The 55,725-nt window shown below is 71.7% G+C and carries 52 protein-coding genes, 1 pseudogene and 2 riboswitches (1 of these 55 only partly in view); of the genes and pseudogenes, 14 read left to right on the forward strand and 39 right to left on the reverse strand.

Annotated features, from left to right (window positions below):
- From Adu01nite_RS14870 to Adu01nite_RS14885, 4 genes are all read right to left on the reverse strand, one after another.
- A partial coding sequence (locus Adu01nite_RS14870) for a hypothetical protein (RefSeq protein ID WP_203727428.1) occupies positions 1-239 on the reverse strand: 239 nt, incomplete at its 3' end.
- A 445-nt stretch (positions 240-684) separates the two neighbouring features.
- On the reverse strand, positions 685-1,731 hold the full coding sequence (pstS, locus tag Adu01nite_RS14875; RefSeq protein ID WP_203727429.1) for a phosphate ABC transporter substrate-binding protein PstS: 1,047 nt from the start codon (positions 1,729-1,731) through the stop codon (positions 685-687).
- A gap of 402 nt (positions 1,732-2,133) precedes the next feature.
- On the reverse strand, positions 2,134-3,444 hold the full coding sequence (locus tag Adu01nite_RS14880) for a GlnX family signal transduction membrane protein (protein WP_239132413.1): 1,311 nt from the start codon (positions 3,442-3,444) through the stop codon (positions 2,134-2,136).
- A 74-nt stretch (positions 3,445-3,518) separates the two neighbouring features.
- Positions 3,519-3,851, reverse strand: a complete 333-nt coding sequence (locus Adu01nite_RS14885) for a hypothetical protein (RefSeq protein WP_203727430.1) — start codon at positions 3,849-3,851, stop codon at positions 3,519-3,521.
- Positions 3,852-4,083: 232 nt separating this feature from the next.
- Here Adu01nite_RS14885 and Adu01nite_RS14890 point away from each other — a divergent pair, with 232 nt between their 5' ends.
- Positions 4,084-4,284 (forward strand): hypothetical protein, encoded by a 201-nt coding sequence (locus Adu01nite_RS14890; RefSeq protein WP_203727431.1) that lies wholly within the window; start codon positions 4,084-4,086, stop codon positions 4,282-4,284.
- Here the strand turns inward: Adu01nite_RS14890 and Adu01nite_RS14895 are convergent.
- Positions 4,281-4,796 (reverse strand): GNAT family N-acetyltransferase, encoded by a 516-nt coding sequence (locus Adu01nite_RS14895; RefSeq protein ID WP_239132414.1) that lies wholly within the window; start codon positions 4,794-4,796, stop codon positions 4,281-4,283. The genes Adu01nite_RS14890 and Adu01nite_RS14895 overlap by 4 nt on opposite strands.
- A gap of 385 nt (positions 4,797-5,181) precedes the next feature.
- Between Adu01nite_RS14895 and Adu01nite_RS14900 the strand changes: the two genes are divergently transcribed.
- Complete coding sequence (locus Adu01nite_RS14900; protein WP_203727433.1) at positions 5,182-8,739, forward strand: TIR domain-containing protein; 3,558 nt, start codon at positions 5,182-5,184, stop codon at positions 8,737-8,739.
- On the opposite strand, the gene Adu01nite_RS14905 is transcribed toward Adu01nite_RS14900, so the two are convergent.
- From Adu01nite_RS14905 to Adu01nite_RS14925, 5 genes are all read right to left on the reverse strand, one after another.
- Positions 8,736-9,833, reverse strand: coding sequence for an NAD(P)/FAD-dependent oxidoreductase (locus Adu01nite_RS14905; RefSeq protein ID WP_203727434.1), 1,098 nt, complete (start codon positions 9,831-9,833; stop codon positions 8,736-8,738). The two genes, Adu01nite_RS14900 and Adu01nite_RS14905, sit on opposite strands and share 4 nt — an antisense overlap.
- Before the next feature lie 65 nt (positions 9,834-9,898).
- Positions 9,899-10,351, reverse strand: a complete 453-nt coding sequence (locus Adu01nite_RS14910) for a MarR family winged helix-turn-helix transcriptional regulator (RefSeq protein WP_239132415.1) — start codon at positions 10,349-10,351, stop codon at positions 9,899-9,901.
- 179 nt (positions 10,352-10,530) lie between these two features.
- Positions 10,531-10,887 (reverse strand): hypothetical protein, encoded by a 357-nt coding sequence (locus Adu01nite_RS14915; RefSeq protein WP_203727435.1) that lies wholly within the window; start codon positions 10,885-10,887, stop codon positions 10,531-10,533.
- Positions 10,884-12,797: a primary-amine oxidase gene (locus Adu01nite_RS14920; protein ID WP_203727436.1), complete on the reverse strand. Its 1,914-nt coding sequence runs from the start codon at positions 12,795-12,797 to the stop codon at positions 10,884-10,886. Before Adu01nite_RS14920 ends, Adu01nite_RS14915 begins: the two co-directional genes overlap by 4 nt.
- A complete protein-coding gene (locus Adu01nite_RS14925; RefSeq protein ID WP_203727437.1) occupies positions 12,794-14,278 on the reverse strand; it encodes an APC family permease in 1,485 nt (494 codons plus the stop codon). The genes Adu01nite_RS14920 and Adu01nite_RS14925 overlap by 4 nt, the downstream gene beginning before the upstream one ends.
- Before the next feature lie 130 nt (positions 14,279-14,408).
- Here Adu01nite_RS14925 and Adu01nite_RS14930 point away from each other — a divergent pair, with 130 nt between their 5' ends.
- Positions 14,409-15,005, forward strand: coding sequence for a TetR/AcrR family transcriptional regulator (locus Adu01nite_RS14930; RefSeq protein ID WP_203727438.1), 597 nt, complete (start codon positions 14,409-14,411; stop codon positions 15,003-15,005).
- Here Adu01nite_RS14930 and Adu01nite_RS14935 read toward each other — a convergent pair.
- Positions 14,923-16,116 carry an epoxide hydrolase family protein gene (locus Adu01nite_RS14935; RefSeq protein ID WP_203727439.1) on the reverse strand — a complete coding sequence of 398 codons (1,194 nt, stop codon included), beginning with the start codon at positions 16,114-16,116 and terminating at the stop codon, positions 14,923-14,925. The genes Adu01nite_RS14930 and Adu01nite_RS14935 overlap by 83 nt on opposite strands.
- 91 nt (positions 16,117-16,207) lie before the next feature.
- Here Adu01nite_RS14935 and Adu01nite_RS14940 point away from each other — a divergent pair, with 91 nt between their 5' ends.
- Complete coding sequence (locus Adu01nite_RS14940) at positions 16,208-16,837, forward strand: TetR/AcrR family transcriptional regulator (RefSeq protein WP_203727440.1); 630 nt, start codon at positions 16,208-16,210, stop codon at positions 16,835-16,837.
- Here the strand turns inward: Adu01nite_RS14940 and Adu01nite_RS14945 are convergent.
- The 3 genes from Adu01nite_RS14945 to Adu01nite_RS14955 form a co-directional block, all read right to left on the reverse strand.
- Positions 16,810-17,229: a VOC family protein gene (locus Adu01nite_RS14945; protein WP_203727441.1), complete on the reverse strand. Its 420-nt coding sequence runs from the start codon at positions 17,227-17,229 to the stop codon at positions 16,810-16,812. The genes Adu01nite_RS14940 and Adu01nite_RS14945 overlap by 28 nt on opposite strands.
- Positions 17,230-17,233: 4 nt before the next feature.
- Positions 17,234-22,372 (reverse strand): diguanylate cyclase, encoded by a 5,139-nt coding sequence (locus tag Adu01nite_RS14950; protein WP_239132416.1) that lies wholly within the window; start codon positions 22,370-22,372, stop codon positions 17,234-17,236.
- A gap of 78 nt (positions 22,373-22,450) precedes the next feature.
- A complete protein-coding gene (locus Adu01nite_RS14955; RefSeq protein ID WP_203727443.1) occupies positions 22,451-23,791 on the reverse strand; it encodes an L-serine ammonia-lyase in 1,341 nt (446 codons plus the stop codon).
- A gap of 128 nt (positions 23,792-23,919) precedes the next feature.
- Positions 23,920-24,015, reverse strand: a riboswitch (glycine riboswitch).
- Between the two features lie 180 nt (positions 24,016-24,195).
- Here Adu01nite_RS14955 and Adu01nite_RS14960 point away from each other — a divergent pair.
- Both Adu01nite_RS14960 and Adu01nite_RS14965 read left to right on the forward strand, forming a co-directional pair.
- Complete coding sequence (locus tag Adu01nite_RS14960) at positions 24,196-25,170, forward strand: glutamate-cysteine ligase family protein (RefSeq protein WP_239132417.1); 975 nt, start codon at positions 24,196-24,198, stop codon at positions 25,168-25,170.
- A 10-nt stretch (positions 25,171-25,180) separates the two neighbouring features.
- The gene (locus Adu01nite_RS14965; protein WP_203727445.1) at positions 25,181-25,555 is read left to right on the forward strand and encodes a nuclear transport factor 2 family protein; all 375 of its coding nucleotides are present in this window, start codon (positions 25,181-25,183) and stop codon (positions 25,553-25,555) included.
- Here the strand turns inward: Adu01nite_RS14965 and Adu01nite_RS14970 are convergent.
- The 10 genes from Adu01nite_RS14970 to Adu01nite_RS15015 form a co-directional block, all read right to left on the reverse strand.
- On the reverse strand, positions 25,516-25,791 hold the full coding sequence (locus tag Adu01nite_RS14970) for an STAS domain-containing protein (RefSeq protein WP_203727446.1): 276 nt from the start codon (positions 25,789-25,791) through the stop codon (positions 25,516-25,518). The two genes, Adu01nite_RS14965 and Adu01nite_RS14970, sit on opposite strands and share 40 nt — an antisense overlap.
- Before the next feature lie 158 nt (positions 25,792-25,949).
- Positions 25,950-27,719, reverse strand: coding sequence for a SpoIIE family protein phosphatase (locus Adu01nite_RS14975; protein ID WP_239132418.1), 1,770 nt, complete (start codon positions 27,717-27,719; stop codon positions 25,950-25,952).
- Between the two features lie 126 nt (positions 27,720-27,845).
- On the reverse strand, positions 27,846-29,042 hold the full coding sequence (locus Adu01nite_RS14980; protein ID WP_203727447.1) for an aminotransferase class V-fold PLP-dependent enzyme: 1,197 nt from the start codon (positions 29,040-29,042) through the stop codon (positions 27,846-27,848).
- Positions 29,043-29,079: 37 nt separating this feature from the next.
- Positions 29,080-29,194, reverse strand: a riboswitch (SAM riboswitch).
- Between the two features lie 103 nt (positions 29,195-29,297).
- Positions 29,298-29,735 (reverse strand): CBS domain-containing protein, encoded by a 438-nt coding sequence (locus Adu01nite_RS14985; RefSeq protein ID WP_203727448.1) that lies wholly within the window; start codon positions 29,733-29,735, stop codon positions 29,298-29,300.
- Between the two features lie 135 nt (positions 29,736-29,870).
- Positions 29,871-31,232 carry a polysaccharide deacetylase family protein gene (locus Adu01nite_RS14990; RefSeq protein ID WP_203727449.1) on the reverse strand — a complete coding sequence of 454 codons (1,362 nt, stop codon included), beginning with the start codon at positions 31,230-31,232 and terminating at the stop codon, positions 29,871-29,873.
- Complete coding sequence (locus Adu01nite_RS14995; protein ID WP_203727450.1) at positions 31,232-32,383, reverse strand: carboxylate--amine ligase; 1,152 nt, start codon at positions 32,381-32,383, stop codon at positions 31,232-31,234. The genes Adu01nite_RS14990 and Adu01nite_RS14995 overlap by 1 nt, the downstream gene beginning before the upstream one ends.
- Positions 32,383-33,543: an NAD(P)-binding domain-containing protein gene (locus Adu01nite_RS15000; RefSeq protein ID WP_239132433.1), complete on the reverse strand. Its 1,161-nt coding sequence runs from the start codon at positions 33,541-33,543 to the stop codon at positions 32,383-32,385. Before Adu01nite_RS15000 ends, Adu01nite_RS14995 begins: the two co-directional genes overlap by 1 nt.
- A 102-nt stretch (positions 33,544-33,645) precedes the next feature.
- Positions 33,646-34,614, reverse strand: a complete 969-nt coding sequence (locus Adu01nite_RS15005; RefSeq protein WP_239132420.1) for a PucR family transcriptional regulator — start codon at positions 34,612-34,614, stop codon at positions 33,646-33,648.
- 9 nt (positions 34,615-34,623) lie between these two features.
- A complete protein-coding gene (locus Adu01nite_RS15010) occupies positions 34,624-35,580 on the reverse strand; it encodes an alpha/beta hydrolase (RefSeq protein WP_239132421.1) in 957 nt (318 codons plus the stop codon).
- Positions 35,581-35,667: 87 nt separating this feature from the next.
- Positions 35,668-36,264 carry a TetR/AcrR family transcriptional regulator gene (locus Adu01nite_RS15015; protein ID WP_239132422.1) on the reverse strand — a complete coding sequence of 199 codons (597 nt, stop codon included), beginning with the start codon at positions 36,262-36,264 and terminating at the stop codon, positions 35,668-35,670.
- A 116-nt stretch (positions 36,265-36,380) separates the two neighbouring features.
- On the opposite strand from Adu01nite_RS15015, the gene Adu01nite_RS15020 reads away from it, so the two are divergent.
- A complete protein-coding gene (locus Adu01nite_RS15020) occupies positions 36,381-38,537 on the forward strand; it encodes a glycoside hydrolase family 3 C-terminal domain-containing protein (RefSeq protein ID WP_203727452.1) in 2,157 nt (718 codons plus the stop codon).
- A 180-nt stretch (positions 38,538-38,717) separates the two neighbouring features.
- A complete protein-coding gene (locus Adu01nite_RS15025; protein ID WP_203727453.1) occupies positions 38,718-39,401 on the forward strand; it encodes a ComEA family DNA-binding protein in 684 nt (227 codons plus the stop codon).
- Between the two features lie 9 nt (positions 39,402-39,410).
- On the opposite strand, the gene Adu01nite_RS15030 is transcribed toward Adu01nite_RS15025, so the two are convergent.
- Both Adu01nite_RS15030 and Adu01nite_RS15035 read right to left on the reverse strand, forming a co-directional pair.
- Positions 39,411-39,920, reverse strand: a complete 510-nt coding sequence (locus Adu01nite_RS15030; protein ID WP_203727454.1) for a hypothetical protein — start codon at positions 39,918-39,920, stop codon at positions 39,411-39,413.
- Positions 39,921-39,975: 55 nt separating this feature from the next.
- Positions 39,976-40,974: a phosphotransferase gene (locus Adu01nite_RS15035; protein ID WP_203727455.1), complete on the reverse strand. Its 999-nt coding sequence runs from the start codon at positions 40,972-40,974 to the stop codon at positions 39,976-39,978.
- 126 nt (positions 40,975-41,100) lie between these two features.
- Here Adu01nite_RS15035 and Adu01nite_RS15040 point away from each other — a divergent pair, with 126 nt between their 5' ends.
- On the forward strand, positions 41,101-41,913 hold the full coding sequence (locus Adu01nite_RS15040; RefSeq protein WP_203727456.1) for a hypothetical protein: 813 nt from the start codon (positions 41,101-41,103) through the stop codon (positions 41,911-41,913).
- Here the strand turns inward: Adu01nite_RS15040 and Adu01nite_RS15045 are convergent.
- Genes Adu01nite_RS15045 through Adu01nite_RS15065 form a run of 5 tightly spaced genes read right to left on the reverse strand, consistent with a single transcriptional unit; the run spans position 41,905 to position 46,704 of the window.
- Positions 41,905-42,108, reverse strand: coding sequence for a DUF8691 family protein (locus tag Adu01nite_RS15045; RefSeq protein ID WP_203727457.1), 204 nt, complete (start codon positions 42,106-42,108; stop codon positions 41,905-41,907). The two genes, Adu01nite_RS15040 and Adu01nite_RS15045, sit on opposite strands and share 9 nt — an antisense overlap.
- Complete coding sequence (locus Adu01nite_RS15050; RefSeq protein ID WP_203727458.1) at positions 42,105-42,710, reverse strand: DUF2306 domain-containing protein; 606 nt, start codon at positions 42,708-42,710, stop codon at positions 42,105-42,107. Before Adu01nite_RS15050 ends, Adu01nite_RS15045 begins: the two co-directional genes overlap by 4 nt.
- Positions 42,707-43,381: a hypothetical protein gene (locus Adu01nite_RS15055; protein ID WP_203727459.1), complete on the reverse strand. Its 675-nt coding sequence runs from the start codon at positions 43,379-43,381 to the stop codon at positions 42,707-42,709. The genes Adu01nite_RS15050 and Adu01nite_RS15055 overlap by 4 nt, the downstream gene beginning before the upstream one ends.
- Positions 43,382-43,435: 54 nt before the next feature.
- The gene (locus Adu01nite_RS15060) at positions 43,436-45,847 is read right to left on the reverse strand and encodes a winged helix-turn-helix domain-containing protein (RefSeq protein WP_203727460.1); all 2,412 of its coding nucleotides are present in this window, start codon (positions 45,845-45,847) and stop codon (positions 43,436-43,438) included.
- The gene (locus tag Adu01nite_RS15065; RefSeq protein ID WP_203727461.1) at positions 45,847-46,704 is read right to left on the reverse strand and encodes a helix-turn-helix transcriptional regulator; all 858 of its coding nucleotides are present in this window, start codon (positions 46,702-46,704) and stop codon (positions 45,847-45,849) included. The genes Adu01nite_RS15060 and Adu01nite_RS15065 overlap by 1 nt, the downstream gene beginning before the upstream one ends.
- A 118-nt stretch (positions 46,705-46,822) precedes the next feature.
- Here Adu01nite_RS15065 and Adu01nite_RS15070 point away from each other — a divergent pair, with 118 nt between their 5' ends.
- Positions 46,823-47,692 carry an oxidoreductase gene (locus Adu01nite_RS15070; RefSeq protein WP_203727462.1) on the forward strand — a complete coding sequence of 290 codons (870 nt, stop codon included), beginning with the start codon at positions 46,823-46,825 and terminating at the stop codon, positions 47,690-47,692.
- 37 nt (positions 47,693-47,729) lie between these two features.
- On the opposite strand, the gene Adu01nite_RS15075 is transcribed toward Adu01nite_RS15070, so the two are convergent.
- The gene (locus Adu01nite_RS15075; RefSeq protein ID WP_203727463.1) at positions 47,730-48,401 is read right to left on the reverse strand and encodes a hypothetical protein; all 672 of its coding nucleotides are present in this window, start codon (positions 48,399-48,401) and stop codon (positions 47,730-47,732) included.
- Positions 48,402-48,506: 105 nt separating this feature from the next.
- On the opposite strand from Adu01nite_RS15075, the gene Adu01nite_RS15080 reads away from it, so the two are divergent.
- Positions 48,507-49,043, forward strand: a complete 537-nt coding sequence (locus Adu01nite_RS15080) for a GNAT family N-acetyltransferase (protein WP_203727523.1) — start codon at positions 48,507-48,509, stop codon at positions 49,041-49,043.
- On the opposite strand, the gene Adu01nite_RS15085 is transcribed toward Adu01nite_RS15080, so the two are convergent.
- Entirely contained in the window at positions 49,007-49,582 is a 576-nt protein-coding gene (locus Adu01nite_RS15085) for a dienelactone hydrolase family protein (RefSeq protein WP_203727464.1), read from the reverse strand. The genes Adu01nite_RS15080 and Adu01nite_RS15085 overlap by 37 nt on opposite strands.
- A gap of 46 nt (positions 49,583-49,628) precedes the next feature.
- Here Adu01nite_RS15085 and Adu01nite_RS15090 point away from each other — a divergent pair, with 46 nt between their 5' ends.
- A complete protein-coding gene (locus Adu01nite_RS15090; protein ID WP_203727465.1) occupies positions 49,629-50,540 on the forward strand; it encodes an AEC family transporter in 912 nt (303 codons plus the stop codon).
- A gap of 96 nt (positions 50,541-50,636) precedes the next feature.
- Positions 50,637-51,854 carry a L,D-transpeptidase gene (locus tag Adu01nite_RS15095; protein ID WP_203727466.1) on the forward strand — a complete coding sequence of 406 codons (1,218 nt, stop codon included), beginning with the start codon at positions 50,637-50,639 and terminating at the stop codon, positions 51,852-51,854.
- A gap of 1 nt (position 51,855) precedes the next feature.
- Here Adu01nite_RS15095 and lexA read toward each other — a convergent pair whose 3' ends face one another.
- The 3 genes and pseudogenes from lexA to Adu01nite_RS48475 form a co-directional block, all read right to left on the reverse strand.
- Positions 51,856-52,521, reverse strand: a complete 666-nt coding sequence (gene lexA / locus Adu01nite_RS15100; RefSeq protein ID WP_379134903.1) for a transcriptional repressor LexA — start codon at positions 52,519-52,521, stop codon at positions 51,856-51,858.
- 84 nt (positions 52,522-52,605) lie between these two features.
- Positions 52,606-53,235, reverse strand: a complete 630-nt coding sequence (locus Adu01nite_RS15105; RefSeq protein ID WP_275414655.1) for an MmyB family transcriptional regulator — start codon at positions 53,233-53,235, stop codon at positions 52,606-52,608.
- Positions 53,215-53,340, reverse strand: a pseudogene (locus Adu01nite_RS48475) (helix-turn-helix domain-containing protein); the annotation flags it as partial. The pseudogene Adu01nite_RS48475 and the gene Adu01nite_RS15105, both read right to left, overlap by 21 nt.
- A 17-nt stretch (positions 53,341-53,357) precedes the next feature.
- On the opposite strand from Adu01nite_RS48475, the gene Adu01nite_RS15110 reads away from it, so the two are divergent.
- Positions 53,358-53,675, forward strand: a complete 318-nt coding sequence (locus Adu01nite_RS15110; protein WP_203727469.1) for a hypothetical protein — start codon at positions 53,358-53,360, stop codon at positions 53,673-53,675.
- Here the strand turns inward: Adu01nite_RS15110 and Adu01nite_RS15115 are convergent.
- From Adu01nite_RS15115 to Adu01nite_RS47785, 3 genes are all read right to left on the reverse strand, one after another.
- The gene (locus tag Adu01nite_RS15115; RefSeq protein WP_203727470.1) at positions 53,635-54,621 is read right to left on the reverse strand and encodes an NAD(P)H-dependent flavin oxidoreductase; all 987 of its coding nucleotides are present in this window, start codon (positions 54,619-54,621) and stop codon (positions 53,635-53,637) included. The genes Adu01nite_RS15110 and Adu01nite_RS15115 overlap by 41 nt on opposite strands.
- 35 nt (positions 54,622-54,656) lie before the next feature.
- Positions 54,657-54,788, reverse strand: coding sequence for a hypothetical protein (locus Adu01nite_RS48480; protein WP_275414653.1), 132 nt, complete (start codon positions 54,786-54,788; stop codon positions 54,657-54,659).
- 315 nt (positions 54,789-55,103) lie between these two features.
- A protein-coding gene (locus Adu01nite_RS47785; RefSeq protein WP_239132423.1) for a hypothetical protein crosses the window boundary here: on the reverse strand, positions 55,104-55,725 show its 3' portion. 149 nt of this gene lie beyond the right edge of the window; the window shows 622 of its 771 coding nt (coding positions 150-771); its start codon lies beyond the right edge, outside the window — the gene reads right to left on this strand; it ends in the stop codon at positions 55,104-55,106.

The raw sequence follows: 55,725 nt of genomic DNA on the forward strand, positions 1-55,725 counted from the left end.
ACGCCACCGCGCCACCGCGCCACCGGATCGCCGGATCGCCGGATCGCCGGATCGCCACGCCACCGGGTCGCCGCGCCACCGCGCCACCGGATCGCCGGATCGCCGGGTCGCCGCGCCACCGGGTCGCCGCGCCACCGGGTCGCCGCGCCACCGGGTCGCCGCGCCACCGGGTCGCCGGGTCGCCGGGTCGCCGGGTCGCCGGGTCGCCGGGTCGCCGGGAGGCTTTCGGAAAGCCGCATTCGCTATGAGTCCGCGGGATGGTCGTGGTCGTGGCCATATGTCGGGCCGGCCGGCCCGATTCCCTTGAAAGCGGTGTCTGTGCAGCGCGGGTCAGGACTTCGATTTCCTTGATATCGGGGCCTCGGGCATGCGACCAGACCCCAATTTCCTGGATCTCGGCCTCTCGCTGCGAGGGCGAGGCCCCAACTTTCGCGAAGTCGGTGGCCCTGGCCTTGGCCCCCAGGCCCTGGCCCCGCCACGACGACCCGCCAACCACCGCCACGACCGACCCGCCAACCACCCGCCAACCGTGAGGCGCCGGCCGGCCTCGCCGATCTTGCATTCGGGCAGGGCGGTTCAGGTCGCGGTGGCATCGGTCGGCTCTCAGCGCAGCGGTGTGGAGCGCACGGGCCGAGCTGAGGTGGGGTCCACTTTCGGGGTCGGTGGTGATCTCGGAAGGGTGAATCAGAGGGTTTCGACGGCCGCGGCTACCTGGTCGCGGAGCTTGTCGGGCAGCGGTGCGTAGCCGAGTCTTGTTGCCGCCTGCTGGCCGGCGGTGCTCGACGCGTACGTCAAGAAGCTCTTCACCAGGTCTGGGGTTCCGGTTTTGCAGACCACCTCGTAGGTCACCAGGACGAGCGGGTAGGCGCCGGCCGAGGTGGTGGCGTAGTCGATGGCCAGCTTCAGGTCGCCGCCGGTGCCGGTGATCTTCGCGTCGGCGACCATGCTGCCCGCGGCCTCGTCGCTGAGCGGGACCAACGTGCCGGCCGCGTTGCCGACGCTCGCGATCGGCAGGTTGTGGAAGCGTGCGTAACTCGCCTCGACGTAGCCGATCGCCCCGTCCGAGCGCTCGATCGTGGACACCACGCGGTTACTGCCCTTCTGGGCGCTGCCGCCGGGCGCTTTCCACGCGCTGCCGGAGCCGTGCGGCCAGTCGGCTGCCGCCCGCGCCGCCAGAAATTTCGTGAAGTTGTCGGTGGTGCCGGAGTTGTCGGACCGGTGCACGGTGCGGATCGGGGTCGCCGGCAGCACCGCACCCGGGTTGTCGCGGATGATCTCCGGGTCGTTCCAGGCGGTGATCCGGCCGTTGAAGATGCGGGCGATCGTGTCCGGGGCCAGCCGCAGGTCGCCGACCCCGGCCACGTTGTAGGCCAGCGCGATCGGCCCGACCACCATCGGCAGGTGGATCGCCGGGCCGCTGCCGCAGCGGGCGTTCGCCTTGGGCTGGTTCTCGGCCGACAGCGCCGAGTCGGTCCCGGCGAAGTCACCGGTCCCCGCGATGAAGGCGTCGAGCCCGGCCCCGGACCCGACGCTCGCGTATTCGACCGTCGCGTCCGCGCAGCTCACCTGGTAGTTCCGGATCCACGCACTGACCGCGTTGGCCTGCGCCGACGACCCCTGCCCGGCGATCTTCCCGGCCGCACAGGAGATGGCCGGCGCAGCCTCGGACGGCGCCGAGTCACACCCGGCCAGCGCAACCAGAGCGACCATTCCCAACGCTCGGAGCTTCATCAGGTTCCCCTTCGGGCGGAGATCAGAGGGCGACAGCCAGAGGGCCATCGGGCGAAGCGCGAACCAGCGGAACGCGAACCAGCGGAACGCCAACCCGCGGAACGCCAACCCGCGGAACACCAACCCGCGGAACACCAACCCGCGGAACACCAACCCGCGGAACACCAACCCGCGGAGATCAGCAGTGGGAGGGCGGCGGGCTGGAGCCGGATTACAACGGACGGTGGGCCGAGGGCGACGGGCCGCGGGCGGCAGCCGGAACGCTGCGGGCGGAGGGCGGAAGGCCGGGGCCGATCGAGTCGGCACGCGCCTGCGTGGCTACATGTTGACTGGATCAACATTGCCGGACGCGTCATGTGTTGACGTGTTGATTTCGTGTTGACCGTCAACATGATGGTGGGGTCAGCGGTATTCGGCGAAGCGGCGGCGGACCGCCAGCGGGATCAACAGGATCACCAGGCCGAGCACGGCGACCGGGATCCACGGCCAGCCGGTGAGCACCGTCTTCGCGTCGTGCAGGGCCCGGTCGTAGGCGTCCGCGCGGGCCGTTGCGATCTCGTCCACCGCGGCGTCGTAATAGGAGAAGTCGAACGACGCGTCGCCTCGGCGGATGCCGGTCAGGGTGCCCACCGCTTCCTCGGTCCTGCCGCTCCGGGCCAGGCCGATGATCCGCTCGTGGTCCTTCTGGTAGGTCTGCCAGCGGGTCAGCACCTGGTCCCGATCGTACGGGCTCACGTCGGGGCCGCCGGCCACCGTGGACAGGCCGCCGGGGATCTCGCACGAGCCACCCGCGGTCAGGCAGGTCGACTTCCGCCGGAAGTCGTCGTCGTAGTAGGCCAGGTTGTCGCTGATCAGGAAGCGGCTGGTGTCGGCGGCCGCGTCGTAGCTGATCGCCCGCGCCTGGGACAGCGCCAGGAACGGCTGCAGGTCGGTCTTGCGCGAGTCGTCGAGCACCGCGCCCTGCAGGCCCAGCACGACGATGGCCGGGCCGACCACGGCAACCGTCAGGACGGTCGCGAGGAGCAGCGCCGGGTTGAGGACTCGGCGGAACCGGCGGGCCAGCCACACCTGGAGGATCAGAAGCAGCAGCACCAGGGCGACCCCCAGCACGACCGCCAGGGTCACGGCCCAGCTTTGGGTCACGCTCTTCCGGTCGTACGCGTCGGAAAGCCGTTCCGTGCTGCTGTCGCGCAGGTGCTGGGCGGCCGGCAACAGGTTGAGGTGCAGCAGGTTGGTGGCCTGGGTGTAGTAGCCGGCGGCGGCGTCCCCGGCGGTGAGGGTCTGCCAGACGCGTTCGCGGTAGACGGCCAGGTCGGTGGCGAGCTGCTGGAGCGCGGCCCGGTCGGTCGTGGTGGTCAGCGCCTTCTGCAGGTCGGCGTCGACCTGGCGGCTGCGTTCCTGGTAGGTGCCGAGCGCGTCGATCTGGCTGCCGGCCAGGTCGTCGTTGCCGGCGGTGAGCACCATCCGGGCGACCTGGGCGTCCATGTCGCTGAGCGCGAAGTAGAGGTCGGCGGCGGTGGCGGCCTGCGGTGCGGCCTCGTCGCCGATGATCCGGACCTGTTCCTGCACCCGGGCCATGAGCAGGCTGAGCGAGGCGAGCAGGGCGACGGCGGTGAGAACGGTGACCGCGACCCAGAGGCGCAGCCGGGCGGGGGTTTCGGGCCGGACGGCGCGGCGAGCAGCGATGCGGGTCGCCTCTAGAACTGCGGGCACGGCGTCACGGTAATGGACGCCCGCAATTGCAGAATCGACGGGGAGATCGCGTTAACCTGGCGGCCATCCGCCGTTCAGCTGAATGGTGCGGAATTGCGCAATCGCTGGCGTGGAACACCGGCCGCGGCGAGCTGCCGGGCGAGCAACGGAATGGAATTGTCGACGAAAACGGCAACGTGATGATCATCGCCGAGGCTGCACGCGGCGGCCACCGAGCCGACATTGATCGGGTCGAGTTCCGGCACGTCGGCGAGGTCGACGATCAGCCGCAACGGCCGCACTCGCCGAACCGTATGCACCAGGACTTGACGGAGCTCGACCGCTTTGTCGGGGCCGACGATGCCGTGCGGAGCGATGACCACACTCCCGTCGGCACTCGTCCGCACTTCAAGCACAGAGCCGCGCATCGGGTCACCCTTCGTCACCGAGCGCCTGACCTCCGGCGGAGTCACCGAATGTTCAGCCGCCCGACCACCCTACGGCGGGAATCATCCGCCGGGAAGGAGGTGTGCGTTTGATTGCGAACGGAAAATCGGCATTCCCACTACCAAGCCAAAGTCTTGCATGAAGATGGGTGGGTCGCCGCTCGGGAGGACCGGGATTCGGCGGGTTGTCACGCGGGAGTGGGAGTCGCCGATCATGACGATCGATACCGAACCAGACCTTTCGGTCTTCGTCCTGAACCGGCTCGACGAGCACCTGGCGGCGATGCGCGACGTCCGGGAGCGCCTGCGCCCGGCCGGCCCGGTCGGTCTCGGCACCCGCCGCCTGATCGCCCTGGAGAGCATCACCATCGCGGAGCACTACGCCGCCGAGCTCACCCGCGTTCTGAGCGATTAGCGGGCGCGCCACTCCTGCTCGAGGATCGCGTACAGGTCGGAGTCGCGCCAGCCGTCCCGGATCCGCACGGTCTCGCGCATGCGTCCCTCGTACGCCATCCCGATCTTGAGCAAAACCCGGGCCGACGCCGAGTTGCGGGGATCGCAGGTGCCGTACACCCGATGCAGGTAATGCTCTTCGAAGGCCTGCCGCAGCAGCTCCCGGGCGGCCGCGGTGGCGGCCCCGCGCCCCCACCGGTCGGGGTGGATGCCGTAGCCGATCTCCCCCTGATGCGCCCCGCGCAGGTGCAGGTCGGCGATGCCGATGACGTCGGCCCCGGCGACGATCGCGTGCGGGAAGCTGGTCTGCGGCTTGCTGTGCCACAGCGCCGACGCCTCCCGGACGAACGACTGGGTCTCCGCCTCGGTATTCGGACCCCACCCCTGGAACTGCGACGACTCCGGCAATTTCGCCCATCCGTGCACGGCTCGCCAGTCATCGAGAAGGAGAGGCCGGAGCCGTACATTATCCATTGCCATATTTTGCCGCTATTTGCCGTTGGCGATCCAGCCAAGCGATCGGGCGAGTGACCGATAAACCGGAAATCCGCACAGAACCCCCAGCGCAATGGAGATCATCGACCGGTGTGGCCCTGGCCCTGTTGCTGGGCCGTCACCGTGCCGCGCGGACAACGGGGCGATGCAGCGGGCCACCGGCGCCGGCGCCCACGCGCACACGATCGCTGCCACGCCGAGGGAGGAGACTCGATCGTCCGCCTGATGCGTAGCCTTGATGGTTATGGGTGACGCAGCCGAACCTGAGCCCCACGCTGGTGCGAACACCGGGGGTCTCCACGAGCCGGCTCCCGTTGGCCTTGAGCTTCTGGCCCGACTGTCCGTTCCGGCCAAACGAGCAAGAGTGGTCGAGTTCTCTCCGGACGGTCGTGAGATCGGCGTCGCGGCCGCGAACACCGTGACGATCTGGAGCGTCGACAGCGGGCGGGTGCTGCGCGAGTTCATCCTTCCCCGGACCGGTGACCAAGCCGAGATCGAATCCGGGCAGGACCACGAAACCACATTCGCCTCCTTTGGATGGCTGCCGGACGGCCGGAGGATCGTTTTCGAAGGAGCCGGTCAGGTCGGCCTCCTGGACGTGGACACCGGCGACGTGCTCTGGACCGTCACCGATCCCGACCTGGACGGCGCCGTTGTGTCCCCCCAGGGCGATCGCGTCGCGGTCGGCACGAGCCGGGGCCAGGCCCTGATCCTGCGGGCTACCGACGGGTCACACCTGCGAAGCCTGAACGCTCACAGCGACAATATCGACGAGTTTGCATGGTCGCCGGACGGCCGATTCCTCGCCGGTGGCGGTTCCGAGGCCGCGGACCGGGACGACAAAACCGGCGACCGCCCCATCTACATCTGGGACACCGACTCCGGGAATGCCGTCGCACAGCTCAAGAGCCACACCGGCTACATCGACGGGCTGGCATGGTCCGCACGAGCCGACCTGCTCGTCTCGGTCTCGGGCGACGAGTCCGTTCGCCTGTGGGAGCCGCTCACCGGCCGCCTCCGGAACGCCATCGAGGTCCACACGTCGCAGACGCGCGGCATTGCCTTCTCGCCGGACGGAAGCATTTTCGTGACGGCCTCGTGGGACGACACCGTCCGGTTCTGGCACGCCGACGATGTTCGCGAACTCGCGGTCCTCCGGTTGGCACACCGCGACGACCAGGTCTGGGTCCGGCCGCGCTTCGCCCCCGACGGCAGGCACTTCGCGTTGGCCCGGGCCAACGAGCTCCTCCTCTTCCGCGCGGATCTCGCCACGATCACAGGAGCGGGCACCGGTCAGGAGATGATCCGGTACACGACCGCGAAGCTGGTGCTGGTCGGTGATTCCGGGGTGGGCAAGACCGGGCTGGGCTGGCGGTTGTCGCACGGCGAATTCCAGGAACACGACTCCACTCATGGGCAGCAGTTCTGGGTCGTCGACAGCCTCGGTGTGGAGCGCCCGGACGGCACCGTGTGCGAGGCCGTGGTCTGGGACCTGGCCGGTCAGCACGTCTATCGGCCGGTGCACGTCATCTTCCTGGAGCGGGTCGACCTCGCCGTGCTGATGTTCGACCCGACCAACCGGCACGAGACGCTCAAGGGCGTCGACTTCTGGGTGGAGCAGCTGGCGGCCAGGGGAACGCTGCCGCCCACCGTGCTGGTCGGCGGCCGGCAGGATCGCGGCACATCCGTGCTGTCCCGGGCGGATCTCGACGAACTCTGCACTCGGCGGGGCATCACCGGCGGCTACATCGGCACCAGCGCCAAGACGGGTGAGGGCGTCGGCGAGTTGCTCGACACCCTTCGCCGGCTGATCCCGTGGGACCGGGCCGCGGCCACCGTGACCACGGTGACCTTCAAGCGGATCAAGGATCACGTGCTCGGCCTCAAACAGGAGGAGGCGGTGACCGGCCGGGTTCTCGTCGACTTCGACGAGCTCTTCCGCGATCTCTCCGCGTCGGATCCGCAATGGCGCTTCACTCTCGACGAGATGCGTGCCGCCGTACGGCACTTGGAGAACCACGGGTACGTCGCCGTTCTGCGCAGTTCCGCCGGACTCGAACTGGTACTCCTGGTGCCGAAGCTCCTGCCCGACGTCGCCTCCTCGATCATCCTGCTGGCCGACAAGCACCCCCGCGAACTGGGCGCGCTCAACGAAACCACGCTCCTGCACGGGCAGTACCCGATCGCCGAGCTGACCGGCCTCGACCCGGTCGAGCGCGAGGTACTGGTCGACGCGACCGTGGTCCGGTTCCTCCGGCACAACGTGTGTTTCCGGGAGACGCTCGGCGCCGAAACCCTGCTGATCTTTCCCAGCCTGATCAAACAGAGGCGCCCACTCGACGACGACGCCGAGACCCTTGACGACGTCTCCTACGTCGCCCGCGGCCGGGTCGAGAATTCCTACGCGGCCCTCGCGGTGCTCCTCGGCTACGCGCCGGTGTTCAAGCGGGTCACCCAGTGGCAGGACCAGACTCAGTACGAGATCGAGAAGGGGCAGATCTGCGGCCTCCGAGTGATCCAGGAACGCGAAGGCGAGCTGGAGTTCGTCCTGTCCTACAGCCCGGCCACACCGGCCTACGGGCGGGCACTGTTCCAGGGGCTGTTCGAACAGTTCCTGGTTCAGCGCGACGTAGAGGTCACCCGATTCACTCCGGTGCTCTGTCGCAACGGCCACCGGCAGGCACGGTCCGTCGTCGTGGAGCGCCGCCGGGAGCGGCGTGGTTTCCTCTACTGCAGCGAATGCGCCGACAAGGTGCCCCTCCCGGACGCCGAACCGGTCGGCCAGCCGGCCGTTGGTGTCCTGGCGAAGGTGGCCCGGCAGGAGGGCTACGCCCGATTCCGTAGCGTGTATGAGGCGAATCTCGCCCGGGTCAAGGCCTACGTTCGGGCCGCCACGGCGCCCCGGTGCTACCTCAGCCACACCGACGATCAGGGCAGATGGACCCTGGATCTCATGCAGAGTCTGCGTGACGCGGGCGTCGACCTGGTCGAGGGCATCGACGGCCTGCACGACGACGACCACGTCCTGATGATCCTCACTCCGGCCTACTGGGCCGCCTGGTCGCAGGCGGCCGACCTGCCGATGCTCGGGGCGCGGCTACGGCGCGGCAGCCCGGCCCAGGTCATCCCCTTGCTGCTGGACGGGACCCCCAACGGCGACGAGCTCGCCCGGCTCGGTGGCCGCGAGATCCGTGACTTCCGTGATGGCGCCCGGCACTTCCTCGAACTGTTCGATCTTGTTCTCACCCTGCACGGCATTCAGCCGGACGACCCGGCTGTCGCCCCGCTGCGGAAGGAGATGAGGGAGCGCTGGCGGGACGGGTTGCGCACCCAGGCCGGCCTCCCGCAGCCGCCGGCGGTGACCGAGAAGCGCGAGGTCTACGTCTCGTATGCCCGCAACGACGAGAGCTTCCCGGTCGTGGACGAGCTGCGCCAGGCACTGGAGGAGCGGAACGTCCGGCTGATCCAGGACGACCGGGACATCGCCTACAAGGGCGACATTCGCGAGTTCATGCGGGAGCTCGGCCGGGGCCGGGCGGTCGTCCTCGTCATCGGCGAGGAGTATCTGCGGTCGGAGAGCTGCATGTTCGAGCTGCTCGAGATCGCCAAGCACGGCGACCTCCGCACCCGGATCTTCCCGGTGGTGCTGGCGAGCGCCGGCATCTACAAGCCGCTCGACCGGATCCGCCACGTCAAATACTGGGAGGAGCAGGTCGCCCAGCTCGATGAGGCCCTCAAAGGGGTCTCCGCCGCCAACATGGGCGGATTCCGCGAGGAGATCGACCTCTACACGGCGATCCGGGCCGCCCTGCCGGAGCTCGGCGAGATCCTGAAACACCTCAACGCCCTGTCCCCCACCCTGCACCGCGACTCCGGCTACGCCGAGCTGGTGGAGTCGGTGGTGCGCACGCTCGACGGCTAGTTGCGGGTGAACCGGGCGGCGAAGCGGGCGGTGAACAGGTCCAGGCCCTTGTGTGTGGAGACCGTCTCGGCCGGGACCGCGGTGGCGCCGTGCGGGGCCGGGAGCTGACCGGCGCCGCCGTGCGGGCCGAGGGGCACGAGCATGCGCCGGTCGGGGGTCGGTGTGTAGACGGCGTCCGGGGGCTCGCCGGCCACCTGGGCTGCGATGTTCTTCGCCACCACCTGGGCGTGCACCTGGGCGTAGGACGCCATCTTCGGGTCGGGGAGGTCGGTCAGGTCGCCCAAGGCGTAGACGTTGGCGTGGCCCACCACGTTCAGGCGGTCGGTCACCGGGACCGTCGCCCGCTCGGTCAAGGGCGTCAGCCTGCCGTCGGTCAGGTAGTCGCTGTTGATGCTCACCCCGAACGCCCGGAACCAGATGTCGGCCTCGATCCGGTCGCCGGTCGTGGTGGTGACCGTGAAGAGGCCGGCCTGGCCGGGGGCGGTCGGCGGGGGCGCGGCCAAGCCGGTGTTCAGGCGCAGGTCGATGCCGCGATCGGCCAGCTGCGTGTGCAGGGCGGCGCGGACCTCCGGCAGCAGGCTCGGCAGCAGGTCGTTGCCCCGGTCGACGATGACTATCCGCTTGGCCGGCCAGACCTCATGGATCTCGCCGGCCAGCTCCAGGCCGACCGGGCCGGCGCCCAGGATCAGCACCCGGTCGGCGCCGGACAGCTCCTCGTGGGTCTTCCGCAGATCGCTGAGCGCGGCCTCGGTCGTGGTGGACCCGGGGTTCGGCTTGGCCGGGTAGGTGTAGCCGGAACCCGTTGCCAGGACCAGATAGTCGGCGTCGACCCGCTCGCCCGACGCCAGGGTCACCCCGGCCGGGTCGGCCGAGACGGCTCGGTCGCGGATCACCCGGCCCCGATCCAGGAGGGTGTCGTAGCGGAAGAAGACGTGAGCCGCCCAATCCGGCCTGGTCAGCGCCCGGAGCGAGCCGGCCGCGTTGACGAACGCCTCGCGAGGGTCGACGAGCACCACGTCGGCGACGGCGTCCAGCTCCTTGGCGACCAACGAGCCGCCATAACCCCCACCCACGATTACCACCGTACGAGCCATCTCGGCCCACCTCCATGTAGTTCGTTGTCCGAACCATATTAGTTCGGAGTCCGAACTTCAAGGAGTCAGTCCAGGTCCATGAAGATGACCGAGACGTTGTTTTCGTCGGCGATGCGGGCCAGCAGGGCGGCCAGCGTCTCGCGCTCGGCGTCGGTCAGGCCGGCGGCCAGGCCCAGGATGCGCTCGCGGGTCTCGGTGTAGAACTGGTCGGCGATCTTGCCGCCGCGGGCGGTGAGGGCGACCCGGACCGCCCGCGAATCGGCCGGGTCCGGCTCCCGGCGCACCAGGCCGCCGCGTTCGAGCCGGTCGACCAGGCCGGTGACGCTCGACTTGGCCAGGCCCAGCACGGCGCCGAGCTCCCCCATCCCGTACGGCTGGGAGCGCAGGATGCACAACAACTGCCCCTGCTGGGGCGAGAAACCGTACTCCCGGCTGTTCTCGGAGTAGGCGGCGTTCACCAGGAAGGCGTTCCGAACCATCGCGGTGGACAGACCCATCCGTCCGTTCTGTTTTCCCACCCGCCCAGACTACCGATAATTCGGTGTACGAACTCACGGCCGCTCGGCGACAATTCCGGCCGTGAGCAGTCGACTGCGGGCCATCGACCCTGGCGGCCACCCGCCGGCTCGGTGGTGACCTGGCCTGCCTGGTCTTCGCGTCGGCGCGCTCCCGGCCCGTCCGGACGGTAAGCCGATCCTCACTGCCTCCCAGCAAGGGCTCGAACGCTGAGCGCGGCCCGGCCTCGTACCAAAAAAGACAGCAAGCCCAACCCGGCCTGAAGGATCGGCACCGCGAGGAAGGTGACCGTCAGGCCGCCGGCGAGCCAATGCATGGCGGTCATCACCACCGCGAGAATCACCAGGTCGCGCCAGGCCGCCGGGTTGGTCGGGCGGCGCCAGAGATGAACGCTGCAGCGGGCGCAGACCAGCGCGAGCAGCAGCATCCCCACCGTGAGTACCGGCGCGTGCCGGGCGTGCTCCCCCGCCATGGCGAGGTGGCCCAGCGATCCGGCCACCCCCAGCACGGCGGCAGCCCGCCCGGCAAGCCGCCTCATTCCGATGTGCCCGGAGCGCAACAGTGGTCAGCGGCGCCGATGACCGCGGGCACGTCGAGGGTGGGGTTGCGGTCGAAGAAGCCGTCCGGGGCGAGGGTGAAGCCGGCGTAGTCGACGGGCATCACGGGCCAGTCCTCCAGCCGCGGGAAGTGGGTCAGGCCGAAAGTGTGCCACACCACAATGTCCTCGCCGTCGATGTCGCGGCCCGCACTCGCGTAGGCCGGCAGGCCCGCCCCGCCCGGATGCTGGTTGACCACCGGGCCGGCCGCCCACAGCTCGTCGGGCGCATAGCGGGTCACCCACAGGCTCTTCGTCGCGAACGCCGCCCGGGCCACCGCCGACGACGACGGGTCGGCCATCAGCAGCGGTTTGCCCTCGGGGTGCAGGACGTACGCGGGGGCGTGGCCCATCCGGTTGGCCGTCGAAGCGCTGGAGATCCGCCAGACCCGGCCGATCCGGTTGTCGGCCTCGCGGGCGGCATCCTCTTCCGAGGCCAGGCGGGTGATCGTCCGGGTCAGCGCGTTGCCCCACGGGTTGGTGTCGCTGACCGGGACCCGGGCGATGTCGATCTCGTCGACCGCGTTGGCGAGGCCGTCCACCATGGTGTCCAGCCGGGCGCAGAACAGGTGCTGGTGGACGGGTGCGCCGAGGCCGGGGGCGATCTCGGTGGCGTACGGGTAGTCGCCGCCGGGGTGACCGGAGGTGAAGACGATGCCGGTCGCCTTGGCCTCCAGCTCGATCTTGCCATCCAGGTAGAGGTACCAGTAGAAGCCGTAGTCGTAGTTGCCGACCGTGACGAAGAACGAGATCACCAGGCGTCGCTGCCGGCGGGTCTCCTTGGTGCCGGCGAACATGTCGGTGTGCTTCCAGAGGACACCGAAGTCCTCCTCGTGGATGCAGATCGCGTTGCCGATCTCGCGCACCTGGCCGAGGTCGTCGGCGACCGTCGCGTTGCGGTAGACGATCTCGCCGAGGCAGTCGCAGCCGAGTTCGAGGGAGTTGGCGAGCCGCCCGAACTGGTACTCGCCGACGTCGAAGTAGTTCTGCCAGGCGTGCGTGGGCGACGGGTCGCCGTAGTTGACCACCATCTCGCTGACCGACGCGCGATAGAGGACCGGCCGCCCGGCGAACGACAGCTGGTGCAGGGTGAGCCCTTCGCGGCCGTTGAAGCCGAGCCGCACACTCCACCCTTCCCAGCTGAGCACGTCGCCGTCGAGGCTGAAGCTGACCCCGTCGGGCTGGGTGATCTCGATGGGGCGTAAAGAAGTGCGCTCGTCGCCGCGGACCGCCGGGTCGAGGTAGTCGCCGGATTCGGCCGGGATCGCGAGGTGCCCGGTATCGATCAGGCGGAGAATCGTCTTATTTGTCAGGTCGATGTGCGCCACGATGCCGTCGATCGGATGTGCCCACACCGAATCGGTCGGGTATTCCTGCCAGAACGCCAGGGCCCGGCAAGCCCGGATGCCCACCTCGTCGGCGTAGCCGAACACCCCGGCGGAGAGCGCGACGACCTTGACCCGGGACAGGTCGGTGATGCCGCGCGCGGCCAGGGCGGCCACGTAGGCCGGGTCGGCGAGCACGATCTGCTCGGCGAGCACGAAGTCCTCGTCGAGGCTGGGCGCGACGCCGTCGACCGCGGGGTCGAGCACGGACGTAGCGACCAGCGCGGGCGATGAGACGTCGCTGACGTCGGCGAGCACCGAGGTGACGGCGCCGGTCGAGAGGTCGGTGAGCAGGGCGGAGACCTCGCGCGGGAGATCATCACGCGCGGCGAGCACGTCACCCTTGGCGGGCTCACGCAGCATCACGTACGAGTACCGTGTCGCCTCGCCGCCGAGGCCGGCCTTCTCCACGGCCAGCCGCAGCGCGTCGATCTCCGCTGCAGAAATCGGGGCCAGGGGGTGGATCATGCTGATGCTCCTTCGGTTTCGGTGATCTGGCCGACCAGGCCCGCTTCGCGGGCTTCGAAACGCAGGTCCTGCCAGAGCGTTTGATGCCGCTTCTTGACGTACGCCGTCACGGCGACCCCGATCAGCAGCGCCACCACGGGCGCGGCGATGAGGGTGGTGTTGAGCCCGGAGTCGGTGGACCCGGTGAGCGCGTCGATGTTGCTGATCGCGGTCCAGCCGACGATGGCCAGCCCGATCAGCGCGAGGATCGGGGCGATGACGGTGTTCCACGGCCGCCGGTCGAGTTTGGTGCGGGCGAAGAACACCACCACCGAGGCGGAGGCCAGCACGAACAGGCCCATGATGCCGAGCGCGCCGGTCGAGGAGATCCAGGTGAAGACCTGGGTGAGCGGGTCCCAGCCGAGCAGCAGCCACAGCCCGAGCAACACCGCGGAAACCACGGTGACCAGCAGCGACGCCACGTACGGCGACTGGTGGGTGGGGTGGGTGGCGGAGAGGCGGACGGGTACGAGCCGGGAGCGGCCGAGCGAGTGCAGGTAGCGGGCCACCACGTTGTGGAAGGAGATCGCGCAGGCGAACAGGCTGGTGCAGATCAGGACGCCGATCGTGTCGCTCAGCCACTGCCCGACGTAGTCGACCGCGGTGACCTGCACGAGGTCGCCGGTGGCCAGGTGGTCGAGGGCGACCGCCTGCACCTGCCCGGTCCCCCACGCGCAGACCAGCAGCCAGGTGGCCAGGGTGTAGAAGACGCCGATCCCGATGACCGCGGCGTAGGTGGCCCGCGGGATGGTGCGCTGCGGGTCCTTCGCCTCGTCCCGGAAGATCGCGGTCGACTCGAAGCCGCTGTAGCCGCCGAAGGCCATCATCACGCCGAGGCCGAGCGGCCCGGAGGTGACCACGGACGGCCGGAACGAGTCGAACGAGACCCCGTTGCGGATCACCACGGCCGCCGAGAGCACCACGATGACCAGCACTTCGAGGATGAGCAGGACACCGAGCACCTTGGCCGACAGGTCGATGTCGCGGTGGCCGAGGAACGCCGCGACCGCGATCGCGACCAGCGTCCAGATCCACCAGGAGGTCGCCGGCCCGCCGAACGAGACGATCAGGGCGGAGACGCTGAAGCCGAGGTACGCGTAGATCGCGGTCTGGATGGCCAGGTAGGTGAAGAGGGCCAGGAACGCGGCCCCGCTGCCGAGGTGGCGGCCGAGGCCGGCGCCGACGAACGAGTAGAACGCGCCGGCGTCCTTCATGTGGTGCGCCATCGTGGTGAAGCCGACCGCGAAGAGCAGGAGGATGACGCCGGCGAGCAGGTAGTTGGCGGGGATGCCGCCGCCGTTGGTCAGGGCGATACCGATCGGGCTCGCCATCACGACGGTGAGCGGCGCGGCGGCGGCCACGACCATGAACACGATGGCGACGGGGCCGAGCCGGCCGGAGAGGCGGGGGCCCGGTTGAGGAATGGCGTTGGGGCTGGTCATGGGCGGGCTCCTCTTATTTTGAGCGCTGCTCAGGGAAAGATATTGAGCGCTCGCTCGAAATAGATGTCGACCGTATGACGACCGTGTAACCCGCTCCCGGTAGCCTCCTTCGGCAGGGGAAGGACTGAGAGTGCCCAAGATCGTCGACCATGACCAGCGGCGCAGCGAGATCGTCGAGGCGTTCCTGGCGGTGGTCACCCGGGACGGATTGCCGTCGGCCAGCAGCCGGGCCATCGCCGCCGAGCTCGGCGTCGGCACCGGCGCGCTGTGGCACTACTTCGACGACTTCGACGCCGTCGCCTCCGCCGCCTACCAGCGGGTCTTCGAGCGCACCAACGCCCGGATCGCGGACGCCACCGCCGGCCGGCGCGGGCTGGACGCGATCGAGGCGATGATGCGCGAGATCCTGCCGCTGGCCAAGGAGACCCTGGACGAGGCGCAGGTGGTGGTCGGCTTCTGGGGGCGGCTGGCGGCCAACGACCGACTCGCCGACGCCGAGGCCGACCTCGGCGCGGTCTGGGGCGGGCAGCTGCACGGCTTCCTGCGCGAGGCGATCGCCGACCACATACTCCGCCCGGACACCCCGGTCTCCGGGCTGGTCGACATGCTGCTGTCGATGTCGGTCGGCCAGCAGGTGCACGTGGTCATGCGCTCCCCGCTGGCCGACCCGGCCCGGCAGTGGGCACTTCTCGACAACTGCCTGCGCCCGTGGCGTACGCCTGAATGACCTCGGCGAAGAAGGCGCGAACGTCGTCGGCGTACAGCTTGGGTTGCTCGGCGGAGAGGAAGTTTCCGCCCGCCGCAAGCTCCGTCCAATGCGTCACAGGCGCGTCCCGCTCCGCGAAGCGGCGGACCGTGATGTCGGTGACCCCGAGCGCCACGCCCAGCGGAACCACCGACTTCGGCTTCGGCGCCCACGCCGACGGGTCGTGCGCCACCTCCCAGTAGAGGTTGGCCGACGAGCCGGCAGTGCCGGTGAACCAGTAGAGGCTGACGTTGGTGAGCAGAAGATCGAGGCCGACCGCGTCCTCGGGCAGCGCGGACGCCGGGTCGGTCCACTCCTGGAACTTCTCGGCGATCCAGGCGAGCTGGCCGACCGGCGAGTCGTGCAGGCCGAAGGCGAGAGTCTGCGGGCGGGTCGACTGGATGGCGTTGAAGCCGAGCTTGTCGTCGCGGAACTCCTGCAGGCGGCGCAGCCGGTCCTGCTCCGCCTCGGTGAGCCCGTCGAACTCGCCCGGCTCGCCGGTGGGGAACGTGATGTGCCCGTTGACGTGCACGCCGATCACCCGCTCGGGTTGCTGCCGGCCCACCTCGACGGCGAGCCCGGCGCCGCCGCCGGTGCCCTGCACGCCGTACCGCTGGTAGCCGAGCCGGTCCATGATCTCGTGCAGGGCGGCGGCGCTCCGGGCGGTGGTCCAGCCGGCCGAGGTCAGCGGGCCGGAGAAACCGACCCCGGGGTTGCTGACCAGCACCAGGTGGAAGTCGTCGCGCAGCGCCTCGACGACCGGCAGGTAGAGGGCGAACGAGCCGGGCCAGTCGTGGCTGATCAGCAGCGGCGTGGCCTGCTCGTTGGCCGAGCGCACGTGCGCGAAGTGCAGCGTCTGATCGTCCACCTCGGTCACGAACTGCGGCAGCTCGTTGAGCCGCGCCTCGGCGGCCCGCCAGTCGAAGCTCTCGGCCCAGTAGCGGGCGAGCCCGCGCAGGTAATCGACCGGCACGCCACGGCTCCAGGCCTGGCCCGGGATCTCGCTCCCCCAGCGGGCGCGGGCGAGCCGGTCACCGAGGTCGTCGAGGTCGGCCTGCGGAACGTCGATGCGGAAAGGACGGATCGAGGTCATGTCGGCTCCTCATTAAGAGCGGAACGGAATGTTTCGTTCCGCTTGAGAGTAGCAGAGCGGAACGATCCGTTCCACTGCTAGATTGGCCGCCATGGCGGTGGGACGGACGCAGCAGGCGGCGCGCAACAACGACGTGATCCTGGCGGCAGCACGGGATGTTTTCCTGGCCGACAAGCGGGCGCCGATCTCGGCCGTCGCCGAGCGGGCCGGGGTCGGGATCAGTGCGCTCTACCGGCGTTATGCCGGGAAGGACGACCTGCTGCGCACGCTCTGCCAGGACGGGCTGCGGCACTTCATCGCCGAGGCCGAGCGGGCCGGCGCGATCGACGACGGCTGGGATGCCTTCGAGGCGTTCCTGCGGGGGGTGGTCGACGCCGACGTGCACTCGCTGACCGTGCACCTGGCCGGCACGTTCACGCCGGACGAGCAGCTCGCGGCGGACGCGGTGCGGGCCAACGCGCTGGCGGTCGCGCTGTTCGAGCGGGCCCGGCCGCGGATGCGGGCGGGGGCCACCGCGGCCGACATCACCATGCTGCTGGAGATGTGCGCGGCGGTGCGGGTGCCGGATACCGAGCGGACCCGGGAGTTACGCCGCCGGTATGTGACGGTGCTGCTCGACGGGCTACGGGCGGGTGGCGAGCTGCCCGGGCCCGCGCCGGCGGTGGGCGAGCTGACCTGGCGGTGGAACCCGGGTCAGCCGACGAAGACGCAGAACAGATGACCGTCGGGGTCGGCGTACACCCGGAGGGGTTCGTCCTTGTCGTCGCTGCGGTCGAAGCGCAGCGTGGCACCGAGCTCGAGGGCCCGCTCGTGCTGGCGGTCCAGCTCGGCGACCGAGTCGACCACGGTGTCGAGATGGTATTGCTGCGGCACGGCGGCGTCCGGCCAGTCCGTGCGCGGGAAGTCGTCGGTCTGCTGGAAGGCCAGCGACGGGCCGCCGTGCGGATCGTGCAAGACCAGCCAGTCGTGGCCGAGCTCGTCCGGCTCGCCGGCCGCGGGCGGCTCGTCGCCGGGCCGATACGCCAGGCCGAACATCTGCCGGTAGAACTCGGCCAGCTTCCGGGCGTCCGTCGAGTCGAGGACGACCTGCCGGATCCGGGGATATGTCGTCATCGGCTCAGGAAACCACAACCCGGTTCCGGCCGCCCTCCTTGGCCGCGTAGAGCGCGTGGTCGGCGCGGGCCAGCAGCTGGTCGAGCCCGGCGTCGCCCGCGTTCAGGTGGGCCAGGCCGACACTGATCGTCACGGTGAGCGCGCCGGCCTGGGTCGCGATCGGTTCGTCGCTGACCGCGCGGCGCATCCGCTCGGCCAGGTCCTCGGCCGCGCCCTCGTGGTCGGGCAGGACGACCGCGAACTCCTCGCCGCCGTAGCGACCGAGCACATCGGAGTGCCGGATCGCGGCCCGCACCCGGGTCGCGACCGCGCGGATCACCTCGTCGCCGACGCCGTGGCCGTACGAGTCGTTGATGTTCTTGAACTTGTCGATGTCGAGCATCGCGGCCGCCAGCACCCGGTCGCCGCGCGACGCCGAGTCGACCAGCGCGCCGGCCAGGGCGTAGAAGTGCCGCCGGTTGTGCTGGCCGGTCAGCTCGTCGCTGGTGGCCAGCTCCTGCACCCGGCTGAACAGGCACGCGTTGAGGTAGGCGCTCATCCCCTGGGTGGCCAGCGCCGACGCGACCTGGGCGGCACTGTCGCCGAACGAGTCGGCGCCGAGCACGGCGATCCCGGCCCGGCCGTCGCGGTGCTGCAACGGCACGGCGAGCACCGCGGTGACGCCGCCGAGCAACTCGGCCAGCACCGGCGAGTCGATCAGCGCCGGCACCTCGCCAACGGTGACCGGCGCGGGTGGCGGACCGCCCACCACCGCCGGGTCGGCCTTGCCGGTCGCCTCGACCACCACCGTGCCGTCCGAGCTGAGCAGCAGGCCGCCGCTGGCGTCGAGGTGGTCGGCGAGCATGCCGAACAGGGTGCGCAGCAGCTGGGCCGGCTGGTGGATGCCGCTGAGCTCGGCCAGGCTGGCCCGCAGCATCTCGGCGAACGCCTGCTGCTGCTGGGCGGACTGCACGGCCAGGTGCAGCTGGGCCGCCCGCGCGGTCTCCAGCGAGACGGCGACGTGGCTGGTCACGCTGGTGAGGACCTCGACGTCGTCCTCGGTGAAGATGCCGCGGGCCATCCGGCTGTCCAGGTAGACGACGCCGAGCACCTTCTGCTTGAACCGGACCGGGACGACCATGATGCTGCGCAGGCCGTGCTGGACCGCGCTGCGCGAGCCGAGGGCCGCGCCCTGGTCGGTGCCGGTGACCACGAGGGCCTCGCCGTCGGCGGCGACCCGGCGGACCAGGGTGGCGCCGTAGCCGGTGGTCTCGGTCAGGTCGGTGCCGCCGGCCGAGCGGCCGGCGAACTGCACCGGCTCCCCCGCGTCGTCGAGCAGGAAGAACAGGGCGCGTTCGGCGCCGAGGATGCGCAGCATCTCGTCGAGGGCGACCCGGGCCAGTTCCTGCGGGTCGAGAACGGTCGCCGCGGCCGCGCCGACCTGCTGCAACGCCTCCAGGCGGCGGTTGCGGCCGGCGTCGCCGCGGCGCTCCACCACGGTGTGCCGGTTGGTGGCGGCCCCCTCCTCGGCGCCGAACTCGGTGCGCGCCTGGCGGCGGCGGGAGTCCCAGCCGTGCTGGGTGGCGAGGGCGATGGCCAGCCGGGCCTGCCGGTCCGACTCGTTGAGCATGCCGAGCGCCCGGAACGCGCGGGCGCGGAAGCGGGCCACCTCGAAGTGCACCAGCGGCGCGTCGGCCATCCGGGCCACGTGCTCGGCCTTGTCGCCCCACTCGATGCACTTGCGCGGGTCGCCGAGCATCTGGGCCAGGGCGGCCTCGCCGATCAGGTAGGCGGCGTCCAGCAGCGGCGAGGCCTTGCGGACCCGGCGCAGGTCGTCGACGGCGGCGCGGGCGGCCGCGATCCGGGCCGGGCGCTGCTCCTCGGTGGCCATCCGCAGCTGGGCCATCCGGCCGTGCGACTGGAACGCGTAGAACCACTTGTGCTGGGTCATCAGGTCGCGCACGCGCAGGCCGAGGCCGCGCCACTCGGCGACGATCGCCTCGAACGGCTCGCCGAACTCGCCCTGCTCGATCGCGGCGCACGCGGCCGCGACGATCATGTGGGCGCGCTGCACCTTCGTGGCGGTGCCGGCGGGCAACCCTTCGCGCAGGGCGGCGAGGGCGGCCGCGGCGTCGCCGTGCCGGCCCTGCATCGCCGGGATCATCACGCCGAGCATCGCGAACGACGTGCCCTGCACCAGTTTCGGGTCGGCGAGGCGGCGCAGGCCACGCTCGTACTCGTGCAGGCTCTGCTCGGTGTAGCCGCGCAGCAGCAACCGCAGGCCGGTGGTGGCGAAGCCCGGGATGAGCTGGGCCGGGCCGTACCAGCGGGCGTGCTTGGCGATGGCCTCCTCGAAGGCGGTGCCGTCGTCGTGGCTGCCGAACAGCAAGGCGCAGCCGCGCATCCAGTCCACGTAGGCGGTCAGCGCCGGATCGCCGAGTCGTCCGGCCACCTCGTAGGCGCGGGCGAACAGCCGTTCGGCGGTGCCGCGCAGCTTGACGACGGCGGTGACGTAGCCGACCAGGGCGTAGACGCGGACGTATTCGGGGCAGGGGCCGAGGCGGTTCACGGAGTACATCGCGCGCATGGCGAGGACACCTGCCTCGCGGACGCGAAGACCGACGGCGGCGGCGTAGCCACCGGCGTCGAGGGCGGCGGCGAGTGCGGCGAGATCGTCGCGGCGCCGGCCCTGCACTTTGCCGAAACCCCAGCCGGTACGGCGTACGAGCCCGCCGGCGAGGCCGATGCCCAGGGTGGAGGCGACCAGGCCGAACCCGTTGCGGGGTAGCGGGCGGCGCAGCTCGGCGAGGGCCTTGCCGGTCGCCACGAGCGCGTTCTGGTCGTCCCAGACGGTGTGGTGCAGCTCGATCCGGGTGGTGAACAGGCGGGCCCGGACCCGGCGGTCGGGCTCGGCCGCCATCGCCGTGTCGAGGGTGGTGCCGGCCTCGGCGAAGCGGGCCGCGCGCAGGTAGGCGAGGGCGAGCGGGTGCAGCACCTCGGAGCTGGGCGACGGGTCGAACGCGAACGCGTCCTCCAGGTAGCCGATCGCCTCGGCCGGGGCCATGTCGGCGAGGGCGCGCAGACCGGCCGCGAGGGCGCTGCGCCGGCGGCGGCCGGGGGCGATCGCGTCGCCGGCCCGGCGGTGGTGCCGGGCGACCGCGTACACGTGGTCGGCGTCGCGCAGTTGCTCCGGCAGTCCTTCGAGGGCGTCGGCGATGGCCGCGTGCAGTCGGCACAGCCGCTCCTCGCCGACCCCGTCGAGCAGGGACTCGCGCAGCAGCGGATGCATGAAGACGAACCAGCCGCCGGGCCGGGCCTCGACGACGCGCCGTTCCACGGCGGCCCCGACCGCGGCCACCACCTGGTCGGCGCCGCCACCGGCCGCGATCAGCGTCTCGGTGCGGAACCGGGGACCGGCCACCGCCGCGGTGACCAGGAAGTCCCGGTCGCCGTCGGTGAGGGCGGCCAGCCGGGAGGCGAGCAGGGCGCGGACGTCGGCGGCGGCGGGCAGCGCGTCCGCGCCGGCCAGGTCGAAGCGCCAGGTTCCCCAGAGCGGGGTGAGCAGGCCGGCGTCGAGCAGCCGCAGCACGTAGGTGACCACCGCGAGGGGGGATCCGTCGGTGCGGGCGGCGACGTGCGCGGTCAGGTCGGCCGGGACGACGTTGCCGGGCAGCCGGGAGGCGACCAGGGCCTCGACGGCGGCGTGGTCGAGCGGCGCGCAGTCGAGTTCGAGGTCGGCCGGCACGCCGGTCGGGGTGCCGGCGCCGTCCCGCTCGGTGAGCAGCAGGAGCAGCGGCAGCCGGGGCAGGTCGGGCAGCAGCCGGGCCAGGACCTCGCGGCTGCCCTGGTCGAGCCAGTGCGCGTCGTCGCAGATCAGCATCATGGCGTGGCTGCGGCGGGCGAGTTCGGCGAGGAAGGTGGCGACCGCCGCGAACAGGTGGTCGTCGCGGGCCTCGCCGGTGGCGTGCGCGGCGTCGCCGAGCAGCTCGGCGAGCCGGCCGGAGAGCCGGGCGACCAGGGCCGGGCCGGCCACCGTGGCGGCGTCCCGGACGTGCTGCTCGGCCTCCGCGCGGGCGGCGCCGGGCAGCAGCGCGACCGATCGCAGGTAGTCCTCGACGGCGTTGCGCAGCGGCGCGAGCGGCAGCGCCTCGTCCTCCTGGCAGGCGGCGCGCAGCACCGGTGCGTCGGTGACCAGGGCGGCGGCCTCCTCGGCCAGCCGGGTGCGGCCGGCGCCGGCCGCGCCGCGGATGACCGCGACGCCGCCGCGGCCGGTGCGGGCCCGGCGCCAGCGGTCGGCGAGGCCCTCCTGTTCGGCCTCCCGGCCGCTGATCGGCCAGCGGGTGACCGCCGCGGCGCCGGCGGTGTCGCCGCCGGGGCAGGCCCGCAGGGCGGTGAGCAGGGCGGCGGCGTCCGGGTAGCGGTCGTCGGGGTCCTTGGCGAGCAACCGGGTGACGATCGCGGTGAGGGCCGGGTCGCCGTCCGGCAGGGCCGGGATCGGCGCGGTCAGGTGCAGCCGCAGCAGCTGGCCGACGTCGTCGGCCTCGAACGGCACGTGCCCGGTGAGGCACTCGAACAGCACGACGCCGAGCGAGTACAGGTCGGAGCGGCCGTCGACCGGGCGCTTGAGCATCCCGGACTGCTCGGGCGAGGTGTAGAGGAAGGTGCCGACGGCACGGTCTTTGTCGGTCTCCGGATCGGCGCCGAGCAGCGCCAGGCCGAAGTCGATCAGCTTGGCGGTGCCGTCGGGCGACAGCATGATGTTGCCGGGCTTCACGTCCCGGTGCACCAGGCCCACCCGGTGCACGGCGGCCAATCCGCGGGCCAGCTGGGCGGCGAGCTCGACGGCCTGGTCCGGGGTGAGCGGGCCGTGGGTGAGCCGGTCGGCGAGCGAGCCGCCGGGGATGTACTCCAGGACCAGGGCGGGGACGCCCTCGTGCCGGCCGGCGGCGAGGATCCGCGGCACGCTCGGGTCGTCGACACAGGCGAGCAGGGCGGCCTCGCGCTGGAACGCGAACAACAGGCCGGGATCAGACGCGTTGTCCGGGTTGGGGCGCTTGATGGCGTAGGTGGCGTTGCCCCGCTGGGCCCGGTGCACGGTGGTGAACGCACCCCGGCCAAGCTCCTGGTCGACGACCAGGCCGGTCAGCTCCGTCGTCTCTGTCACGCCACACTCCGCTGCTCTCGATTCGTGGTTCCTCATCGGCAGCGGGGGTGACGACCTGACCGTTCGCCCCCTATCGTCTCAGCATTCGACGACCGTGACCGCGAGTCCGCCGAGAGACGTCTCCTTGTATTTGGTCGACATGTCCCGGCCGGTCTCCCGCATCGTCACGATGGCGGTGTCGAGGCTGACCCGGTGGGTGCCGTCGCCGCGCAGCGCCAGCCGGGCCGCGTTGATCGCCTTCACGCTCGCGATGGCGTTGCGCTCGATGCACGGGACCTGCACCAGGCCACCGACCGGGTCGCAGGTCAGCCCCAGACTGTGTTCGAGCGCGATCTCGGCGGCGTTTTCCACCTGTTCCGGCGTACCCCCAAGAATTTCGCAGAGGCCGGCGGCCGCCATTGCCGCCGCCGAACCCACCTCGCCCTGGCAGCCGACCTCGGCGCCGGAGATGGACGCCGCGCCCTTGATCAGGATGCCGACGGCCGCCGCCGTGAGCAGGAAGCGCACCACGCCGCCGGGGTCGGCGCCCGGCACGAAGTGGCGGTAGTAGTGCAGCACCGCCGGGATGATGCCGGCCGCGCCGTTCGTCGGGGCGGTGACCACCCGGCCGCCGGCGGCGTTCTCCTCGTTGACCGCCAGGGCATAGAGGTTGACCCAGTCGATGACGTGCAGCGGGTCGTCGTGGTCGGGCAGCTCGCTGAGCTCGCGGAAGAACGCCGGGGCCCGGCGCCGCACCCCCAGGCCGCCGGGCAGCACCCCCTCGTCGGCGTGCAGGCCGCGGTCGACGCAGCCCTGCATGACCGCCCAGATCTCGCCGAGGCCGTCCCGGATCTCCTCGCCGGTGCGCCAGGCGAGCTCGTTGGCCAGCATGATCGCCGAGATCGGCTGTTTCTCCCGCGCGCAGATGGCGAGCAACTCGGCGCCGGTGGTGAACGGGAACCGCTCGTCGCCGGTGTCGGTCGCCGGGCCGGCCGTCAGCTCGTCCTCGGTCGCGATGAAGCCGCCGCCGACCGAGTAGAAGACCCGCTCGGTCACCTCGCCGTCGTCGTCCCAGGCGGTGAAGCGCATGCCGTTGGGGTGCAGCGGCAGGCTGTGCCGGCGGTTCAGGACCAGCTCGAACGGGACGGCCCGCTTGCCGGCGAGCAGGACGGTGCCGCTCGCCTGGATCGCGGCGACCCGGTCGGTGACCCGGGCGGTGTCGACGGTGGCCGGGTCCTCGGCCTCGAGGCCGAGCAGCACGGCGGCGTCGGAGTGGTGGCCGCGCCCGGTGGCGCCGAGCGAGCCGAACAACTCGGCCCGGACCCGGACGGCCTGGTGGAACTCGGCGGCGAAACGGTGGGCGGCGCGCATCGGCCCCACGGTGTGCGAGGACGACGGGCCGATGCCCACGGAGTAGAGGTCGAAGGCGCTGACCGGCACGAGAAGGCTCCCCTTCGTAGGGTGGCCCTCCCCGCTCTGTCATGGGTACCTGAGAGCTTCACCGCCCGATCAGGGACGGTTTGCACCGTGGGTGCGGGACCACGTCGTCCCGGCTTTCCAGAGTTGCCTGCCATGCGGCGGTAACGGGTGCCTGAGAGATTCCTGGGGAGGATTTGCTCCTTCGGCGCCCCGGTAGCGGCCGGGGACTCTCCCGCCGCGGTTCGTGCGGCGCGATATTTGATTGTGTTCTCCGACAGTGACAGCCACTTTCACGAGCGTCAACCCACGCACTCCGGTCTTAACGCTGACGAAAGGTGCCCTCAACCGAACGGCCTATTCCTATCTTGCAGATAGGAATGCTATCTTGGCGTCTCCCGGAGGAGCCGACCCGAGCGGGGCGTCACGTGACACAGCTGACCGAGCAGGCCGCCGAGCTGCTCATCGCCGACCAGGCGTTCGCGCCCACCCCGCCCGGCTTCGTCGGAGCTGCGGTGGATGTTCCGGCGGCGACCCCGCCGGCCGAGCGGACCCGGCTGCGGCACGGCTTCCTGGCCGCCCGCTGGGCGCGCACCGCGGTGGTCAGCGGCCCACCCTCCCCCGGCCTGACGGTGTGCCTTTCCCGCATGGCGGAAGATCTCGAACTCGCCCGCCCGATGATCGCGGATCCCGGCGTTCCGGTTGCCGACGGCGCCGGGATCCGGGTCGCCCTCGAGGCCGGCCTGGAGGGTGGCGGCCCGCTCGGCCTGACCCGGCGGTGGCAGCTGGCCCACACCCTGGGGCCGGTGCTGGCGGCGGCCTTCGCCAACACCCCGGGGGCCGGCTGGCGCAGCGTGCGGCAGGCCGCCCGGCGGCACCTTCCGGTCCTGCCACCGGGCACGCCGCGAGCGGCCTGGGTGGCGTATGCGATGGATGCCCCCGACCCGCGCGGCCGCAGCCTGCGCACCCGGTTCCGGGAGGAGCCGGCGCCGCCGCTCGCGGAGCTGCTCCGGCACGTCGGGTCGCTGCGCCCGCCGGTGGCCGCCCGTGGCCATCTGGAGATCGACGTCGCCGACCACCAGCCCGGCGAAGGCTGGCAGGTCCCGGTGGCGGTGATCGCCACCCTGCTCGACGACCCGCAGGCCGCCCTCGACGCTGCCGCTGCCACCGCACACCTGATCGGCGAGCGCGACCTGTGGGAGCGGGCGGCCCGGGCCGCCCTCACCGACCCGGTGCTGGCCGCGGCCGCGCGGGAGATCTTCATCGCCGCCTACGCGGCGCTGGCCCGGCAGGGCGCCCCGCGCCCGCTGCGCGACGCGATCGCCGATTACACCGAGCGGTATGTGCTGCGCGCCCGCACGCCCGCCGACGACATCCTGGACCGGAGCGCCGCCCAGGCCTAGGGTGGGACCGATGCAGCCACCGACCCAGCGGGAGCTGGTCGCCGAGTATTTCGCCGGCTTCCGGGCCGGCGACCACCCGCGCATCCTCGCCACCCTCACCGACGACGTCGAATGGGTCATCCACGGGCACCGGACCACCCGCGGCAAGAAAGAGTTCGACGCCGAGATCGAGAACCCGGCGTTCAGCGGCAGCCCTTCGCTCGACGTCCAGCGGGTCTTCGAGGACGGGCCGGTGGTGGTCACCACCGGCGAGGGTGCGGGCGTCATCGTCGGCCAGGGGCCGTTCCGGTTCGCCTTCAACGACCTCTTCACGTTCCGCGACTCGCTGATCGCCCGGGTCGACTCCTACGTGGTGGCGTTGCCCGGCTCGGACAGCAGCTCGTAGACGCCGGCCATCTGCATTATCCGCCGGACGGCGTGCACGGCGCCGGTCACCACGAACCGGCGGTCCAGGTCGGCGGCGCGGCTGAAGGCGCCGATCAGGGCGCCGAGCCCGGCCGAGTCCACGAACGTCACCCCGGACAGGTCGGCCACGACCGAGCTGCGGTCCAGCTGGCCGTACAGGAGCCGGCGCAGATCTTCGGCCCCGTAGAGGTCGAGCTCGCCGGTGAGCGTGACCACGCTGCTTCCGTCTTGTTGGTGAATGCGTGATGCCCAGAGCGGATGCTCGGTCACGGTGTTCCTGACGTCGTTGGTTTCGCGCTCGGCCGACCGGCACCGCGACGCCTGCTCGTACTGCCTGCTCACCGTAGACCCGCTCGGCCCCGCCCGCAGGGCGGCTAACCGGGGGTGCGCAGCGCCAGCAGGGCGACGTCGTCCTCGTGGTCGTCGCCGGCGAGCCGTTCCAGGATCACGCTGAGCAGCTCGGGCAGGGGTGCCCCGGCCAGGCCGATCAGGGTCTGCCGCAGCTCCTCCTTGCGGTCGTCGATGACGTCGACCCGGGTCTCGATGAGACCGTCGGTGTAGAACAGCACGGTCGAGCCGGGCGGGATCGGGTGGCTGTGGTTGCTGCGCGAGACCCGGCGGCCCACGCCCAGGAGCATGTCGCGGCCGGCGAGCGCGGTGACCGTGCCGTCCGGTTCGATGAGCATCGGCGCGGGATGCCCGGCGTTGGCCCACTGCAGCACATGGCCGGGATCGCCGGGCAGCAGGTAGGCGAGAATCGCCGTGGTCGGGACCTGATCGCCGAGGATCTGCATGGCGTTGTCGAGGCGGCGCAACAGGGCGGACGGCGGCTCGTGCCGGTCGGCGATGTAGGCCCGCAGCATGCTGCGCAGCTGTCCCATGTGGCCGGCGGCGTGAATGTCGTGGCCGGCCACATCCCCGACGACCAGGGCCAGGTGCTCGGGGCCGAGGCGGACCGCGTCGTACCAGTCGCCGCCGACGTCGTCGCCGCGGACGGCCGGGGCGTAGCGCGCGGCCAGCTCGATCGGCCGCGCGTCCGGCAGGTCGCTGAGCAGGGACTGCTGCAGCAGGGTCGCGACCCGCTCCCGCGAATACAGGTGGTCGGCGCGCTGCAACGCCTGCGCGGCGTAGCCGGCCAGAGCGGCGAGCACCGCCTGCTCGGCGGCGTCCAGCGTGTACGGGTGGGTCCAGGCGAAGGTGAGCGCGCCGATCGGGCCGGCCGGCCCGGGCAGCGGCAGGCTCACGCTCGACTCCCAGCCCATCTCCTGGAACGTGGCGACCGCGTCCGGCGTCTGGGCGGCCACCGCCGCGAGGTCCGGCAGCAGCACCGGAATGCCGGTGTGGGCGGCGAGCGCCGACGGCGTCCGCGCCGTCACCGGGTATTGCCGCCAGCGACCGGCGACCGGCGGCGGCAGGAATTCGCCGGTCTGCAGGGCCATCTGACCGGCGTCGAGCAGGGACACCCCCACGTAGTCGGGCTTGAGGGTGCGGGTGACCAGCTCCCGGACGGCCTCGAGGACGTCGGTCATGGTGGTCGTGCCGGCCAGCGCGACACTGGCCCGCAGCAGGAGCTGGCTGCGGTCGAAGGCGGCCCCGAACGCGTGCTCCCGCACCGTCGCGGTGTCTCCGCGCAGGCTCGCCGCCTGCCCGGCGATGCGCAGCCGCAGCATGTCCGAGCACGCCGCGGCCAGGCCGGCCAGCAGGTCGAGTTCCGCCGCGGTCCACTGGCGGGGCGCGGTGTCGATGGCGCACAGCGAGCCGAGGACGAGACCCTCCGCGTCGGTCAGCGGCATCCCGGCGTAGCCGACCACGCCCAGGTCGTCGATGGCCATGCTGCCGGTGACCCGCGGGTCGGTGCGCGCGTCGGTGACCACCAGCGGCTGGGCGGTGGTCACCACGTGCCGGCAGAACGAGTGCGTGAGCGGGGTCTGCCGTTCCTGCATCCACGGCTCGGCGAGTCCGCACGCGCCGGGAAAGATCTGCCGCACCTGATCGACCAGCGTGACCAGCGCGACCGGCACTCGCACGGCGGCGCGGACCATCAGCGCGAACCGGTCGAGCGCCGGATCGCTCGCCGCGTCGAGACCGGTCCGCGCCAGGGCGTCCAGGCGCGCGCGATCGCCGAGGATGTCCTGCTCGGTCACCGGGCGATCGTGCCGTTCAGTTCACGCGTCGGCACGGATGTCCCTCTCGATCGGCCGGATCCAGCGTCGCCCGTTACTTGATCCACGGCAAGCGCTGGGACGTCACGAGCATGCGGCAATCATGCCTTACCGCAGCAGCGCGCGCAGCGCGGCGAGCAGAGCATCGATGTCGGCCGGTGTCGTGCCCAGACCGAAGCTGACCCGGAGCAGGCCACCCTCGCAGCCGCCGTTGCCGGTGGCGCCGGTCAGCCGCCGGACCAGCGGGTGCGCGCAGAACAGCCCGGCCCGCACGCCGATGCCGAAGTCGTCGGCCAGCCGGGTGGCGACCGCGGCCGGGTCGTGGCCCGGGACGGCGATCGCCACGATCCCGACCCGCTCGCTCCACGGGCCGAAGATGCTCACCTCGTCGGCGCCGGGCACGTCGCCCAGGCCGTCGCGCAGCTGGGCGAGCAGCTGCTGCTCGCGCTCGTGCAGCTCGCCGCGGTCGGACTCGGCCAGCGCCGAGCACACCGCGGCCAGCGACACCGCGCCCAGCAGGTTGGGGGTGCCGCCCTCGTGCCGGGCCGGGCCGGTCTGCCAGCGCACGTCGCCGATCGTGTCGCCGACCGCCGCGCTCGCGCCGCCGCCGGCCAGGTAGGGCGGCGCCGCGTCGAGCCAGTCGGCCCGGCCGGCCAGCACGCCCGCGCCGAACGGCGCGTACAGCTTGTGGCCGGACAGCGCCACGTAGTCGGCGCCGATCTCGCGCAGGTCGATCGGCCGGTGCGGGGCCAGCTGGGCGGCGTCGACCACGATCCGGGCGCCGTGCGCGTGGGCGACCTCGGCCAGCTCGTGCACCGGCCACACCTCGCCGGTCACGTTGCTGGCGCCGGTGACGGCCAGCAGCACCGGGCCGCGCAGGCCGGCCAGGGCCTGGCCGGCCGCCGCGATGGCCTCCTCGGGCGAGGCCGGGGCGGGCAGGCGCACCGGGTTCGGCCAGGGCAGCAGGTTGGCGTGGTGCTCGCCGTCGAAGACGACCGTGGTGGTGCCGGCCGGCAGCGAGCGGGCCAGCAGGTTGAGCGCATCGGTGGTGTTGCGGGTGAAGACGACCTGGTCACCGGGGCGGCAGCCGAGGAAGTCGGCGATCACCGCGCGGGACCGCTCGTATTCCAGGGTGGAGGTCTGCGACCGCGGGCCGGTGCCCCGGTGCACGCTGCCGTAGCTCGGCAGCAGGCCGTTGACGGCGTCGGCGGCGGCCCGCACGCAGGGCGCGGTGGCGGCGTAGTCGAGGTGCACGAAACCGCTGCCGATGACGTCGAGGTCGGCGGTGTGGACAGCAAGGGACATGACGGAAACCTCCGCGATGGGTCGGGGACCCAGCGAGGGCCCGCGCTTGCCCGCGTCGATCGACGCCGGCCCGGTCCTCACCCGGGGCACCCCATCGCGAACGCAAGGGTTGCCGGTCAGCAAGCCGGGGCTACGCGCTGACACTCATGACCTGCCCGACACGTTAGCAGCCGTCGGGTCGCTCTGTTGAGACATGCCGCGAGTGACGCGGCGCACGCCGGCCCGGCCCTCCACGCCAGGCCGGCGTGTCTGCGATCAGACCCGCTCGCCGGTGATGTACCCGGTCAGGCTGCTGCGTTCGGCTTCCAGCTCGTCGATCCGGTTCTTCACGACGTCGCCGATGCTGACCACGCCGCGCAGGGCGCCGTCCTCGACGACCGGCACGTGCCGGAAACGGTTGTCGGTCATCAGCCGTTCGACGTCCTCGATCGGGGCGTCGGGGGCCACCGAGCGGACCTGGGACGTGTAGATGCCGGTGACCGGCTCGGTCAGCACGCCGGCGCCGCGGGCGGCCAGGGCCCGGACCACGTCGCGTTCACTGACGATGCCGTCGACGTGGCTGCCGTCGGCCGAGACGATCACGGCGCCGATCTTGTGCTGGGCCAGGAGGGTCAGTAGCTCGGTCACGTCTGCACCGGGTCGTACCGTGACGACTTGGTCGCCCTTGACGCGGAGGATGTCGCTGATACGCATCGTTGCTCCCCATCTCGTGCCGGTCCGCGAAAAGCCGCCTGGCGGGCCGTCCGAAGACGGAGAGCGCCCCGCCACGTTGCGGGCATATGCCTAGAAGCAGTGAAGCACGCCCTGATGTCAAGGGTGTGAAAGATGTCAAGCCTGCTTGGGGGTCAAGGCCGGAACGCCCGGCTTGCTGATCCGGACCGTGCCGTCGACGGCGGCCGGGCCCTCCACCGACCAGCCGGTCAGCGACGGGACCGCGGTCGACCGGGCGCGGCGCTGCCACCAGGCGGCCACCTCGCCGGGCAGGGCCCGCCACACCGTCGGGTCGTCGTGGAACTTGTCCAGGAGCTGGCGGTAGCCGTCGGTGACCCGCGGGTCGCCGGCGTAGTCGGGGTGGGTGAGGATGAGCGCCATCCCGCCGCGGTCGCGCAGGTGGGCGGCCTTGTCGAGCCAGAGCGTGGCGTCCGGGTGCCGGAGGATGGCGAACAGGGTGTGGTCCATCGGCAGGGTGATCGGCAGCTCGACCATGTCGCCGGGCCGGCCCGGTGAGCCGATGAAGTAGGGCAGGTAGCTGCCGGTGCCGCCGGGCTTCGGTTCGTACGGCGCGGTGTCGTGGTAGGAGCTGTCGTAGGCGAAGCCCAGCTCCGGCATCCACTCCCAGGTCCGCTGGGTGGCGGGGGCGCGGAACCCGGCGGCCTGCCACTTCTCGGCGTACGCCCGAATTGCCGGAAGCCGCCGCCGGAGCAGCCGCAGTGACCCGAGATCGCGGCCGTCGTGCCGCAGGCCGTGCACGCCGATCTCGCAGCCCTCGGCACGAAGGGCGGCCGGCACGCGATCGGGGGTCGGGTAGCGCAGCGGCACGAAGTTCCAGGAGGACGGCTGCCCGGCGCCGGCGGTGCGTTCGATGTCCCGCAGGTGCTCGATGCCGGCGAGCCCGGCGGCGGTCTCGACGTCATGGGTGAGCACGAGCGCCCAGCCGTGCCCGCCGGGCCACAGGTCGAGCCACGGCACCGGCCGGGCGGCGAACTTGGTGACCAGGTCGAACATCCACTCGTGGAAGTCGTGCAGCGCGGTCTCGACCGGGAAGGCCGGAAACACCACCTGCTCCTGCACCCGGGTGAACGCCTGCCGGAGCCGGATCTGCACGGCCCGCGGGATGCCCGGCCGCAGCAGGTAGTAGAGGTGCACCAGCGCCGCCCGCGCCCGCGACCGGTCCTGGTAATGCTCGCTCCAGTAGCGCCACATCACCTCGCCGGGGTCGAACGGCAGCGCCACACCGCCGTTCGAGGTCCAGACCGGGGCGGCCGTCGGCGTCGTGACGTGCGCGAAGATCGGCCCGCCGCCGAGGAGGTGCCGGCCGAGCACTCCCCCGCCGGACGGCCAGGTCAGCAGCGGTCCGCCGGCGTTCGCCACCCGGAGGGCGTGCCGGCCGGCCGGGGCGGCGAACGGCACGATCCGGTACGGGATGCGGAAGTAGTCGAAGAACGCGAACGCCGCGGTCGCCTCGAACATCACAGGCCGCGCTTCACGGCCAGGTAGGGCAACAGGGCGATCTCGTAGAGGCCGGGCAGCGGATCACGCCAGGAGAAGACCGCCTCGGTGTCGATGCCGCGCAGCGTGCGCAGATATTCGCCGGCTCTGACCCGGCCGGCCCGAAGATCAACCACGGCGTTGGGTACGTCGGTGGCGAGCCGGATCCACGAGACCCCGTCCCGCGCGTTCGCCGATGGGACGGCGGCGCCGATCTGGTCGCGGAACAGAAGGTACGCGAAGTCGACCCCGGCCGCCCGCCCGAGCGAGTGATAGCCCCAGGTCCGGGCGTTGACGTCGAGCAGTTTGTAGTCGCCGTCCCGGGGATCGAGTTTGTACTCCAGCTCGACCAGCCCGTAGTAGCCCATCGCGCGCAGGAACGCGCGGGACGGCTCCTCGACGGCCGGCAGCGGCACGGTCTGAACGAACGTGCTGGCCCGCCCGAAGTCGGACGGATGCTGCCTGGTCCGGCGCACGGTCATGCTCGCCACCGGCTCGCCGTCCTTGACGAACGCGCAGTACGAGAACTGCCCGTCGCCGGGGATCAGCTCCTGCACCAGAATCTCCCCGGCCGGGATGATCGCCGCCGCCCGTTCGTAGTGCCGCCGCAGCTCGGCCGCGGTGTCGGCCCGCCACGCCTTGGCCCGGGTCGCGTAGAAGAAGTGCTCCTTGATGGCCGGCTTGACGATGGCCGGAGCCGGGATGTCCAGGTCGTCGCCGTCGAGCGGAAACCACGTCCGCGGCGCGGCCACCCCGAGCTTCTGCGCCAGCCGGTACGTCTCCCGCTTGTCCCACGCCACCCGCACGCAGTCCCACGGCGGCGCCGCGATCCGCCAGCTCCGCGCCAGCAGGTCCCGATGCCGGCTGAGCGCGGCCACATTTTCGTCCCGGGTCGGGAACACCACCCACCCGTCCAGGCCGCCGAATCGGGCCCGGGCCAGCGACAACGCCTCGATCACGTCCTCGTCCGACCGCAGCCCCGGCACCCGCAGGGACGCCCCGGCCCACCGCGAGGCGGGCGCGATCGACCGCTCGTCGTCCACCACCAGGGTCGGGACGCCGTGCCGCCCGAGGCTGCGGACGATGCCGAGCCCCTGATAGTCACCGCCGAGAACCACCGCACCGGGTTTCATCAGCGACGCCCCGCGATCCGCTTGGCCACCGCCCGGCTCGCGAACCAGCCACCGGACACGAACCGCATGATCGGCCCGAAGCTCCAGGCCGCCGGCGCTCCGGCGAAGTGCAGCCCGGGCACGCTCGACTCCAGGCCCGGGCCGAGCACCGGATAGCCTGACACCCGGCGGACCGCCCGGACCAGCGGCGGCGCCAGGAACGGGTAGCGGGCGATGTCCACCCGGTAGCCCGTCCCGTAGATCACGTGGTCGCCGCTGAGGATCTCACCGGTGGTGGACTCGACCCGGATGTGCCGCCCGTCCTGGCTCGCCGACCGCACCTCGAAGCCGAACCGGATCGGCACCTCCCGCAACCGCGCGATCAGCCACTCGGCCCCGGCCGGCCGGATCGCCCGCCGGGCGGCCGCCGTCTGCACCGGCCGCGGCAGCCGCCGGAACACCTCCGGCGCCGCGACCACCCGGGACAGCCCGAGCGGGCCGACGTCGGTCGGCGCGTAGAACACCGGCTTGGCCCGGCCGAGCATCCGCTGGTATTTCCCGCCGTGCAGCCAGGTGAGGTGGTCGCGGCGGACCAGCACCTCGACGTCGGCGCCCGACTCGTGCAGCAGGGCCGCCGACTCGAGTGCGCTCTGCCCGCCGCCGACCACGAGCACCCGCTCGCCCTTGAACCGGGACAGGTCGCGGTGGGCGCTGGAGTGGGTGGCGAACGAGAGGCCGGCGAACGGCGACGGCCGCCGCGCGAACGGGGCGATGCCGGCCGCGACCACGACCTTGCCGGCCTGCAGCGACGAGCCGTCGTCGAAGGTCAGCGCGAAGCCGTCACCGGCCCGGGCGACCTGGCTGACGACCCGGCGATCGACGTCGGGGGCGACGCGGGACTGCACCCACTCGCCGTACGCGATGAAATCCTCCAGCGGCACCGGCCTCCCGACCTCCGCGCCGGTGGCCGCGGCGTATGCGTCGAGTGACACCGGCCCCCGATAGTCCGCGATGGACGTGGCGGTCCAGTTCGACCGGAGGAGCATGCCCTCGGGCATCTCCTTCCAGAACGACATCGGCTCGCCGATCACCCGGTGTTCCACGCCCGCATCGCCGAGTGCTGCGGCAACCGCCAGCCCGTAGGGCCCGGCGCCGAGAACGGCCACATCGGTCACAGACATCGTCGTCACGACCCCCTTGATCGACACTCGTCGACATCGCCGTAACAGCATCACCTATCCGTGAGCAGGGCAACACCCACCGTGAGTCCAATTCGGATTCACTCACACGGGGTGGCGGCGAAGGCGGCGCAGAGCGAGTGCCACCTGCAGGCGCAGGCGGCCGCTCGGAGTGGTGATCGACCAGCCCAGCAGGTGCGCGGCCTGGGTGATCCGGTCCTGCAACGTGGAGTGGTGCAGGCGGAGTGCGGTCGCCGCGGCGCGCAGGCTCGGCGCGTCGGCGAAGGCGTAGAGGGTGGCGAGCATCCACGGCGCGGCCTGGTCGAGCCGGCGCAGGTCGGGGGCGTCCGCGTCGACCGGCACGTCGGCGAGCAGGGCGACGGCACCGAGGTCGTCGGCGTGCACGACGGTCGGGCCCGGATCCTCGGGGGTGCCGTCGGCCGCGAACCGCAGGGCCGTCCGGGCCGCCGCGTAGGAGGCCGGCAGGTCCATCGGCGGCACCGCGGGACCGATCCCGGCCCGGCCGACCGGCAGCGGTGCGCCCGCCGGGAGCAGTGCCGGGCCGCCCGGGTGCGCGACCGCCCGGATGCCGGCGGCCGCGGACAGGTTGAGGTTGTGCAGGGCATTCTCGCGTACGTCAGGAGGAGCTGACGCATCGACGATCAGCTCGACCAGCGCGGGGTCGGCGGCCGGAACGCGGCCACGGGTGCGGTCCAGGACCGCCCGCGCGGCGCCCGCGGCCCGCTCCAGGATCATCGCCTCGACCGGGCCGGGCTCGCCGGGACGCTCCAGCGCGAGCACGGCCGAGCCGTCCGGGACCAGGAGCGTACGCATCCAGGCCTGGTCCGCCGCGGCCGGGTCCGGCGCGGCGTTGCCGGCCGCGTCGACCCGCACGTGCACCCGCCGGCCGTGGTCGTCGAGGCGGGCCGGGCACCCGGCCAGCACGGCCGCGCCGCGCACGATGGCCTGCAGGCCGGCCCGGCTCTCGGCGAGGCTGTCGAAGTAGGCGATCACCCGCAGTGCGGCCCCGGCGTCCGCGTCGAGCGCCGCCAGCCGCACCGCGAGGTCTCTCACCTCCGCAACCTAGCCGTTCAGCAGGCGGTTCAGCCAGCGCACCCGGGCCGCCCGGGCGTCCTGGCTGATCGCCGCGGTCGGGACCATCATGTCGAAGCCGTGGAAGCCGCCCGGCCAGACGTGCAGCTCGGCGTCGCCGCCGGCCTGCCAGATCCGGGTCGCGTAGGCGACGTCCTCGTCGCGGAACGTCTCGGCCGAGCCGACGTCGATGAACGCGGGCGGCAGGCCGGACAGGTCGGCGGCGCGGGCCGGGGCCGCGTAGGGCGAGACGTCGGGGCCGCCGCGCCGGTCGCCGAGCAGGGCCGACCAGCCGACCAGGTTGGCGCCGCGGTCCCAGACGCCGAGGCCGTCCATCTGGACGGCCGACGGGGTGTCGTTGCGGTCGTCGAGCATCGGGCACATCAGCAGCTGGCCGAGCAGGGCCGGGCCGCCCTGGTCGCGGGCGCGCAGGGCAAGGGCGGCGGCCAGGCCCCCACCGGCGCTGCCGCCGGCCACGATCAGGCGGGACGGATCGAAGCCGAGCTCGTCGGCGTGCGCGGCGGTCCAGAGCAGGCCCGCGTAGCAGTCGTCGATCGGGCCGGGGTCGGGGGTCTCGGGGGCGAGGCGGTACTCGACCGACACGATGACCAGGCCGAATTCCTCGGACCAGTCGAGGAGGGCGTCCATCCCGAGCCGCCGGTCGCCGACCACCATGCCGCCGCCATGGGTGTGGTAGATACAGCCACCCGTTTTGTTGTCAGGCGAGCAGATAAGGAGCGTTATATCCGGATCGCCGTTCAGGCCCGGGACGAGGCGCTCCTCCACGGTGAACTTGCCACCGCGGCTCAGTTCCTCGTCGGTCGGCCCGACGATGGCGCCACCTTTGCGGGCGTCGGCGATGCCGTCGAGGGTGAACGGGGGCAGCATCTCGGCAATGGCGCTCAGCGCGGCGCCGAGTTCGGGGTCGAAGGCTGGGGGCTTAGTCACGGCGGACCTCCTGGTGGACGGGAATGTGACCGCTGTCACCCAGGATGCGGGGCCCCGCCGCGTCCTCCGAGCGCCATCCGGCGGAAACTACCCGCCAGATGGCGGGTCCACATCCCGGAAGATGAAGTCGGCGGCCGCCATCCACTGCGTCACGAGGTCGATCTCGGCCGGATTTCGCAGCCAGTGCACCTGCAGGCCGTCCATCAGCGCGGCGATCTTCACGGCCAGCCCGTCCGGGTCGGGGGTGCGGCCCTTGAGCAGCCGGGACAGCCCGTCGATGGTGTTCTGCTGGCGGGCCGCGAAGTAGTCGTGGGCCGGATGATCCGGGGTCAGCGACTCGGCCTCGAGGACGGCGAAGAGCCGGACGATCTCCGGCTGCCAGGAGTTGCGCCGCACCAGGGCCGCGCAGATCTCCCGGGGCGACTCGGTGTCGCCCACCGCCTCGTTGAGCGACCGCAGATCCTCGGCGTCGCGATGCTCGAGCACCGCGAGCAGCAGGCCGTCCTTCGAGCCCACGTGGTGCAGCAGACCCGGCACGGTGAGCCCGCAGCCGTCCGCCACGTCCTGCATCGACAGGCCCCAGAAGCCGCGCTCGGCGATCAGCCGGGTGGTGACGTCGATGATCTGCCGGCGCCGTTCCGCGGCGGGCAGGCGGGCGCGTTCCCGCCGAATCGGCTGAGTCACGTTCAAAGCTCCTTCACAGCGAGCACCCTCTTGAAAGAAGACGCTCTCAAGCTTATGTTGCTGAGTAGTTAATACCTAGTAGGTACTCAGTAGTGCTTCGAAACAGAGGACCGATCATGGAGCTCAAGGACCAGGCCGCCATCACGAGTGGTTCCGCCTTCTGGGCCACCACCGCAGCCGGTGACGTTCCGGCGATCACGCTGACCGACGGCCCGCACGGCGTCCGCCTGCAGGTGGCCGACGCCGACGACATCCTGGCCGGTCAGCCGGCCACCTGTTTCCCGCCGGCCGTGGCGTCCGGCTCGACCTGGGATCCCGAGCTGCTGAAGCGGATGGGCGAGGCGCTGGCCGACGAGTGCCGGGCGATGGGCGTGCACGTCCTGCTCGGCCCCGGCATCAACCTCAAGCGCACCCCGCTGGGCGGGCGGAATTTCGAGTATTTCAGCGAGGACCCGCTGGTCGCCGGGGTGCTCGCCACCGCCTGGGTGCAGGGCCTGCAAAGCGGCGGCGTCGGCGCGTCGCTGAAGCACTTCGCGGTCAACAGCCAGGAGACCGACCGGATGCGGGTCAGCGCCGACGTCGACGAGCGCACCCTGCGTGAGCTCTACCTGCGGGCGTTCCAGCGGGTGGTGACGGCGGCACAGCCGTGGACCGTGATGTGCGCCTACAACAGGGTCAACGGGGTGTATGCGAGCCAGAACCACTTCCTGCTGACCGAGGTGCTCCGCGACGAGTGGGGCTTCGAGGGCCTCGTGGTGTCCGACTGGGGTGCCGTGGTCGACCGGGTCGAAGCGGTCCGGGCCGGCCTCGACCTGACCATGCCCGGCCCCGACGACGCCGGCGACCAGGCCCTGATCGACGCCGTCACGACCGGCCGCCTCGACGCCACGACCCTGGCCACCTCGGCCGATCGGGTCGCGAAGCTGGTGGCGAAGTCCCTGGTCGCGACGAAGACCACCTACGACGCCGACGCCCACCACGCGCTCGCCCGGGAGATCGCCGCCCGCGGCATCGTCCTGCTCAAGAACGACGACGACATCCTCCCGCTGCGCGCGGGCCAGCGGATCGCGGTCATCGGCGAGTCCGCCCGCACCCCGCGCTACCAGGGCGGCGGCAGCTCGCAGATCACCCCGACCCGGCTCGACGACGCCCTCACCGCGCTCCAGTCGCTCGCCACGGTCACCTTCACCGCCGACCCGGCCGAGGCCGAGCAGATCGCCCGGGACGCCGAGGTCGCGATCGTGTTCGCCGCCACCGCCCACGAGACGGAGGGTTCCGACCGCGAGTCACTCGACCTGCCCGCCGCCGAGCTGGCCCTGATCGCACGGGTAGCCGCGGCCAACCCCCGCACGGTGGTCGTCCTCTCCAACGGCGCCGTGGTCCGCACCACCCCGTGGGACACCCAGGTCGCCGCGGTCCTCGAGGGCTGGCTGCTCGGCCAGGCCGGCGGCAGCGCCATCGCCGACGTGCTGTTCGGCAAGGTCAACCCGTCCGGCCGGCTCGCCGAGACGATCCCGCTGAAGCTCGCCGATCACCCGTCCTACCTGGACTTCCCGGGCGAGGCCGGGCACGTCCGCTACGGCGAGGGCATCCACGTCGGCTACCGCGGCTTCGACGCCCGCGAGCAGGAGGTCGCCTACCCGTTCGGCTTCGGCCTCTCCTACACCACGTTCAGCTACGGCCAGGTGCGCGCGACCGTCACCGACAGTGGCCTTGAGCTGTCACTGGAGGTCACCAACACCGGATCCCGCGATGGCCGCGAGGTCGTCCAGGCCTACGTGAGCGTGCCCGAGTCGCGGGTTCGTCGCTCCCCGCGCGAGCTGAAGGCCTTCGCCAACGTCGAGATCAAGGCGGGCGAGACGGTCACCGTGCCGCTCCAGATCGACCGCGCCGACCTGGCCTACTGGGAGATCCGGCTGAACCGCTGGGTCGTCGAGCCGGGCCCGTACGAGATCGCCGTCGGCTCGTCCTCGCGCCACCTGCACACCACGACCACGGTGCAGGTCGAGGGCGACCAGGCCCGCATCCCGCTCGCCGCGACGTCGACGATCGGCGAATGGCTGTCCGACCCGCGCGGCGCCGAACTCCTCGGCGAGCTCTTCGCCTCGATGGCGGCGGAGGGTGCCGGGGGCATGGCGGGTGCGATCGCCACCGACCCGGCGATGATGCAGATGGCGATCGGCTTCCCGCTCGACCGCATGACGATGTTCGTCCCCGACAGCCTGTTCAGCCCGGAGGCGCTGGCCAAGCTGGTCGACGCCGCGAACAACTGACGATCGGTCACGCACGGCCCGGGGGTTGCTCCTTTGGGAAGTACGCGGTGGCCAAGTCCCCGCCGAGCAGTTCTCCCTGAGTGCAACCCCGGGCCGTCCGCCCGTTCCGGCCGAGGATTCGGCCTGAACGGCCGATAACCAAGATCTGCCACCGCCCCCGGATGTGGCTACGGTTCCGATGTGGAGCCGTTTCGCCCGGCCGCCCCGCCCGGGACGAGGTCCACCACGTGGTGGTGGTTCCTCATCCCGATCGTCTCGTTCGGCCTGGCCTCATTCGTGATGGTGTTCCTCGGCGGTTCGAAGCTGGGGTCCCGGGCCCACATGTGGTCGGCCGGCGCCTACCTGCTGGCCGATGCTTCGTGCTTCGTCGGCCTGCTCCTGCCGTACGCCCCGGACGGGCAGATCCCACCGGCCTCCACCGCGCTGATCCTGCTCTACCTGGCGGTGGCCTGGCTGGGCGGCACGTTGCACACGCTCTACCTGCAGCAGCGGGTCGCTCGCCGGGACCCGCCGCGCCTCCCCGACCCGGCGGTAGCCGCCGCCGCGTGGCGGGCGAACCGCCGCACCGAGGCCCGCCAGCTGCTGACCACCAACCCCGCCACCGCCCTGGACCTGCGCATCGGCCGCCCCGACATCACCGGCCGCCAGTACGACGACGGCGGCCTGGTCGACGTCAACCACGTGCCACCGGCGTGGCTGGCCCAGGCCCTGCAGATCCCCCAGCCGCTGGCCGACGAGATAGCCGCGGCCCGCATGCAGCACGACGGCTTCAGCTCCCCCGAGGAACTCCTCATCTACTGCAGCGGCATGACCCCCGACCGCCTGGCCCTGATCCGCGACTACATCGTGTTCCGGCCGCTCTGATCCCGCCGCTCAGCCCGGCGTCACCAGCTGCGCCGGCACCCGGCAGAGCAGCCCGACCTCGTCCATCCGGCGGGTGATCGGCACGCCATCGGTGACCGGCACCTGCAAGCTCACGGCCCGGCCCGCCGCCAGGTCATCGGCGTACTTCTCCCGCACCGCGACCAGGTCCTCCCAGTCGGCAAGCCAGCTCGCTGCTGGATGGTCGTCCGCGAGCTTCTCCGGCCCCAGCTCCCGCACCCGCGCAACCATGACCGCCACCGCCGCGTCCTGCGCCCGGACGGTGCGCACCCGCGCCTCGACCCCGCTCCCGGCCGGCGCCGCCGACACCGCAACGGCGGCCCGCATGGTCGTGCAGGCTTCGTCGGCCCGATCGGCGACGACCGGCAGATCGATCAGTTCGATCCGATCATGCTGCGCATACTGCCAGAATCCGAGCAACCAGACCGCAGCTCCCGCAACGATGATCACGACGAACAGAACCCGCCCCGGACGCCGCCGCCACCTCGCCACAAGATCCACTGCCGCAGTCTGGCTCCCCCGCAAGATCACCGCCACACCCGAAGGTCCTGATCAGTCATCCGCCTGGTAGGGCGGCCAGCAGGCTCTCCAGGTTGGCGGCCGTCGTGCGCAGCCGGGCCAGCGTGCCGGCGACCTCGGCCTGCCCCAGCGGCGTCGCGGCCCGGTGCGTCGCGTTGTAGTCGAGCCACTCCCCCTGAGCCGCGACCCAGCCCGCAAAGACCCACGGTTGCGCGGGCACGCCCAACGTGTAAGCGCGAACGGCCTCGGCGAAGGCACCCGGATCGCCATCCGACCAGTCGAGCGCGAGGCTGACCGCCTCATGCACCGCCCCGATCGGCCCGGCCGCATCCCAGTCCAGGGCCATTAGCGTGCCGTCCGCGCGGAGCAGCGTGTTCTTCCGATCGAGATCACCATGGCTGTCGACGACCAGCATCCGCTCGCCGCCGGTTCGCACCCGCCGGGCCAGTTCAACCAGGTCGGCACCCCACCGATCGGCGTTCCACCCGGCGTCCGGCGCCGGCTCCCAGCGCGGATTCCCCGCGGCATGGATGTCGGCCAGCAGTCTGGCGGCCGCCACCACCGGCGCCCCCGAGCCCGAGACGCCGTCAACCCACCGATGCACCCGGAACAGCGACCCGCCGATCGCGGCCAGCGCCCGCCCGGCGCCCGGCCCCACCGCGCCGTGCTCGAACTCCGGCGCGGCCGCAGATTCGGGAACCGCGATGCCTGCCTCCGGCACGGCCGCAGAGCGCGCCACCGCCTCCGACGCGCGATGCCCGGCTTCCCCCGGGGCATGGTCATCGCCCGGCACGACCACGGGCTCGGGCATCGGCACGCCCGCCTGCCAGGCGCGCTGCTCGATCTGGAACGCGGCCTCGACGTTGGCCACGAAGTCCGGGTGGTCCGCGTTGACGACCATCCGCTTGACCGCGAAGACGCCCTCGCTCGTCGTCACCCGCCACAGCTCGTTGGACAGGCCGCCCGGCACCGCCACCGGTTCCCCCACCGGCCGGCCCAGGTCGAACTGCCGGACCACCGCCGGCATCCATTCCATCGGCCCATCATCCCGAATCCGCCCGGCAGCCGGACATCGAGGAGCGGTGATTGATCTTCGCGGGAAAGGACGTATCGTTACCGTCCCGAAGCGTGATGTCGGCACCGCGTGATCGGAGAACTCCGCATGGTTGGGCACCGCCGGGCTCTCCAGGACCGCCGCCTGCTCGTCGCCACCGGTGTCGCGGTGGTCGTCGCCGTGCTGGCCGGGGCCGGTCTGCTCCTCGGTCGCGGGTCGGCCGAGGAGGCCGGCCCGGGCCTTCAGCCGGCGGCGCCGTGGGAGCCGTACGTTCCGAGCCCAGCGGTTTCGCTGCGGCCGCCACCCGCCCCGGAGTCGAACGCCACCTCCCTGGCGCACAGCGCCCCGGCCACAAAGACCAGCGCGGCCCCGACCCCGGCCCCCGCAGCCCTGTCACTGAGCGTGGACAACGTGCCCGCGACCGTAGATCTGGCCGCCGAAGGCACCCGCGACTGGCTGCACTGGGGCCTGACCACCGCCGACAGCGTGGACCGCAAGGCCGGCGGCACCGGCGAGCTGCAGGACACCGGCGGCACCGGCACCCGCGGACGATACGACAACAACCCGGAGCTCTTCAGCTGGACCGGCGGCACCCCGGCCGGCGCGGCCACCCGCACCCCGACCGGCGTCTACGCCTGCACCGCGGGCAGCACGTTCACGCTCCGCGTACCGGCCGGCCAAACCCCGCGCACGCTGCACTTCTACGCCGGCGTCTGGATGGCCGAGGGCCGGCTGACCGTCAGCGTCGCCGGCAAGAAGGCCACCGCCGACCTGGCCAACCCGCAGGCGATCAAAACTGCCCGCTTCACGATCCGGTTCCGCGCGCCGGAGGCCGGCACCCTCCAGCTGACCTGGGCGGCGACCAAGGTCTACCACCCCACCTGCGGCAACATCGACATGCAGGCGGCCACCCTAAGCTGACGCCCGCACCGACAGCAGGGTCGCGCCGATGTCGCGCAGCCGGGCCAGGACGCCGTGCAGCTGGGCCTGGTCGGCGACCGGCACGGTGAAGGACGTGGTGCCGTCGTCGTGCCGGACCAGGACGGTGCCGCCGAACCACCCGGACCAGTGGTCGTCGAGGTGGCCGTCCACCCGGAACTCGTACGTCCGGGTCATCGGCGGATGATCCATTCCGCGACGGCCAGGTTGATGATCCAGCCCGCGCCTTTGGCAAGATCCGCCGCGAGGACGCCGCTGCCGAGAACCGCGGCGCCGATCGGGTCGGTGAACGCCTGCGTGCCGGCCGCCAGGGCGATCGCGTACGCCCGGATCATCCAGCCGCGATGCGCGGCGAGGTTGTGGCGGCGGGCCGCGGCGACGCCGAGGACCAGGCATGCCGCCATCGCGGTGGCGAAGACCAGACGCAGCACGTAGAGCAGGTCGCCGGTGCCGGGCTTCGGCGCGTACGCCAGCGTCATCCACACGGCCGAACCGGCGATCACCAGGCCGGTCGCGCCCAGCACCCGCCCGGCCCGGCGGTGCCAGGCCGGATGGGTCCGCCGCAGCCATGGCACAAACTGGAAGGCGCCGCCGACGGCGTAGCCCACCGCGCCGACGATGTGCAGAACCAACGGCACCGAGGTCGCGGCGAACCGCGGGTCGGCCGGGATGGCGGGCGGTCCGCCGCCGAGCTGGATCAGGCGCAGGACGCCGGCCGTCAACGGGATGGCGGCCAGCGCCAGCAGGCCGGCCGGGACCGGCCAGGCCCGGCTGGTCATCGCGCGGTCGCCGGCTCGGTGTGCCGGATCGGCGCGACCGGGGTGCGGTCCGCCCGCGGGTGGCGCCAGAGGGAGAGGCCGAGGCCGATCAGGGCGACGCCGGTCGGCACCGCGAACGGCCGCTCGAACGACTGCGGCAGCACCTGCAGCGCCACGGTGCCGGCGGTTCCGGCAGCCAGCAGCGCGGCCGCCCAGCGGGCCAGCACCCGGGCCCGGAACAGGGCCACGCCGAAGAGGAGCCCACCGAGCAGATATCCGGCGGCGGAGACCAGGAGCGCCGGTTGGATGAGGCCGATGTCGCCGGTCGCGCTGCCGCCGGCGGCCGCGTCGAGCACATCCTGCACGTAGGCGGGTTGCCGGCCGGCCACGGTCGGCAGCACGGTGGCGGCGACGAACGCGATGCTCAGCATGGCCAGGAAGCCGACGCTGAACAGCAGGTAGCCGACGAGGCCGAGGACTCCGGCCGGGCGGATCTGACGGAGGTACATGCCGGTGATGCCGGCCAGCGCGAGCGCGGACAGGACCACCTTGGCGATGTTGCGGATCGCCCACTCGGTGGTGGTCACCGAGGCCACGTCCATCGCGGGGTGGTTGATCTGGACGGCGATGAACAGGACGCCGGCGACGGCTGCGGCGAGGGCGGCGGCGCGGGTGAGGCTGGTGGGGTTCATGTCTCCGAGGCTAGGAATCGAGCTGGTGAGCGCGCATCACCACATGATGTGAGGTCACTTCAGGCCGAGGTCGGCCGCCCGGCTGACCGCGGCGCGGCGGGTGTTCACGCCGAGCTTGGTGAAGATGCTCTTGGTGTGCGTACGCAAGGTATTGATCGTGACGTAGAGGCGGCGGGCGATCTCCGGTCCGGTGAGGTCGGTGGCGAGGAGCCGGAGCACGTCGAGTTCGCGATCGCTGAGCGGACCGGCTGCGCTCCGGCCGGGGCTTCGCTGCACGCCGAGCAGTTGGACGGCGTACGCCATCGACGCCTGCTCCAGAAGCGCGAGCATCGCCGGGCCCTCATCCAGGAAGAGCCGGGCGAAGCCGGCCGGAACTCCGTCGTGCAAGGCCGGCCGGAGGTCGGCGAGCGCGGCGCCGAGCTCGGGCCGGGCCAGCGCCCGCAGCATCCGCGCCTCCACCACGCTGCCGGTGCGGCCGGCCGCCGACGCCGCGTCGACCAGCGGATCGAGCAGGGCCACGGCCTCGTCGAGACGGTGTTCCGCGACGAGCAGCCGGGCCAGGGTGAGCTGGTTGAACTCGGCGAGATAGCCGTCCGCCGCCGGGTGTTCGTGCGCCCACTGCCGGGCGGCGGCGAGGTCGCCCTGGGTGATCCGGATCCGCGCGCGGGCGGCCGGGATCGGCGCTATCTCGGGAAAGAAGCCCGGCGCGTACAGCGGCTCGGCCTCGTCGAGCATCCGCAGCGCGCCGTCGAGGTCGCCGCGCGCCCGCAGCAGCCCGGCCATGACGGTGAACCAGCGGTGCCGATTTTCCGGGAGCGACGCCCGATCGCCGAGTTCCCGGTCCAGCCGCAGGTGTTCGGCGGCCGCGTCGAGGTCGCCCTGTTCGCGCAGCACCCCGGCCAGGCCGACGTGCAGGTCACCGGTCGTCGACAGCGGCGGCCCGGGATGGTCGAGGGCGCGTTCGTAGAGCCGCCGCGCCTCGATCGGCTTGCCGAGGGCCAGCCACATGCCGCCGAGCATCACGGTCGCGCCGAGCGCGTCGGCAACGTTGCCGGCCGCGCGCAGGCTGGCCACCGCCGTGCCGAAGGTGCTGACCGCGACCGGCAGGTCACCGGCGGCCCAGGCGGCCAGGCCGAGGATGCCGCCGGCGGCACCGCGGGTCAGATGGTCCTCCGGCGCGCAGAGCTCCAGCGCCTGCCGGGCCTGGCCGATCGTGCCGGCGATGTCGCCGTGCGCCTGCGCGATCGACGCGCGGTACAGCAGGATCAGCACCCGGGTCTGCTCGTCCGGGCCGGCTCGGTCGGCGTCGTCGAGCCAGGCCAGTGCCTGCGCCGGATCCCCTTCGGACAGCCGGTTCCACGCCTGCATCGCGGCCAGCAGCGGCCGCCCGCGCAGCACCTCGGCGGGCAGCCGCCCCAGCCACTCCCGCAGCAGGTAGTCCTGGCGGTGTTTGCGCAGGTCGCCGATGGCGCGCTCGACCAGGTCGGCGGCCGCCGAAGGGTCATCGCCGTCGAGCGCGTGCTCGACGGCCTCGACCGTGTTGCCCTGCCCGGTGTGCCATTCCGCGGCCGCCCGGTGCAACCCCGGGACCAGGTCCGGTTGCAGTCGCGCGGACAGCACGTCGGCGAACAGCCGGTGGTAGCGGTACCACTCGCGGCGGTCGTCGAGCGGCACGACGAACAGGTTGTCCCGCTCCAGCGATTCCAGCATCCGGCTGCCGTCGTCGCGGCCGGTCAGCGCGTCACACAGCGGTCCGGTCATCCGCCGCAGCACCGAGGTGCGCAGCAGGAAGCCGCGGACGTCGTCGCTCAGGCTGTTCAGCACCTCCTCGACCAGGTAGTCGAGGACGAACCGGTGGCTGCCGGCGAAGGACTCGACGAACTCGGCCGCCGCCCGCCCACGCGCCGACAGCGCCGCCAGCTGGAGACCGACGGCCCAGCCCTCGGTCCGGTCGAGCAGCGCGCCGACGTGCGCCGGCACCATGTCGAGCCGCATGACCTGGTTGAGGAAATCGTCGGCCTCCCCCGGCGTGAAGCGCAGGTCGGCCGCCCGCAGTTCAAGAAGCTCGCCACGCCCGCGCAGCCGGGCCAGCGGCAGCGGCGGATCCACCCGGGTGGTGATGGCGACGGTCAGTTCCGGCGGGCCGTGCTCGATCAGTTCGGCCACGGCGTCGCGCACCGCCGGGTCGGTGACGAGGTGGTAGTCGTCGAGTACCAGCACGGTCGGACCGGAAGCCGCCAGGTGGGCGAGAAACTCGGACCGGGTGCGCTCGGCCGAATCGAGCGAGAGCCACACGACCCGGGCCGAGCTCCCGGTCAGCCATTGCCCCAGGATCGTGGTCTTGCCGAAGCCGGCCGGCGCGCAGATCAGCACGAGCCGCGGCGCCCGCCCGTCCTCGAAGCGCAGCAGATCGATCAGCCGGTGCCGGGCGACAAGCTGCCGCCGCGGCGCCGGGAAATGCGCCATCACCGGGACGTACGCGAGGCGTGCAGCGTGGCCAAAAGTTGCAGGCGGTCGGCGTCGGGGGTGCCCGGCTCGGCGGTGAAGGCGAGCATGACCGGGCCCGGGTTGCCGGGCAGCGGGTAGGTGTCCCAGTCCAGGACGATGTCGCCGACCTCGGGGATGCGGAAGGTCTTGGTGCCGCTCACCCGTTCGCGGACGTCGTGGCGGGACCACAGGCGGCGGAACTCGGCGCTGCGGATGCTCAGCTCGCCGACGATCGCGGTGGCGCGCGGGTGGGTCGGGTCGGTAGCCACCGCCGTGCGCATCATGCCGATGTAGTCCAGGGCCTGCTGCTCCCAGTCGGCGCAGCGGCCGTCGTCGGTCATCGACGGCTCGAACATCAGCAGCAGCATGTTGAGCCGGTCGGGCGGATAGTCGGCCGGATCCCCGAGCAGCGCCTCGGCCATCGGGTTCCAAGCCAGAAGATCCAAGTGCTTTCCGAGTACGACGGCGGGCGTGCCCATCACCTGCAGCAGCCGCCGGGTGCTGTCCGGCACCCGTTCCGGCTCGTGACCGGCCGGGGCGGGCATCGGGCGGCGGGCCGCGCGGGCCAGCGTGAACAGGTGCCGGCGCTCCTCGTCGTCGAGCCCGAGCGCGCCTGCGAGGGCGTCCAGGACGTCGTCCGACGGGCGTACCTCCCGGCCCTGCTCCATCCGCTGGTAGTAGTCGGTGCTCAGGCCGGCCAGCAGGGCCAGTTCCTCGCGCCGCAGACCGGCCACCTTGCGCCGGCCACCGGGTTCCAGGCCGACGTCGCCCGGGCGTAGGCGGCTGCGCCGGGCCCGCAGAAAATCACCGAGCTCACGAGCGTACGGATGGGTCATGCCCCCAAGTGTGCCGCCGGGGCGCCGCCGCAAGGTAGGTCTGGCAGTACGACGGAAGTGTCCCGATCTGCTCCTAACGTCATCGGGCAAGCGCACCGACCACCCCTGGGAGCAGCAGATGAGCAAGATCGCCGTCGTCACCGGCGCCAACTCGGGCCTCGGCCTGGTCACCGCCACCGAGCTGGCCCGGCAGGGCATGCACGTGGTGATGGCCGTCCGCAACACCGCCGCCGGCGCGGAGGCCGCCCGCGGGATCGCCGGCGACGTCGAGGTCCGGGAGCTGGATCTGGCCTCGCTCGCCTCGGTGCACGCCTTCGCGGCGAAGCTGGCCGCCGACCACCCGGCGATCGACCTGCTGGTCAACAACGCGGGCGCGGTGCTGCTCGGACCGCGCCGCACCACCGCCGACGGCTTCGAGCTGCATCTGGGCACCAACATGCTCGGCCATTTCGCGCTGACCGGCCTGCTGCTCGGCAACCTGGCCGCGGCGCCGGCCGCGCGGGTGGTCAGCCTCAGCTCGATCACCCACAAGAACGCCCACCTGGACTTCGACGACCTGATGTTCGAGCGGGGCTATCGGGCCTCCCCCGCGTACGGCCGGTCGAAGCTCGCCACCACCGTGTTCGGCTTCGAGCTGGACCGCCGCCTGCGCGCCACCGGATCACCGGTCATCAGCACGCTGGCCCACCCCGGCCTCACCCGCACCAACCTGACCCCGCGCGCCTGGGAGCACCAGGGCCGGCGTGGCCGGATCATCGCGCGGGCCGGCCTGCTGATGACCCAGTCGGTGGAGCAGGGCACCCAGCCGCAGTTGCGCGCCGCGACCGGCCCCGGCGTGCGCGGCGGGCAGTTCTTCGGCCCGGCCGGTTGGTGGGAGACGCGCGGCCCGGTGACCGAGGCCAAGGCCAGCCGGGAGGCCACCGACCCGGCGGTGGGGAAGCGACTGTGGACGGTCGCCGAGGAGCTGACCGGCGTCAGCTACCGGTGACCCCGGCGGGACGCGCCCGCCGGGGTGCACTCCGCGGTCAGCCGCTGCAGGTCGGATCGAACTCGTCGCACGCCCAGCTGGGGGTGGCGGGCGGGGTCGGCGGCACGGTCGGCGGGGTGGTGCCCGGGAGGTCGGTGTCGCTCGGGTCCGGGTCGATCGTCGGGAACGTCGGCGGAGTGGGATCGGTCGTCGGCGGGCTGGTCGGGAAGGTCGTCGGCGGCAGGGAGCGGTCCGGGATCGCGATCGCCTGAATGTCCACGTCGACCCGGAAACCGCAGCCGTTCTTCGCCTTGGCGGCCAGCCGCAGCGCCGCCGGCAGCACGACCTCACCGGTGATGCCCGGACCGATGTCGAGCCGCTGCTGTGCGCCGTAGAGCAGGACGCCGGCCGGGTTGAGCAGCGGGCCGGAGACTGCCGACAGGCAGCCGGCCGGCTTGGCGTCGCGCAGCGGTGACACCAGCCGGACGCGGTCGGCGATCACGTGCGAGGCGCTGCGGTTGCGGACCTTGACGATCAGGTTGCTGGCCACGCCCGGCACCAGTTGCGGTTCGAGCTGCACGTCCAGCACCTGAAGGTCACCGGTGAGCGGCTGGTTGACCAGCTCACCCTTGCCGTGCAGGACGGCCCCCGCGGCGTACGCCGCCGAGCCGACAACGAGAAGGATGGCCGGCACGGCGGCCGCCATCCACAACGATCTCTTGACCCTCATCCGTTTTGTCTCCCCGTTCGTGTGAAATAGACGGGAGGGACGTTAGTCACCTTCGCCCGGCATCGATATCGACCGCACAGTTGAGAGGCTTTCCCCGTGACGCCCATGGTTCGCATCGTGCATTTGTCCGGGCCGGCCTTCCACGCGCTGGCGCGCGGCGACCTGGCCGCGGCCAACGCCGCCAGTCCCGTACCCGTATCGGCCTTTCTCGCCGGGCCGGAGAACCGCGGGGTGTGGGCCCGCCGGGCCCGCCAATGCGACGAGGACCCGGCGTCCGCCGAGTGGGTCACCGGCGTCATCTGGGACGAGGAGAACGCGATCGCGGTCGGCCGGGCCGGCTTCCACGAGGCGCCGGATGCGGCCGGGCTGGTCGAGATCGGGTACGCGGTGGAACCCGCGCACCGCCGCCAGGGCTACGCGCGGGCCGCCCTCGAAGCGCTGCTGCAGCGGGCCGCCGACGATCCGCTGGTCAAGACGGTGCGGGTGTCGATCGCCCCGGACAACGTCGCGTCCTACGCGCTGGCCGCGCACTACGGCTTCGTGAAGGTCGGCGAGCAGTGGGACTCCGAGGACGGGCGGGAGATCGTCTACGAGGTGCCGGCGGATCAGTTCAGCCGGTCGAGGAAGGCCAGCGATCGCTGAACGACCAGTTCCGCGGCCGCGGCGTCGTAGGACGGCAGCGAGCTGTCGGTGAACAGGTGCCGGTCGCCCGGATAGACGAACAGCGAGGCGCCCGGCACCGTGGAGGCCAGCTCCTGGGCGGCTTCGAGATCGCCCTCGCGGCCGAAGAACTCGTCCTGCTCCATGCCGTGCACCTGCACCGGGACGCCGTGCGGCCACGGCCCGAACGCCCATTCCCCGGTGATCGGGAAGCAGGCCTCGTAGAGCAGCGCGGCACGGGCTCCGGCGAACGTCTGGGCCAGTCGTTGCGCGGGCTTCACCCCGTACGAAATCCCGGCGAAGACCGACCCGGCACTTGCCGCCGCCTCCGCACGGGCATCGAGCTCCGCCTCGCCGATCTCGCGCGTCAGCGCCAGCCCTTCCTCGAGGGAGGCCGGCAGCGCGCCGCCGAAGAGATCCGGGGTCGCCACGGCATGACCGCCCGCTCGCAGCTGCTCGGCGAACGCCAGGACACCGGGTGTGAGCCCCTGCAAGTGGTGGAACAGTACGACCGAGGCCATCCCTAGACTCCATGATCAGACGACTACGAGAAATCTTAGAGGCTGCATGCTCCACGCGCTGTCCGGTTTCGCGCTGATCGGTGCGATCGTGCTGGTCGGCTGGGTGGTCGGCCGGTTCGGCGGGCTGCCGGAGGGCACCGACGAGGTGCTCGGCCGGCTCGTCTACGCGGTGCTGGCGCCGTGCCTGCTCTTCACCGTTGTGGCCGGTGCCGACCTGCACGTTCTCTTCAGCGAACCGCTGCTCGTCTCGGCCGCCGCGGCGTTGCTGACCTTCCTCGGGTACGCGCTGATCTTCTTCCGCCGGGACCGCAGCACCAAGATCATGGGCGCGCTGTGCGCGGGTTACGTCAACGCCAACTACATCGGCATCCCGGTCGCGACCTACGTTCTGCGCGACGCCGCCCTCGTCGTACCCATCGTGATGGTGCAGCTTCTGATCATCACGCCGATCGCCCTGACCATGCTGGAGTCGGCCGCCACCGGCCACGCCTCGGTCCGCTCGACGGTGATGTCGTCGCTGCGCAACCCGCTGATCGTCGCGGTCGCGCTGGGTGCGGTGGTGGCCGTGACCGGCTTCCGGCTCCCCTCGGTGATCGACGACCCGCTGACCGTGATCGGCCAGGCGACGGTCCCGCTCGTCCTGATCGCCTTCGGCATGTCCCTGCACGGCCGCCGCATCCTCGCGCCCGGCCCCGACCGCCGCACCACGATCGTCGCGGTCGCGTTCAAGACCGCCGGCATGCCGGCCATCGCCTTCCTCCTGGCGTTCCTGTTCCGCCTCCCCCACCAGGAGATGTACGCCGTGACGGTGCTCGCCGCCCTGCCGACCGCGCAGAATGTCTTCCTCTACGGGCAGCGCTTCCAGACCGGCGTGATCCTGGCCCGCGACGCGATCTTCCTGTCCACCATCGCGTGCGCGCCGGCCCTGCTGCTGATCGCCCTGCTCTTCACTAGGTAACCGTTCCGCAAAGGATCGACGCGCCATGTAACCTTTCCGGCCTCAGCCGCGTCTTGGTCAGTGCAGCCATGATGGCGATCGTCGATTGCGAGAGTGATGATTCAGCGACGCAAGGTCATCGTCGGGACACTGAGCGCCGCCGTTGCGGTGGCCACCGTCGGTGGTTCCGCGCCGGGTTCGGCGAGTGCCGAGACCCCCACGACCGGCGGCCCGGAGACGGAGAAGAGCCTGCCGAAGCCCGCGCCGGTCCAGCTGACCGTGACCCCGGGCAACGGCGCGGCCACGGTGTCGCCGGCCAACCCGGTCGTGGTCACCGTTCGCAACGGCGAGCTGCGGACGGTCGCGGTCACCGCGGGCGCGACGAAGGTCGACGGCGAGGTGCAGGCCGACGGCACGTGGCGGTCGAGCGGCGCGCTGGCGTACGGCAAGACGTACAAGGTGGTCGCGACCGCCACCGACGGCACGGTGAAGATCTCCAACTTCGCGACGGTCAAGCCGCAGCACACGGTCGAGGCGACCTTCCGGGCCAACAGCAACAACACCCTGAAGAAGGGCAGCACGTACGGGGCGGGTCAGCCGGTGATCGTGGCGTTCAGTCGCGCGGTCAACAAGGCGGCGGCCGAGAAGGCCATCGAGATCACCACGTCGCCCGCGGTCGAGGGCAAGTTCTACTGGGCCGACGGCCGCACGGTGCACTGGCGCCCGGCGAAGTACTGGACCGGCGGCACGTCGATCACGGTCAAGGTCAATGCCTTCGGCCTGAAACTCGGCAACGGCGTGTACGGCGGGAAGAACGCGTCGACCCGGTTCACCATCGGTCGTCAGCTGATCGCGATCGCCGACAACAAGTCGCACCTGACGAAGGTCTACATCGACGGCAAACTGGTCCGCACGATGAAGTCCAGCCTCGGCAAGGGCGGCTCCACGACCGGCGCGAACGGCCAGCACATCAGCTACTGGACGGCGGGCGGCCCGCACGTGGTGCTGTCCAAGGAGCGGGTGCACAGCATGAGCTCGGCGAGCTACGGCATCACCGACCCGGCCGACCCGAACTACTACGGCGCCGAGGACATCGAGTACTGCACCCGGATCACCTACTCCGGCGAGTTCCTGCACGCCGCCCCGTGGAACCACTCGCTGGGCCGGGCCAACCTGTCGCACGGCTGCGTCAACCTGAGCGTCTCGGACGCCAAGTGGGTGTATGAGAACTTTTTGATCGGCGACGTCGTCGACGTCCGGAACAGCCCGCGGAAGATGCCGATCTGGAACGGTGTCGGCGACTGGACCGTGCCCTTCGACAAGTACGGCACCTGACCTACGTGCGGCGCAGCACCGAGACCACCTTGCCGAGTACGACCGCCCGGTCGCCGTCGATGTTGACGTAGGCCGGGTTGCGCGGCTCCAGCACCACGTGCCCGCCGCGCCGCCGGAAGACCTTGACCGTGGCCTCCTCGTCGATCATCGCCGCCACGATCTCGCCGTTGTAGGCCTCCGACTGCTGCTTGACCACGACGATGTCGCCGTCGCAGATGGCCGCGTCGATCATCGAGTCACCGCGGACCCGCAGCCCGAACAGGTTGCCCCGCCCGACCAGATCCCGCGGCAGCGCCAGCACCTCGTCGGAATTCTGCTCGGCCAGTATCGGCGTGCCGGCCGCGATGTCACCGAGCAGCGGCACCCCGACGGTCCCCGGATCGGCCCGCGCCGCCGGTTCGGCGGTCTGCAGGAACATCCGCACGTCGACCGGCCGGGTGGACCGCCCGCGCCGGAGAAACCCGACCTCTTCGAGAACACGCAGATGCCGCCCGACCGAGGAGGTGGAGGCAAGCCCGATCTCGTCGGCGATCTCCCGGGTGGACGGCGAATATCCGTACCGCAACGCCCACTTCTGAATCACGGTGAGGATCTGCCGCTGTCGCTCGGTCAGCACCGACGTGTCGAATTCCTCATCCGCTAGCACTCCAAGATCCTGCCTGGTCACGGCCGCGGAACCCGGGAGGCGCGCCGGGGGCCTGCCCACGTGGGTGTGCCGGGCGTGCTCCGCCAGGATTCGCGCAGCGGGTCGTCATCGGGTCGCCTGCTGCGTGTCCCGGGTGACCGGCAGGTCCACCGAGGCCAGCAGGGCCAGCTTCTCGGCGTTGCTGGAGCCGGCGTCGGGGTGGTAGACGACGAGCATCAGGCCGTCCGCTCCGCCGATGCTCATCCGCTCCCGGTTGAGGACGAGCTCGCCGACCTGCGGATGCTGGAAACGGATCAATGTTCCGGTCTGTTTGCGCACCTCATGGCGGGCCCAGAGCCGGCGGAACTGGGCGCTCGCCAGGGACAGCTCGCCGGTGAGCTCGATCAGCCGGGGATCGTGGACGTCGGTGCCCACCGCCTGCCGCAGGCTCGCGATGTAGCACTCCGTGATGGCTTCCCAATCCGGGTAGTAGGCCTGCTCGGCCGGGTCCAGGAACAGGTCGCGAAGCTGGTTCCCGCCCTCGGCGAGGCCGGGCGAAAGAGCTCGGGCGAGGCTGTTGGCGGCCAGGATGTCGAAGTACCGGCCCTCGATGAACGCGGGCTGGACCAGGGAGCCCAGGAGCTTGAGCGCACCGGGCGGGACGACCTCCTTGCGCGGCCGGCGCCGCCGCTTGCGGGGAGCGTCCGCGACCAGTGCGAGCAGGTAGGCGAGGTGCTCGTCGTCGAGCTGCAGCACGCGACCGATCGACTCGAGCACCTGCACCGACGGGTTGCGATCGCGACCCCGCTCCAGGCGCAGGTAGTAGTCGGCGCTGAGGCCGGCGAGCATCGCGACCTCCTGCCGTCCTCGGCGCCGGAATGCTCGTCATGCACCTGACCGGCGGCTCGGTCGCCGGCCTCTTCGCCGCCGTCGCGCTGTGGGGCCTCGGCTTCGGCGGGGTGCCGACGACGGTGCTGAGCTGGGGCGCCCGGACGGAACCGGCCCGCCTCGAACAGATCGGCGGCATCATCGTGACGGTCTGCAACGTCGCGATCGCCCTCGGCGCCGGCGCCGGCGGACTCCTCGTGGACGAGGTAGCCGCCGACGCGTCGCTGCCGGCCGGCGGCATCGCCGCGATCGCCGGCGCAGTGCTGCTCACCTATAGCGGCTCAGTTGCTCGCGCGCCTGGGCGGTGATGTCGGCGATCACCGAGCCGGCGCTCTTGACCGCGTCGACCAGCCCGACGCCCTGGCCCGCCAGCAGCGGCATCTCCTCGAAATCCCCGGTGGTGACGTCGCGCATCGGAACAAGATTGGAGAAGCGGGGTACGTCGATCTCCTGCCCGCCGAGGACGGTGTGCCCGATGATCGGCCGCTCGGCCGTGACGGCCGGCGACTCGTCCACGACCCGGTTGCGCAGCACCCGCATCGGATTGAACTGCGGGGTCTCCGGCCCGAACAGCGAGGTGCAGACGGTGTCGGTGGCGGTGGCCGCAACGAGCCGTGACTTGTAGTCGTCGTGCGCGAGCGACTCGTCGGTGGCGACGAGCCGGGTGCCGATCCAGGCGCCGTCCGCCCCCAGCATGAGCGCCGCGGCCAGCCCGCGCCCGTCGGCGATGCCGCCGGCCGCCAGCACCAGGGCCGGCGCCACCGCGTCGACCACGAGCGGGATCAGCGCGAAGGTCGGCAGGCTCGCATAGTTGTGCCCGCCGGCCTCGATCCCCTGCGCGACCACCACGTCGACACCGTCGTCGACTGCCCGCTTGGCCGAGTCAACGTCCCCGACCTGCTCGAAAACCCGAATCCCGGCCGCATGAAGCTGATCGATCCAGGCCCGGGCCGGATGCCCCCAGTGGAACGACACGGCCGGCACGGCCGCGTCGCAAACCGCGTCGATCTGCGCCTGCTCGGTGAAGACGGTGATGAAGTTGACGTGAAAGGGCGCCGGCGTGCCGCCCCGAATAGCCGCGACGACCTGCGTGATGGCCGGCGCCGGCATCAGCCCGACCCCGAGCGAGCCGAGCCCACCGGCGTTACCGACGGCCACCGCCAGATCCGGCGTCATCCCGACAAAGGCCATCCCGGCCTGGGCGATGGGCGTACTGAGCCCGAACGCCTCGGTAAAGCGAGTCCGAAGTTCCATCCCCTGACCATGTCGGAAGTCGCCGTTCATTCCTGTCAGCCCCCGGACAGCAGATTCAACCTTCCGGTCGCCCGTCGACCGGCCGACACTGTGCTGGTGTCCAACGTGCCGAGTCCGCCGACCATCCGCTCGGTGCTGGGAACCGCGCTGACGACCGTCTTCAGCATCGGCGCCACCTTCCTGGTCACCGAGTCGCTGAATCAGGACGTCGGCATCTCGATCCTGCTGTCGATCATCGTGGGTGGGATCGCTCTTCTCACCCGGTTTCTCATCGAGTTCGAGCGCCGGCAGGCGAGCGTCGAGGAGAAACTCTCGACCTACAGTTCCGCGGCAAGATCTAGGCTCCCGACCCGGATCTGCACCAGCGACGCTGCCGGCGACGATCAGGCCATGCACGCCCGGCGTCCGCCCCAGCACGGTGACAGCCTCGTGCACTCGGTCGTCGAGCAGTTGCCGCCATCGTTCGGGGGGATCGTGGCCCGTCACGCCAAACCCTCGGCCAGCAGGTCGGCTGCGGTCACGAGCGTGGTCACGAACTCCTCCGGCGGGATGCGGGCGACGAAAGTCCTGCCCCGGGCCTCCCGCCAGAAAGAGAAGACGATGACGAGTACGTCGTTGTCGAGGTACGCGTACTTGGCGACGTTGTCGACGGTCTCGCCCCACTGCATGAACCAGAAGCGTTCGCGGAGTTCGGGCTTGGCGCGCTCGAGGCGCCGGAAGTTGTCCTCCGGGGAGCGGCCGGGGAAGGGGCAGGGCTGGAGCTCGCGGCGGCGTACCTGGTCGGCGGTCGACCGCATGAATCCGATGAAGACCGGGAGGTACGCGGTGTTGTCGTCCACGGTCAGCCGCTCGCCGCCCGCCCACAGGTCGACGACGCGAAGCTGAGGTGACTGGAACTCGCCGGCCTCCACCGCGAACGACGCCCGGTCACCGAATCGCGCCTGGTGGCCGGTGCTCTCGGGCACCGGGAACTGCCGCGCGGCCGCGTCGAGCCATGCGTCGATCGCGGCCGGCGACTGCCGGATCGCGGTGATGAGCTCCTGCGCGGCCTGCCGATGGACGGGGCTGAGGTCTCGGTCGAGATCCGCCTCGGTCAACTCCTGG

The organism is Paractinoplanes durhamensis, from assembly GCF_016862175.1.
In the GTDB taxonomy this organism is placed as follows: domain Bacteria; phylum Actinomycetota; class Actinomycetes; order Mycobacteriales; family Micromonosporaceae; genus Actinoplanes; species Actinoplanes durhamensis.

Excerpts from the sequence above, each read along its gene's own strand:
- Adu01nite_RS14920 (WP_203727436.1), bottom strand. The coding sequence starts at position 12,797 with ATGATCCACCCCCTGGCCCCGATTTCTGCAGCGGAGATCGACGCGCTG.
- Adu01nite_RS15080 (WP_203727523.1), top strand. The coding sequence starts at position 48,507 with ATGGTTCGCATCGTGCATTTGTCCGGGCCGGCCTTCCACGCGCTGGCG.
- Adu01nite_RS15075 (WP_203727463.1), bottom strand. The coding sequence starts at position 48,401 with ATGAGGGTCAAGAGATCGTTGTGGATGGCGGCCGCCGTGCCGGCCATC.
- Adu01nite_RS15035 (WP_203727455.1), bottom strand. The coding sequence starts at position 40,974 with ATGGAATGGATGCCGGCGGTGGTCCGGCAGTTCGACCTGGGCCGGCCG.
- Adu01nite_RS15060 (WP_203727460.1), bottom strand. The coding sequence starts at position 45,847 with ATGGCGCATTTCCCGGCGCCGCGGCGGCAGCTTGTCGCCCGGCACCGG.
- Adu01nite_RS14925 (WP_203727437.1), bottom strand. The coding sequence starts at position 14,278 with ATGACCAGCCCCAACGCCATTCCTCAACCGGGCCCCCGCCTCTCCGGC.
- Adu01nite_RS14980 (WP_203727447.1), bottom strand. The coding sequence starts at position 29,042 with ATGTCCCTTGCTGTCCACACCGCCGACCTCGACGTCATCGGCAGCGGT.
- Adu01nite_RS15050 (WP_203727458.1), bottom strand. The coding sequence starts at position 42,710 with ATGACCAGCCGGGCCTGGCCGGTCCCGGCCGGCCTGCTGGCGCTGGCC.
- Adu01nite_RS15090 (WP_203727465.1), top strand. The coding sequence starts at position 49,629 with ATGCTCCACGCGCTGTCCGGTTTCGCGCTGATCGGTGCGATCGTGCTG.
- Adu01nite_RS14940 (WP_203727440.1), top strand. The coding sequence starts at position 16,208 with ATGGCGGTGGGACGGACGCAGCAGGCGGCGCGCAACAACGACGTGATC.
- Adu01nite_RS15000 (WP_239132433.1), bottom strand. The coding sequence starts at position 33,543 with ATGTCTGTGACCGATGTGGCCGTTCTCGGCGCCGGGCCCTACGGGCTG.
- Adu01nite_RS14885 (WP_203727430.1), bottom strand. The coding sequence starts at position 3,851 with ATGCGCGGCTCTGTGCTTGAAGTGCGGACGAGTGCCGACGGGAGTGTG.
- Adu01nite_RS15110 (WP_203727469.1), top strand. The coding sequence starts at position 53,358 with ATGCTCGTCATGCACCTGACCGGCGGCTCGGTCGCCGGCCTCTTCGCC.
- Adu01nite_RS15020 (WP_203727452.1), top strand. The coding sequence starts at position 36,381 with ATGGAGCTCAAGGACCAGGCCGCCATCACGAGTGGTTCCGCCTTCTGG.
- Adu01nite_RS15070 (WP_203727462.1), top strand. The coding sequence starts at position 46,823 with ATGAGCAAGATCGCCGTCGTCACCGGCGCCAACTCGGGCCTCGGCCTG.
- Adu01nite_RS48480 (WP_275414653.1), bottom strand. The coding sequence starts at position 54,788 with ATGCTGAAGACGGTCGTCAGCGCGGTTCCCAGCACCGAGCGGATGGTC.
- Adu01nite_RS15065 (WP_203727461.1), bottom strand. The coding sequence starts at position 46,704 with ATGACCCATCCGTACGCTCGTGAGCTCGGTGATTTTCTGCGGGCCCGG.
- Adu01nite_RS15115 (WP_203727470.1), bottom strand. The coding sequence starts at position 54,621 with ATGGAACTTCGGACTCGCTTTACCGAGGCGTTCGGGCTCAGTACGCCC.
- Adu01nite_RS15095 (WP_203727466.1), top strand. The coding sequence starts at position 50,637 with ATGATTCAGCGACGCAAGGTCATCGTCGGGACACTGAGCGCCGCCGTT.
- Adu01nite_RS14945 (WP_203727441.1), bottom strand. The coding sequence starts at position 17,229 with ATGACGACATATCCCCGGATCCGGCAGGTCGTCCTCGACTCGACGGAC.
- pstS (WP_203727429.1), bottom strand. The coding sequence starts at position 1,731 with ATGAAGCTCCGAGCGTTGGGAATGGTCGCTCTGGTTGCGCTGGCCGGG.
- Adu01nite_RS14990 (WP_203727449.1), bottom strand. The coding sequence starts at position 31,232 with ATGTTCGAGGCGACCGCGGCGTTCGCGTTCTTCGACTACTTCCGCATC.
- Adu01nite_RS14915 (WP_203727435.1), bottom strand. The coding sequence starts at position 10,887 with ATGAGGCGGCTTGCCGGGCGGGCTGCCGCCGTGCTGGGGGTGGCCGGA.
- Adu01nite_RS14890 (WP_203727431.1), top strand. The coding sequence starts at position 4,084 with ATGACGATCGATACCGAACCAGACCTTTCGGTCTTCGTCCTGAACCGG.
- Adu01nite_RS15055 (WP_203727459.1), bottom strand. The coding sequence starts at position 43,381 with ATGAACCCCACCAGCCTCACCCGCGCCGCCGCCCTCGCCGCAGCCGTC.
- Adu01nite_RS15085 (WP_203727464.1), bottom strand. The coding sequence starts at position 49,582 with ATGGCCTCGGTCGTACTGTTCCACCACTTGCAGGGGCTCACACCCGGT.
- Adu01nite_RS15040 (WP_203727456.1), top strand. The coding sequence starts at position 41,101 with ATGGTTGGGCACCGCCGGGCTCTCCAGGACCGCCGCCTGCTCGTCGCC.
- Adu01nite_RS14995 (WP_203727450.1), bottom strand. The coding sequence starts at position 32,383 with ATGAAACCCGGTGCGGTGGTTCTCGGCGGTGACTATCAGGGGCTCGGC.
- Adu01nite_RS14905 (WP_203727434.1), bottom strand. The coding sequence starts at position 9,833 with ATGGCTCGTACGGTGGTAATCGTGGGTGGGGGTTATGGCGGCTCGTTG.
- Adu01nite_RS14985 (WP_203727448.1), bottom strand. The coding sequence starts at position 29,735 with ATGCGTATCAGCGACATCCTCCGCGTCAAGGGCGACCAAGTCGTCACG.
- Adu01nite_RS14895 (WP_239132414.1), bottom strand. The coding sequence starts at position 4,796 with ATGGATAATGTACGGCTCCGGCCTCTCCTTCTCGATGACTGGCGAGCC.
- Adu01nite_RS14965 (WP_203727445.1), top strand. The coding sequence starts at position 25,181 with ATGCAGCCACCGACCCAGCGGGAGCTGGTCGCCGAGTATTTCGCCGGC.
- Adu01nite_RS15045 (WP_203727457.1), bottom strand. The coding sequence starts at position 42,108 with ATGACCCGGACGTACGAGTTCCGGGTGGACGGCCACCTCGACGACCAC.
- Adu01nite_RS14935 (WP_203727439.1), bottom strand. The coding sequence starts at position 16,116 with ATGACCTCGATCCGTCCTTTCCGCATCGACGTTCCGCAGGCCGACCTC.